Origin of the sequence: Sphingomonas sp. PvP055, assembly GCF_040546365.1 — a bacterium.
GTDB classification, from domain to species: Bacteria; Pseudomonadota; Alphaproteobacteria; order Sphingomonadales; family Sphingomonadaceae; genus Sphingomonas; species Sphingomonas echinoides_A.
This window is the reverse complement of sequence record NZ_JBEPNS010000001.1, coordinates 3,196,042-3,253,286: the sequence shown is the minus strand read 5'-3', so window position 1 is coordinate 3,253,286 and position 57,245 is coordinate 3,196,042. Positions and strand designations below refer to the sequence as shown.

General features: G+C 65.6%; 48 protein-coding genes, 1 tRNA gene and 2 pseudogenes (2 of these 51 only partly in view). 22 read left to right on the top strand and 29 right to left on the bottom strand.

What is annotated here, in order from left to right:
- Positions 1–545, bottom strand: the 5' portion of a protein-coding gene (locus ABIC16_RS15330) for a glycoside hydrolase family 25 protein (RefSeq protein WP_354291746.1). The gene continues 52 nt to the left of window position 1, outside the view; only the first 545 of its 597 coding nucleotides appear in the window; it begins with the start codon at positions 543–545; the stop codon falls past the left edge of the window.
- 107 nt (positions 546–652) lie between these two features.
- Positions 653–1,135 carry a UPF0262 family protein gene (locus ABIC16_RS15325; RefSeq protein WP_354291745.1) on the bottom strand — a complete coding sequence of 161 codons (483 nt, stop codon included), beginning with the start codon at positions 1,133–1,135 and terminating at the stop codon, positions 653–655.
- Between the two features lie 310 nt (positions 1,136–1,445).
- Between ABIC16_RS15325 and ABIC16_RS15320 the strand changes: the two genes are divergently transcribed.
- On the top strand, positions 1,446–2,936 hold the full coding sequence (locus tag ABIC16_RS15320) for a replicative DNA helicase (protein WP_277969211.1): 1,491 nt from the start codon (positions 1,446–1,448) through the stop codon (positions 2,934–2,936).
- A 36-nt stretch (positions 2,937–2,972) separates the two neighbouring features.
- On the opposite strand, the gene ABIC16_RS15315 is transcribed toward ABIC16_RS15320, so the two are convergent.
- The 5 genes from ABIC16_RS15315 to cobA all read right to left on the bottom strand — a co-directional run bounded on the left by ABIC16_RS15315 (position 2,973) and on the right by cobA (position 6,990).
- Positions 2,973–3,728 (bottom strand): phosphoadenylyl-sulfate reductase, encoded by a 756-nt coding sequence (locus tag ABIC16_RS15315; RefSeq protein WP_354291744.1) that lies wholly within the window; start codon positions 3,726–3,728, stop codon positions 2,973–2,975.
- Positions 3,721–4,140, bottom strand: a complete 420-nt coding sequence (locus ABIC16_RS15310; protein ID WP_354291743.1) for a DUF934 domain-containing protein — start codon at positions 4,138–4,140, stop codon at positions 3,721–3,723. Before ABIC16_RS15310 ends, ABIC16_RS15315 begins: the two co-directional genes overlap by 8 nt.
- Positions 4,133–5,764, bottom strand: coding sequence for a nitrite/sulfite reductase (locus ABIC16_RS15305; protein WP_354291742.1), 1,632 nt, complete (start codon positions 5,762–5,764; stop codon positions 4,133–4,135). The genes ABIC16_RS15310 and ABIC16_RS15305 overlap by 8 nt, the downstream gene beginning before the upstream one ends.
- Positions 5,765–5,896: 132 nt before the next feature.
- Positions 5,897–6,193 (bottom strand): DUF2849 domain-containing protein, encoded by a 297-nt coding sequence (locus ABIC16_RS15300; RefSeq protein ID WP_354291741.1) that lies wholly within the window; start codon positions 6,191–6,193, stop codon positions 5,897–5,899.
- Entirely contained in the window at positions 6,190–6,990 is an 801-nt protein-coding gene (gene cobA / locus ABIC16_RS15295; protein ID WP_277969216.1) for a uroporphyrinogen-III C-methyltransferase, read from the bottom strand. Before cobA ends, ABIC16_RS15300 begins: the two co-directional genes overlap by 4 nt.
- Before the next feature lie 265 nt (positions 6,991–7,255).
- Here cobA and ABIC16_RS15290 point away from each other — a divergent pair, with 265 nt between their 5' ends.
- Positions 7,256–7,993: a hypothetical protein gene (locus ABIC16_RS15290; RefSeq protein WP_354291740.1), complete on the top strand. Its 738-nt coding sequence runs from the start codon at positions 7,256–7,258 to the stop codon at positions 7,991–7,993.
- A 106-nt stretch (positions 7,994–8,099) separates the two neighbouring features.
- Here the strand turns inward: ABIC16_RS15290 and ABIC16_RS15285 are convergent, their stop codons facing one another.
- Positions 8,100–9,536: a protoglobin domain-containing protein gene (locus ABIC16_RS15285; protein WP_354291739.1), complete on the bottom strand. Its 1,437-nt coding sequence runs from the start codon at positions 9,534–9,536 to the stop codon at positions 8,100–8,102.
- 190 nt (positions 9,537–9,726) lie between these two features.
- Positions 9,727–12,909, bottom strand: coding sequence for a TonB-dependent receptor domain-containing protein (locus ABIC16_RS15280; RefSeq protein WP_354291738.1), 3,183 nt, complete (start codon positions 12,907–12,909; stop codon positions 9,727–9,729).
- Between the two features lie 305 nt (positions 12,910–13,214).
- On the opposite strand from ABIC16_RS15280, the pseudogene ABIC16_RS15275 reads away from it, so the two are divergent.
- Positions 13,215–14,679: pseudogene (locus ABIC16_RS15275) on the top strand (FAD-binding oxidoreductase).
- A gap of 56 nt (positions 14,680–14,735) precedes the next feature.
- A complete protein-coding gene (locus ABIC16_RS15270) occupies positions 14,736–15,506 on the top strand; it encodes a SapC family protein (protein ID WP_277969221.1) in 771 nt (256 codons plus the stop codon).
- Positions 15,507–15,810: 304 nt separating this feature from the next.
- On the opposite strand, the gene ABIC16_RS15265 is transcribed toward ABIC16_RS15270, so the two are convergent.
- Positions 15,811–16,692, bottom strand: a complete 882-nt coding sequence (locus ABIC16_RS15265; RefSeq protein WP_354291737.1) for an N-formylglutamate amidohydrolase — start codon at positions 16,690–16,692, stop codon at positions 15,811–15,813.
- A gap of 120 nt (positions 16,693–16,812) precedes the next feature.
- Here ABIC16_RS15265 and cpdR point away from each other — a divergent pair, with 120 nt between their 5' ends.
- The 8 genes from cpdR to ABIC16_RS15225 all read left to right on the top strand — a co-directional run bounded on the left by cpdR (position 16,813) and on the right by ABIC16_RS15225 (position 29,161).
- Positions 16,813–17,190, top strand: coding sequence for a cell cycle two-component system response regulator CpdR (gene cpdR, locus ABIC16_RS15260; RefSeq protein ID WP_277969223.1), 378 nt, complete (start codon positions 16,813–16,815; stop codon positions 17,188–17,190).
- Positions 17,191–17,268: 78 nt separating this feature from the next.
- Positions 17,269–17,343, top strand: a tRNA-Val gene (locus tag ABIC16_RS15255).
- A gap of 303 nt (positions 17,344–17,646) precedes the next feature.
- Complete coding sequence (locus ABIC16_RS15250; protein ID WP_354291736.1) at positions 17,647–20,679, top strand: TonB-dependent receptor; 3,033 nt, start codon at positions 17,647–17,649, stop codon at positions 20,677–20,679.
- A gap of 94 nt (positions 20,680–20,773) precedes the next feature.
- Complete coding sequence (locus tag ABIC16_RS15245; RefSeq protein WP_354291735.1) at positions 20,774–21,820, top strand: glycoside hydrolase family 43 protein; 1,047 nt, start codon at positions 20,774–20,776, stop codon at positions 21,818–21,820.
- 28 nt (positions 21,821–21,848) lie between these two features.
- On the top strand, positions 21,849–24,215 hold the full coding sequence (locus ABIC16_RS15240; protein WP_354291734.1) for a GH92 family glycosyl hydrolase: 2,367 nt from the start codon (positions 21,849–21,851) through the stop codon (positions 24,213–24,215).
- Positions 24,216–24,240: 25 nt separating this feature from the next.
- Complete coding sequence (locus tag ABIC16_RS15235; protein WP_354291733.1) at positions 24,241–25,665, top strand: glycoside hydrolase family 125 protein; 1,425 nt, start codon at positions 24,241–24,243, stop codon at positions 25,663–25,665.
- Between the two features lie 55 nt (positions 25,666–25,720).
- Positions 25,721–28,039, top strand: coding sequence for a GH92 family glycosyl hydrolase (locus ABIC16_RS15230; protein WP_354291732.1), 2,319 nt, complete (start codon positions 25,721–25,723; stop codon positions 28,037–28,039).
- A gap of 210 nt (positions 28,040–28,249) precedes the next feature.
- On the top strand, positions 28,250–29,161 hold the full coding sequence (locus ABIC16_RS15225; RefSeq protein WP_277969229.1) for an ROK family protein: 912 nt from the start codon (positions 28,250–28,252) through the stop codon (positions 29,159–29,161).
- A 16-nt stretch (positions 29,162–29,177) separates the two neighbouring features.
- On the opposite strand, the gene ABIC16_RS15220 is transcribed toward ABIC16_RS15225, so the two are convergent.
- The 3 genes from ABIC16_RS15220 to lldD all read right to left on the bottom strand — a co-directional run bounded on the left by ABIC16_RS15220 (position 29,178) and on the right by lldD (position 33,547).
- A complete protein-coding gene (locus ABIC16_RS15220) occupies positions 29,178–29,957 on the bottom strand; it encodes an IclR family transcriptional regulator (protein WP_354291731.1) in 780 nt (259 codons plus the stop codon).
- A gap of 84 nt (positions 29,958–30,041) precedes the next feature.
- Complete coding sequence (locus tag ABIC16_RS15215; RefSeq protein WP_354292348.1) at positions 30,042–32,321, bottom strand: glycoside hydrolase family 31 protein; 2,280 nt, start codon at positions 32,319–32,321, stop codon at positions 30,042–30,044.
- A 71-nt stretch (positions 32,322–32,392) separates the two neighbouring features.
- Positions 32,393–33,547: an FMN-dependent L-lactate dehydrogenase LldD gene (gene lldD, locus ABIC16_RS15210; protein ID WP_354291730.1), complete on the bottom strand. Its 1,155-nt coding sequence runs from the start codon at positions 33,545–33,547 to the stop codon at positions 32,393–32,395.
- 204 nt (positions 33,548–33,751) lie between these two features.
- On the opposite strand from lldD, the gene ABIC16_RS15205 reads away from it, so the two are divergent.
- Positions 33,752–35,374: a DUF5597 domain-containing protein gene (locus tag ABIC16_RS15205; protein WP_354291729.1), complete on the top strand. Its 1,623-nt coding sequence runs from the start codon at positions 33,752–33,754 to the stop codon at positions 35,372–35,374.
- A gap of 12 nt (positions 35,375–35,386) precedes the next feature.
- Here ABIC16_RS15205 and ABIC16_RS15200 read toward each other — a convergent pair whose 3' ends face one another.
- From ABIC16_RS15200 to ABIC16_RS15150, 11 genes and pseudogenes are all read right to left on the bottom strand, one after another.
- Entirely contained in the window at positions 35,387–35,731 is a 345-nt protein-coding gene (locus ABIC16_RS15200) for an L-rhamnose mutarotase (protein ID WP_354291728.1), read from the bottom strand.
- Positions 35,731–36,574: pseudogene (locus ABIC16_RS15195) on the bottom strand (fumarylacetoacetate hydrolase family protein). Before ABIC16_RS15195 ends, ABIC16_RS15200 begins: the two are co-directional and overlap by 1 nt.
- Positions 36,575–36,696: 122 nt before the next feature.
- Positions 36,697–37,425, bottom strand: a complete 729-nt coding sequence (locus tag ABIC16_RS15190; RefSeq protein ID WP_354291727.1) for an SDR family oxidoreductase — start codon at positions 37,423–37,425, stop codon at positions 36,697–36,699.
- Positions 37,422–38,624, bottom strand: a complete 1,203-nt coding sequence (locus tag ABIC16_RS15185) for a UxaA family hydrolase (RefSeq protein ID WP_354291726.1) — start codon at positions 38,622–38,624, stop codon at positions 37,422–37,424. The genes ABIC16_RS15190 and ABIC16_RS15185 overlap by 4 nt, the downstream gene beginning before the upstream one ends.
- A complete protein-coding gene (locus ABIC16_RS15180) occupies positions 38,621–38,920 on the bottom strand; it encodes a UxaA family hydrolase (protein ID WP_354291725.1) in 300 nt (99 codons plus the stop codon). The genes ABIC16_RS15185 and ABIC16_RS15180 overlap by 4 nt, the downstream gene beginning before the upstream one ends.
- Entirely contained in the window at positions 38,917–39,897 is a 981-nt protein-coding gene (locus ABIC16_RS15175; RefSeq protein WP_354291724.1) for an aldo/keto reductase, read from the bottom strand. The genes ABIC16_RS15180 and ABIC16_RS15175 overlap by 4 nt, the downstream gene beginning before the upstream one ends.
- On the bottom strand, positions 39,894–41,126 hold the full coding sequence (gene fucP, locus ABIC16_RS15170; protein WP_354291723.1) for an L-fucose:H+ symporter permease: 1,233 nt from the start codon (positions 41,124–41,126) through the stop codon (positions 39,894–39,896). The genes ABIC16_RS15175 and fucP overlap by 4 nt, the downstream gene beginning before the upstream one ends.
- Positions 41,123–42,670, bottom strand: coding sequence for an alpha-L-fucosidase (locus ABIC16_RS15165; protein WP_354292347.1), 1,548 nt, complete (start codon positions 42,668–42,670; stop codon positions 41,123–41,125). Before ABIC16_RS15165 ends, fucP begins: the two co-directional genes overlap by 4 nt.
- An 83-nt stretch (positions 42,671–42,753) precedes the next feature.
- Entirely contained in the window at positions 42,754–43,515 is a 762-nt protein-coding gene (locus ABIC16_RS15160) for an SGNH/GDSL hydrolase family protein (protein WP_354291722.1), read from the bottom strand.
- A gap of 138 nt (positions 43,516–43,653) precedes the next feature.
- Positions 43,654–44,628, bottom strand: coding sequence for an alpha/beta hydrolase (locus ABIC16_RS15155; protein WP_354291721.1), 975 nt, complete (start codon positions 44,626–44,628; stop codon positions 43,654–43,656).
- A 126-nt stretch (positions 44,629–44,754) separates the two neighbouring features.
- Positions 44,755–45,135: a hypothetical protein gene (locus ABIC16_RS15150; RefSeq protein WP_354291720.1), complete on the bottom strand. Its 381-nt coding sequence runs from the start codon at positions 45,133–45,135 to the stop codon at positions 44,755–44,757.
- 227 nt (positions 45,136–45,362) lie between these two features.
- Here ABIC16_RS15150 and uvrC point away from each other — a divergent pair, with 227 nt between their 5' ends.
- Both uvrC and ABIC16_RS15140 read left to right on the top strand, forming a co-directional pair.
- Positions 45,363–47,285 (top strand): excinuclease ABC subunit UvrC, encoded by a 1,923-nt coding sequence (gene uvrC / locus ABIC16_RS15145; protein WP_277969243.1) that lies wholly within the window; start codon positions 45,363–45,365, stop codon positions 47,283–47,285.
- Positions 47,286–47,452: 167 nt separating this feature from the next.
- Positions 47,453–48,412 (top strand): phytanoyl-CoA dioxygenase family protein, encoded by a 960-nt coding sequence (locus ABIC16_RS15140; RefSeq protein ID WP_354291719.1) that lies wholly within the window; start codon positions 47,453–47,455, stop codon positions 48,410–48,412.
- 34 nt (positions 48,413–48,446) lie between these two features.
- Here the strand turns inward: ABIC16_RS15140 and ABIC16_RS15135 are convergent, their stop codons facing one another.
- Positions 48,447–49,445, bottom strand: coding sequence for a 2-hydroxyacid dehydrogenase (locus tag ABIC16_RS15135; protein WP_277969245.1), 999 nt, complete (start codon positions 49,443–49,445; stop codon positions 48,447–48,449).
- A gap of 99 nt (positions 49,446–49,544) precedes the next feature.
- Between ABIC16_RS15135 and ABIC16_RS15130 the strand changes: the two genes are divergently transcribed.
- The 4 genes from ABIC16_RS15130 to ABIC16_RS15115 all read left to right on the top strand — a co-directional run bounded on the left by ABIC16_RS15130 (position 49,545) and on the right by ABIC16_RS15115 (position 51,279).
- Positions 49,545–50,048, top strand: coding sequence for an SH3 domain-containing protein (locus tag ABIC16_RS15130; RefSeq protein ID WP_354292346.1), 504 nt, complete (start codon positions 49,545–49,547; stop codon positions 50,046–50,048).
- A complete protein-coding gene (locus ABIC16_RS15125; RefSeq protein WP_354291718.1) occupies positions 50,045–50,557 on the top strand; it encodes a GNAT family N-acetyltransferase in 513 nt (170 codons plus the stop codon). The genes ABIC16_RS15130 and ABIC16_RS15125 overlap by 4 nt, the downstream gene beginning before the upstream one ends.
- A 235-nt stretch (positions 50,558–50,792) precedes the next feature.
- The gene (locus ABIC16_RS15120; RefSeq protein ID WP_277969247.1) at positions 50,793–50,984 is read left to right on the top strand and encodes a DUF6771 family protein; all 192 of its coding nucleotides are present in this window, start codon (positions 50,793–50,795) and stop codon (positions 50,982–50,984) included.
- A 1-nt stretch (position 50,985) separates the two neighbouring features.
- A complete protein-coding gene (locus ABIC16_RS15115) occupies positions 50,986–51,279 on the top strand; it encodes a hypothetical protein (protein WP_354291717.1) in 294 nt (97 codons plus the stop codon).
- Positions 51,280–51,566: 287 nt separating this feature from the next.
- On the opposite strand, the gene ABIC16_RS15110 is transcribed toward ABIC16_RS15115, so the two are convergent.
- Together ABIC16_RS15110 and ABIC16_RS15105 are read right to left on the bottom strand one after the other, a co-directional pair.
- The gene (locus ABIC16_RS15110; protein ID WP_354291716.1) at positions 51,567–52,484 is read right to left on the bottom strand and encodes an alpha/beta hydrolase; all 918 of its coding nucleotides are present in this window, start codon (positions 52,482–52,484) and stop codon (positions 51,567–51,569) included.
- Positions 52,485–52,564: 80 nt separating this feature from the next.
- On the bottom strand, positions 52,565–53,764 hold the full coding sequence (locus ABIC16_RS15105; protein ID WP_354291715.1) for an acetyl-CoA C-acyltransferase: 1,200 nt from the start codon (positions 53,762–53,764) through the stop codon (positions 52,565–52,567).
- 188 nt (positions 53,765–53,952) lie between these two features.
- On the opposite strand from ABIC16_RS15105, the gene ABIC16_RS15100 reads away from it, so the two are divergent.
- Genes ABIC16_RS15100 through ABIC16_RS15090 form a run of 3 tightly spaced genes read left to right on the top strand, consistent with a single transcriptional unit; the run spans position 53,953 to position 56,613 of the window.
- A complete protein-coding gene (locus ABIC16_RS15100; protein ID WP_354291714.1) occupies positions 53,953–54,705 on the top strand; it encodes a prepilin peptidase in 753 nt (250 codons plus the stop codon).
- Positions 54,702–55,184, top strand: a complete 483-nt coding sequence (locus ABIC16_RS15095; RefSeq protein ID WP_354291713.1) for a hypothetical protein — start codon at positions 54,702–54,704, stop codon at positions 55,182–55,184. The genes ABIC16_RS15100 and ABIC16_RS15095 overlap by 4 nt, the downstream gene beginning before the upstream one ends.
- Before the next feature lie 13 nt (positions 55,185–55,197).
- Complete coding sequence (locus ABIC16_RS15090; RefSeq protein WP_354291712.1) at positions 55,198–56,613, top strand: coniferyl aldehyde dehydrogenase; 1,416 nt, start codon at positions 55,198–55,200, stop codon at positions 56,611–56,613.
- Between the two features lie 36 nt (positions 56,614–56,649).
- Here the strand turns inward: ABIC16_RS15090 and ABIC16_RS15085 are convergent, their stop codons facing one another.
- Both ABIC16_RS15085 and gntA read right to left on the bottom strand, forming a co-directional pair.
- The gene (locus ABIC16_RS15085) at positions 56,650–57,237 is read right to left on the bottom strand and encodes a DUF1989 domain-containing protein (protein ID WP_354291711.1); all 588 of its coding nucleotides are present in this window, start codon (positions 57,235–57,237) and stop codon (positions 56,650–56,652) included.
- Positions 57,234–57,245, bottom strand: the 3' end of a protein-coding gene (gene gntA, locus ABIC16_RS15080) for a guanitoxin biosynthesis heme-dependent pre-guanitoxin N-hydroxylase GntA (RefSeq protein WP_277971509.1). 696 nt of this gene lie beyond the right edge of the window; only the last 12 of its 708 coding nucleotides appear in the window; its start codon lies off the right edge, out of view; it ends in the stop codon at positions 57,234–57,236. Before gntA ends, ABIC16_RS15085 begins: the two co-directional genes overlap by 4 nt.

Genomic DNA, 57,245 nt, shown 5'->3' with positions numbered 1-57,245 from the left:
CGGGCATCGTTGGCCTGCCACATGCGCCATGTGCGCGAAGGATATTCGGGCGCAAGATAGTTTTGGACCGCCCACACGGACCGCGGAAGATCCGCCGTCACGCCGTAAGCCAGGTCGAATGGTTTCGATATCTTGATAAGCACGGGCTTGCCAGTGTGCGCCTCGACCATCTCAAGATACTGGCGCAAGCTCTCGCGCAGGACCGCGGGGGCTGGCCGCGCGGTACAATCCGCCGAGAAATCGAGGACGACCGCTGCGGGGAGTGCATCCTCCACGCGGGGAACGGTGGTATTGAAGTTGTTGGCTTGATCGGTCGCGTTTTTGCAAAGCGAATAGCGATGCATCGCGCCCCGGGGCATTCCTGTTGCGCCGACCGCAGCCCAATTCTCTTCGAATCGCGTGTCGCGCCGGTCAGCGCCGACGGTCGCACGAAGATAGGCGAACGCCGCGCCGTCGCGTTTGACCGCCCACCAGTCGACTGGTCCATCAGCAGCGGAGACGTCGACGCCTTGGAGGGTGTAGGGGGCACCAGGCCGCCAGGTCATGGAGTAAACCCAAGCGGCGATCGCTGCCAGTCCGAGCGCCACCGCGGCAAACACAAACACAGCGACCAGTCTGCCCAAACGGCGAACGGTCAACGTCTTACCCCTAATTATGCTTTGATGTGGAGGACGCAGATCAGCGTGAAGAGGCGTCGTGCGGTGTCGAAATCGATTTCGATCTTTCCCGCCAGCCGTTCCCGCAGGAGTTCTGCTGCCTCATTGTGGATGCCACGGCGCGCCATGTCCACCGTTTCGATCTGAGCAGGCGTCGCGTTGCGGATGGCCTGATAGTAACTATCACAGATTGCGAAGTAATCTTTGATTGGACGACGAAATCGACCCATTCCGAGGACGTAGGTTTCGAGCAGCGTATCGTCTTCGCGGTGGATCGCGATCGCCAGCCGTCCCTCCTCCACCGCCAGCGCAATCCGGTACGGGCCAGCATAGCCGTCGGGATAGTCGCGTTGCGGCGCGAAATGGTTGCCTTCGATCAGATCGAAGATCGCGATCCGTCGCTCCTGCTCGATATCCGCCGACCGCCACAGAATCGTACGTTCGTCGAGCGTGACGGCAATGATGCGCGGATCGGCCATGTACCCGCCGTAGATTGGAAGGGCAGGGAGAATCAACGCTTTCTAGCGGGTGACGTGAAGGTAGCGTGGTACGGCGTTCGGCCTGCCGGACTTATACAAAGGTTATCCACAGGGTTGCCCACGCGGCTTACCGGACTTGTCCCATGGTTATGCCGCGTTTGTGCCGACGTTGTCCCGCGCTTGTCCACCGCTTATCCCCATAGCTCTGCACCAGCTTTCCCAGACTTATGCCGGACTTATCCACAGGTGCGACGAGCGGCCCGGCGCAACGCCCTTGAGCCGCCGCCCCGAGAGGTCCAAACCGCGCCGCATGGCCACTGCATTTGCTCCTCCCCCCGTTGTTCCAGAGATGGTTTCGCTTCCCCAGAACGTTGAGGCCGAAGCGGCGATGCTGGGCGCGATGATGATCGACAACCGGCTCGCCGACGATCTGGTCGACAAACTCAACGCCGAGCATTTCTTCGAGCCGCTCCACGGTCGCATTTTCAGCGCAATCAAGATGCTGCGCGGCAACGACATGCTGGTGACCCCGGTGACGTTGCGTCCGATGTTCGAGCAGGACGCAGGGATGCGCGAGCTCGGCGGTCCGGCGTATCTCGCACAGCTGACGGGAAGCGGCGCGGGCCTGATCGGCGCACGTCAGTTCGCGCAGCAGATTTATGACCTTGCGATGTTGCGCACGTTGGTGACGGTCGGTCGCGGGTTGGTCGATCGGGCAATGGACACGTCCGAGGAGGTCAATCCGCGCGCGCAGATCGAGGCGGCGGAAGAGGAATTGTTCAAGGTCGCGGCGGATGGCGGCAGCGAAACGGCGATCAAGTCGTTCGCGCAAGCCACCACCCTGGCGGTCAAGAATGCAGAGAAAGCGCTCAACAGCGGCGGAGGGCTGTCCGGCATCACGACGGGGCTCGACAGCGTCAACGCCAAGATCGGCGGCATGCATCACAGCGATCTCATGATCCTCGCCGGCCGCCCCGGCATGGGCAAGACCTCGCTTGCGACGAACATTGCCTTCAACGCCGCGGCGCGCTGGATGCGTGACATGCAGGACGGGATCAAGCCGGCCGACTCGGTCGGGGCCAAGGTTGCGTTCTTCAGTCTGGAAATGTCGGCAGACCAGCTTGCGACGCGTATCCTGTCCGAGCAGGCGCGGATCAGCTCGGAAGCGCTGCGCATGGGTAAAATCAGTCGCAACGAGTTCAATCAACTCGCGGCCGCGGCGGCGGATCTCGAGAACCTTCCGCTCTATATCGACGATACCGCGGGCCTGACGATCGGCGCGCTGCACACGCGGATGCGGCGGTTGCAGCGGCGTCACAATAACGAGATCGGGTTGGTGGTGGTCGATTACCTCCAACTGCTGACCGGGTCGGGCAAGAGTTCGGAGGGCAACCGCGTGCAGGAAATCTCGGAGATTTCGCGCGGTTTGAAGACGCTGGCGAAGGACATGAATGTGCCAGTTATGGCGTTGTCGCAGCTCAGTCGTGCGGTCGAAAGCCGCGAGGACAAGCGACCGATGCTGTCGGATCTGCGCGAATCGGGATCGATCGAGCAGGACGCCGACATCGTGTTCTTCGTGTTCCGCGAGGATTATTACGTCGCCGCACGCGAGCCCAAGCGCCCGGTCGAAGGCGACAATCCCAAGGTGTTCGAGGATCACGCGCAATGGGCATTGGAAATGGAGCGCGTGTTCGGTCTGGCCGAGCTGATCGTCGCCAAGCAGCGCCACGGCGCAACCGGCAAGGTGATCCTGAAGTTCGAGCCGAGCGTGACCCGGTTCAGCGATTACGTAGGGTATTAAGGCGGCGTTCCCGGTTTCAACCGGGACGCCTACGCTTTAGAATACTGGCTCTTCACCCGGCTTCTCCGGTACGTGGATGCCGCATTCCACCTTGTCCCAACCCCGCCAGCGTCCGGCGCGGGGATCTTCCCCGGGCTGGACCTTCGACGTGCAGGGCGCGCATCCGATCGACGGATAGCCTTGTGCTTCCAGCGGGTGGCGTGGGAGTTCGTACTCTGAGAAATACGCTTCCAACTTGGTCTTGTCCCAATCCGCGAGCGGATTGATCTTCAAGCGTCCTTCGTCTTCTTCGAAGCGGGGCATCGCAATCCGCGTGCCAGCCTGGAAACCCTTGCGTCCCGAGATCCACGAATCGAACGGCGCCAGCGCACGCCGCAGCGGCTCTACTTTGCGCAGGTCGCAGCAGCCGTCGGGGTCGTAATTCCAGCGCAAACCGGTGGCGTCCTTGGCCGCGAGCAACCGCGGGTCCGGGCGGAAGACGCGCAAGTCGGTGAGGCCGAGCTTCTCCGACAGCTGATCGCGATACGCCAGCGTTTCCCCAAAGATCTTCTGCGTGTTGAGGAAGATCACCGGAATGTCGCGGTCAACCTGCGCGATCAGGTGCAGCAGTACCGCGCTCTCTGCGCCGAACGACGAAACAGCGGCGACCCGACCGCGCAGCTCTCCCGTCAGCAGCTCGCCGAGCAAGTCACCCGTACCGACGCCGGCGAAGCGCGCTTCCATCGCGGCTGCGTCGGCGGGCGAGAAGGGGGCAACGTCGATGATGTCCAGGCGGTGGGCAACACTAGCCATGCCGCAGTTTCCAAACCGGAACCTGACCATCGGCGGCCTTTTGATAGACGTGGTCGTAGCGGGTCAGCGCCGCTTCCAGCGTTGCCGAATCGATCTCTGCCTCCGGCGCGAAGCTGTCGAACCCACATCGCTTCATCAGCGGCATCTGATCGACCAGCACGTCGCCCTGCGCGCGCAGTTCGCCCTGATACCCGGCCTCCCGCAAGATCCGCGCGGCGGAATAGCCGCGACCGTCGCGGAAGCTCGGGAAGCTGACTTCGACCAGCGCGATCCGGTCGAGGTGCGGGAGCAGCGCGCGCGCATCCTCGCCCGCTTCAAGGCGGACTGCGGTTGCGTTGGCCTGGTCCTCGAGGAAGGCATCGAGCGTGACCGCTGGCTCGTCGGAGCCGATGGCGATGGTCGCGTTATCCATAAAGGGCCTCCTTGAACGGGTCCATGCCGAGCCGGCGGTAGGTATCGAGGAAGCGTTCGCCCGCCTCGCGCTTGTCGAGATAGACGTTGGTCACGGTCTCGACCGCGTCGACGATGCCGTCTTCGCTGAAGCCTGGCCCGGTGATCCGCGCAAGGCTCGCGTCTTCCGCGCCCGAGCCGCCGAGGAGGAGCTGGTAATTCTCGGTGCCCTTCTTGTCGACGCCGAGGATGCCGATGTGGCCCGCGTGGTGGTGGCCGCAGGCGTTGATGCAGCCGCTGATCTTCAGCTTCAGTTCGCCAAGGTCGCGCTGGCGCTCGGGGTCCGCGAAGCGGGTGGCGATCTTCTGCGCGACGGGGATTGAGCGGGCGTTGGCTAGGCTGCAGTAATCGAGGCCGGGGCAGGCGATGATGTCGCTGATCAGATCGATGTTGGCAGGCGCCAGACCGGCCGCATCGAGTGCGGTCCAAACATGGTGAAGGTCGCTTACAGCGACGTGCGGCAGGACGATATTCTGCGCGTGGGTTACGCGTAACTCATTGAAACTGAACCGCTCTGCCAAGTCGGCCATGAGGTCGATCTGGTCGGCCGTGGCGTCGCCGGGGATGCCGCCGGTGGGCTTCAGGCTGATCGTGACGATCGCGTAGCCGGGTTGCTTGTGGGCGACCGTGTTCTGCGCGCGCCAGGCGTCGAACGCCGGGTTGGGCGCGGTATCGGCCTGAGGGCCAAACGTGGCGAACGTTGGGGGGGCGAACATCTTGGTAATGCGGTCGAATTCGGCTTTGGGCGGGTCGAGGCCGAGCGCCTTGACCGCGACGAACTCCTCCTCGACCTGGCGGCGGTATTCGTCCGCGCCGAGTTCGTGGATCAGGATCTTGATCCGCGCCTTGTAGATATTGTCGCGGCGGCCGTAGCGATTGTAGACGCGCAGGCACGCCTCGACATAGCTCAGCAGATCGTCGGCGGTGATGAAGTCCTTGATTTCAGGCGCGATCATCGGGGTGCGGCCCATGCCGCCGCCGACGAAGATGCGCCCGCCGAGCACACCGTCACGCTCGACTAGCTGGATGCCGATGTCGTGGAGCCGCATCGCCGCGCGGTCCTCGTCCGCGGCGATCACCGCGATCTTGAACTTGCGGGGCAAGTAGCTGAATTCGGGATGGAAGGTGCTCCACTGGCGGAGCAGCTCGGCCCACACGCGCGGATCCGCAACTTCGTCCGCGGCAGCGCCGGCGAACTGGTCGGAGGAGATGTTGCGGATGCAATTGCCGCTGGTCTGGATCGCATGCATCTCGACCGTCGCCAGTTCGGCGAGGATGTCGGGCGCTTCGGACAGCTTGATCCAATTGTACTGGATGTTCTGCCGCGTCGTGAAATGGCCGTATCCACGGTCGTATTTGCGCGCAATGTGGCCGAGCATGCGCATTTGACGCCCGTCCAGCGTCCCATATGGCACCGCTACGCGCAGCATATACGCATGAAGTTGCAGATACAGACCGTTCATCAGCCGGAGCGGCTTGAATTGATCCTCTGTGATCTGGCCCGCGAGGCGGCGCTTCACCTGGTCGCGGAACTCCTCGACGCGGGCATGGACGATCGACTGGTCGTACTTGTCATATTTATACATGGGCAATTCCGGGCAGGATCGCAGAAGAATTTTTCACGCAAAGGCGCGAAGCCGCGAAGAAGGAAGGCGATCGATTTGCGCCAAGGCGCAGGGGCATGATTTTGCGCCTTTGCGCCTTTGCGAGATCAGAAATCATATCACCCAGCTTCCAGCGTTCGGGTCGGCGGGCTTGAGCGTCAGGTCGGGCCGCACCGTCGGGCCGAGCGCCCGGACGCGATCCTTGATGTGCGCGGGGCGGGGGCCGTCCGCGGTGACAGTGGCGTCGATCACATAGGGGCCGGTGACATGCCGCGCGGCTTCCTCGACCCGCGCGATGCTCTCGCCCTGGTCGGCGACGTCGCCCGCATCCTCGATATGACGCGACCAGCCATTGCCGGTCCACCAGATCACATCGCCCGTCGGCAAGTCGTTCCCGGTCAGCACTTTCACGCAACAGTCTCCGCTAACGTCCCGGCGATGCGCGCCCAGGACCCCAATTTGTCTTCCGCGTCCGACAGCTCGACCACGTCCCCCACCACGATGATGGCGGGCGAGGCGACGCCCTCACGCTCGACCATCGGGCCGAGATCGGCGAGCAAGGTCCGGATCGCGCGATGCCCTTCCAGTGTCCCGCGTTCGAGCACGGCGACCGGGGTTTCGGGCGCCACGCCATCGCGCATCAACTTGTCGGCAATGTCGGGCGCGGTCACGACGCCCATATAGATGACCAACGTGCGGCCCTTGCCCGCGAGCCCGGACCAATCCTGTTCGGCCAGGCCCTTGCACTGGCCAGCGACGAAGCTGACCGCGCTGGAATGATCGCGGTGCGTGAGCGGGAGCATCGCCTCCGCTGCACAGCCGAGCGCTGCCGATACGCCGGGGATCACCTCGACCGGGAGCCCGGCGGCGCGAACCGCCTCGACTTCCTCGCCACCCCGTCCGAAAATGAACGGATCGCCGCCTTTTAACCGCACAACGACGCTGCCTGCCGTCACATGTGCGACGATCAGCGCATTAATCGCCTCCTGCGGCAGCGTATGCCGCGCGCGCTTCTTGGCGACGGAGATGCGTTGCGCGCCGGCTGGGGCGATATCGAGCACGCGGCGATCGATCAGGCCGTCATGGACGACGACGTCCGCCTGTTTCAGCGCCTCGACCGCGCGGACGGTGAGCAGGCCAGGGTCGCCGGGACCCGCGCCGACGAGAATGACTCGCCCGCGGGCGGTTGGATCTAGGAGGCTTGCCATCGCTGTCAGATGGGCTGAACCAGTCCGCGCGGCAATTCAAGGATGCTTTGGGGGGAGGTAGGCATTCTTTTCCACCACCGCGGCTGTTTGCCTGGCCTGAACGGCGGAAAGCGCCGCGCGCGGGGTTGCGACGGCGGCCATCGAGGCGGCGGCATGGGAAACAGCCCCACCGATACGGCTGCTTGTGACGCGCGGCGTGTGCGCCTAGCAATGACCGGCAATGCGATCGATTTGCAAAGAAACCCCAGTTCCAGGATTTCGTCCGATGCTCACCAAGACTTTCGTGGCGCTCAGCGGAGCGACCCTGTTGCTCGCCGGCTGTGGCAGCAAGACCGCGACCGACGGCAACACCACGACCACTGCCACGACGACTGCGACACCGGCGGCGACGCGCGTGCGCGGCGTGGTCCAGAAGGTCGATGCCAATGCCCTGACGATCCAGGGGTATGACGGTAAGACCTCCGCCGTCCCGATCGACGCCAAGACCGGGTTCGCCTGGGTTGTCGGGTCGAGCCTCGCGACGCTCAAGACGGGCGACTTCATCGGCACCGCGACCACTGGTCCGGATAGCGCGCTGCGCGCGGTCGAAGTGGTGATCTTCCCGGAATCGATGCGCGGTTCGGGTGAGGGGCATTACGGCTGGGACGTTCCCGGTGTCGTCGCCGCATCGGGCGGTTCCAGCGCGGGTAGCAGCGGGATGACCAACGGCACGGTCCAGGAGCAGAGCGGGATGACCAACGGCACCGTTCAGGAACAGAGCGGGATGACCAACGGCACGGTTTCCAGCACAGCCGGGACCGCCGGGGAAACCATGCTGACCGTTTCGTACAAGGGCGGCACCGCGAAGGTGCTGGTCCCCGCCGGAACCCCGATCGTCCGGTTCGAGCCGACGGAGCGTTCGGTCGTGGCGAAGGGGCAGAAGGTGTTCGTCGTCCAGACCGCGGACGCGCCAGGCGCGAAGTTCGTCGCGGTCGGCAAGGACGGCCTCACCCCGCCGATGTAAACGCCCCAAGAACCACCGACGGGGCGCTGACCGAGCCAATCTGGCGCGGGCCAGCGCCCCGATCCGGCGCGTGGATGGTGACGGCGGCGTTAGCGCCGCCGCCGGATCAATGCGTCGTCTGGTAAGACCCTGGGGTCCCGCCGACCCGGAACAGTCCGGTCTGGCGGGTGAGCGATGCCACCTCGTCGGTCAGGTTGCGCGCGGCGGCGGAGGTTTCCTCCACCATTGCGGCGTTTTGCTGCGTGGCCTGTTCCATGCTGCCGACCGCGACGGTGATCTCGGTGATCGCCGAGGACTGGGCGAGATTGTCGGTGACCATGCCCGACAGCCGCGTGTGGACTTCGCCAACATCGGCAGTGATCGCGACAAAGGCGTCATCGACCTTCTCGACCGCATTGACCGCGGTGATGATGTCGGTCTGCGTCAGCGTCAGTTGGTCGCGCGCGCGCTTCGCTTCTTCCTCGGCGCGCATTGCCAGCGCACTGACCAGATCCGCGACGACCGCGAACCCGCGCCCGGCTTCTCCCGCGCGACCCGCTTCGACCGCTGCGTTCATCGCCAGGACGCGAGTCTGGAACGCGATCTTGTCGAGCCCCTCGATCACGTCGTCGATCCCCTTGGCGCTATCCGATACGCGCTGCATCGCCTGTTTGGCTTGCCCGGCGGTGGCGCGTCCGTCCCCGACCGTTGCGATTGCCTGATCGGCGCGTTTGACGGTGTGTCCGGCGGTTTCGGTGCTGGTCTTGATCCGACTGTCGATCTGCATCAGCGCGGCGGACGACTGTTCCAGGCTGGCCGCGTTGCTTTCGGTGCGGCGCGCGAGATCCTGCGATGCGATCGAAATCTCGCCTGAACCCGTGCGGATTGCATCCGCGCTGGCGCCGACCGCGCCGATCGTCGAGCGCATCTTCTCGAGGGTCGCGTTGTAGCTTTTCTCGAGTTCGGCAAAGGACGCTGGCAAACCGCGCAATTCCTGGGTCAGGTCGCCATCGGACATGGTCGTCAGCGCCTTGCCCAGCGCGGCGATCGCCTGGTCGCGTTCGACCTGCGCTTCTTCGAAATAGATCGATACCGACAATTCCATGTCGAGCAGCGCGGCCTTGACCACCGCGATGCTGACCGCGACCGGATCGGGGCCACGGAACAGCGTCAGCAGGCGGCGCCACGGCGACATCGCGCGGTGAAGGTTCCCGATCAGGGATTCGAGGACGAGCGCATAACCGCCGATATACCAGCGGGGCTCAAGGCCGATGCGTGCGTGCACCGACCCGATCCGTCGAACGCTGGTGTAGAAGTCGTCGTTGAAGGAACCGTCGAGGATTCGCCGCCAATGCGCCTCCTGCGCGGCCTTGGCCTTTTTCATGTGCGCGTCGCCGCGGAAGAAGGCGGCGGTCTCCGGCGTGGCGCGCGCACTGTCGTAGAAACGATCGAGTGCCGGGCCGATCAGCCGGGAGACCAGCGGGAGGACACCAGCGAGGGTGGCGCGCTGCTTCTGGTCCATCCCCATGAATGTAAGACGTTCTGCTACAACCTTATTCGACATGCTTGATCTTCCCCGGCGGATGCCCGCCAACACCCGGGCACACTCTCTGTGTTATAGGCGGCGCGAGCAGTGCCGGTCGCCGGGCAGGGGACTTTTGCGGTCAGTGGCGGTGTCGTCCGAGAGGACGCCAAAAAAAAGGGGAGCGATCGTGCGATCGCTCCCCTTCCGAGAGTCGGTTCCGATCAGGCGATCAGAACTTGGCCTTGAACCCCGCATAGAAGCGGCGGCCGATCGGCTCGTAGATGCCCGAGCCACCACCGATGCCGGTCGAACCGAGCGGCGGGATGCGGTTGGTGAGGTTGTCGAGCCCGACGTAGAACTGCGATCCACCCTGGATGTTGAGGGCAAAGCGCGCGTTCATGTAAACGACGTCGGGGTAGTACGGGATGCTGTAGCGATCCGCATTCTGCGGGGCACGACCCTGATAGGCCTTGGTGTCCTCGATGAGGCCGACCGCCATCTTCGAGAGGTAGTTGAACTGATAGTTCATCTCGAACGGACCGAAGCCGGCGTTCAGGTTCCAGAACAGCTTGTCGCGCGGGCTGGGAAGCTCGCCGAGCTGGTTGTCGCCGAAGGTCGGCTGGCTCGGATCGATGAACGCGGCGTTCTCGAACTGGTGCGTGTAGATCAGGACCGAGCTCGCCTTCACGAAGCCGAAGTCATGGTTGTAGCTCAAGTTCACGTCGAGACCGCGCGTGCGCAGGCTGGCGTAGTTGAGCAGCGTCTGCTGAAGGCTGCCTTCGAGGATTTGGAACGGCACTTCGCCGTTCGGCCCGGTCTGACCCGCACCGACACGGGTGAACAGGTTGCAGAACTGGCCGCCGCCGGTCGGGGAATCGTAGCAGCTGTTGGCGATCTGTTGCGCGGTCGGCGCAGTGATCACGTTGGCGACCTTGATGTTGTAGTAATCGACCGACAGCGTGAGCCCGCGCGTGAAGCGCGGCTTCAGGATGATCCCGTAGGTGTAGGAGTCCGACTTCTCCACCTTCAGGTTGGGGTTGCCGCCGCTGTTGATCTCGAGCGACTGTTGGTAAAGGTAGTTATAGTTGGTCGGAATGCCGGCAGCGGCACAGTTCGCCGCGCGGAATTGCGTGCCGGTTGCGATGAAGTTGGCCGAGCACGGATCGTTGAAGTTCGTCGCGAAGTTCTGGCCCTGCGGCGAGTAGAGTTCCGACAGGTTCGGTGCGCGGACGGCGCGGGCGTAGGATGCGCGGAAGCTGATGTCCGGGATCGGCGAATAGTTGCCGCCGAAGTTGTAGGTGTAGGCCGTCCCGGCGCTGCTGTTATAGTCGGAGACACGACCAGCGGCGGTGAAGCTCAGGTCCTCGGCAAAGCGCATGTTCTTCAGGACGGGGATCTGGACTTCGCCATACGCTTCCTTCACCTCGAACGCAGGCGGTGCGAAGGTCGAGAGTGCGTTGTAGAAGGTGTAGCCGCTTTCAACCAGGGGATCCGGCTTGAAGTAGTTGGTCTCGCGACGATACTCGCCACCAACCACGAAGCGGAGCGGGCCGCCCGGCAAGTTGAAGAAGCCGCTCGTGTCGCCGTTGACGAAGCCCGAGATGTCGAGCTGCGTGATCTTGCCGCGCGAGATCGTGTCCTGCAGCACATACTGCTTGGCCGCGTTCGAGATGTTGCCCTTGCCGAACAGGTTGATCGGCTGGCACGCCGCGATGTCGGCGGCGAGGATGGCGGGGTTGCCGCCGATGTCGGTGCCGCCGCGGGCAGCGCTGATTTGCGAACCGCAGACGATCTGGCCGGCGCCGTTACGCTGCGCGTCGAGGCCGAGCAGGAAGCGCTGGACGTTCAGGTTGCCGAGAACCCGCGTGTCTTCGCGGAACTCGCCGTAGTTAGCGGACAGTTCATAGCGCCAGTCGGTGTTGAACTTTCCGCGGATGCCGCCGACGATGCGATAGGTCTGGCGCTTGGACTGCTCCGACCGGACGCCGAGATCGACGAGGTTCTTGCGGACCGTGAAGCGCGTTGCGTCGGTGAGGGTTGCCGGATCGGCGCCACCGGCGACCAGCGCGTTGGTGATCGTCGTGCGGGCCGCTGCGCTCAGATACGGGTTGTCCAGACGCGGACGCTCGAACGTCGAGGTGTCATACCCGGCGAGCGTTGCGCCGGTGATGAACGCCGGCCCCGAACTGCCCTGGCCGTAGGTTTCAGTGCGCGAGTAGGACGCCTCGACGAACGGTACGAGCGCCTCGGAGATTTCGTAATGGCCGACGAGGTTTGCCGAATAGCGATCGAGCGCGGGCTGGATCTGAACCAGCTGGCCTTCACGGTTGGTGTCGCCGTTGCCGCCGACGAACGGCGCGCCGCTCGGCGAGCTGCTGTTGGTGCCAATGCCGACGCGCGTACCGGTCTGCGGGGTCAGCGAGCCATCGGGCTGGAACAGATAGTTGCACGAGAAGCGACGGCCGGTGGCGTCCGCGCCGCAAGCGCCGGTCGGGCTGGCGAAGGTCGCCATGCCGCCCGCTGCGATCGTTCCCGAGCGGATGTCACGGAAGAAGGTGTTGTCCGGGATGCCGTCGAAGTTCGGCAGCGTCTGCCCGGACGCGATCCCTGCGGAGTCGGTGTCGGTGCCGACGAAGGCGTCATTCTGCTGCAGCGCGCGACGGTCCGATGCGTACACGCTGTTCTGGCGCGCATATTCCGCATTGATCGCGATGTTGCCGCGACCCTCGGAGAAGTTCTTGCCGGCGAGCACGCTGCCGAAGAACGAACCGGCGTCGCCATACTGGCTGATGCCGCCCTGAACGCGGGCTTCGAGGCCCTGGTAATTGTCCTTCAACCGGAAGTTGACGATGCCAGAGATGGCGTCCGACCCATAGACGGCGGATTCACCACCGGTCACAAGGTCGATGCTCTCGATCAGGTCCGACGGGATCGTGTTGATGTCGACCGAGACGGCGTTGTTGAGGATGTCCGAACCGACGTGGCGGCGGCCGTTGACCAGCACCAGCGTGCGCTGCGTGCCGAGGCCGCGCAGATCGAGCAGGTTGAGGCCGGCAGTGCCGAGGAAGCGGGTCGAGTTCGCCTGGCTGAACGTGCTCTGCAGCTGGGGCAGAGTGTTGAGCGTGTCACCGATCGAAACGCGCGACGTCGCAAGCAGTGCGGTCGGCGTGATCGTCGTGATCGGGCTGGTCGAGGTCGCGTTGGGGCTGCTGATGCGCGAACCAGTGATGACGATGTCCTGCGGCGCGGCGGCGGTATCGGCCTGCGCGCTGGTGTCGGTGCCGACAGTGGTCGTGGTCTGCGTCTCCGCACGTCCGTCGGCGCTGGTGGCGGTTTGCGCGAAGCCTACGGCCGGGAATGCCGAAAGCGCACTGACGAGCGCCGTCGCCTGCAGAAATCTGTTAAATTTCATGGTAGTTCCCTGTTTACTTGATACTCTTCAGGGCTCGTTAATCGAACGGTTTGGAAAGGTTATGCAACCAGAACTGAACGTATTCGTGGCGATACGGTATCTTTTACAACCATATGTTGCAGAACTGTCACATCACTGACGATGTTGAAATCATTACGAAAGCGTAACGTGCTTTGATGCATTCGAACCGTTCTGGTTCGCCTTTTGGTGATTTTTCGAATGGTTTCTACGAAGCCTGTCCCGATCACGGCCAAACGGTGCGGGTGCGGCTGGCAACCAATGCGGATCGGGTCTAGGAAAACCGCGTGACCGCTGCGCAAACCCGTTTCATCGACGCCGTCCGCGCCCGCTTGGGCGATGCGGCCGTGACCACCGAATCCTTCGACATCGCCCCGTGGCTGACCGACTGGCGCGGTCGCTATCACGGGGCGAGCGCGGCGATCCTGTCGCCGGACAGCACCGCTGGCGTCGCCGCGATCGTCGGGCTGGCGCGTGATCATGGCGTTCCTCTGGTGCCGCAGGGCGGCAACACCTCCATGGTGGGCGGCGCGACGCCGCCGGCGGATGGCTCCGCGCTGATCCTTTCGTTGCGCCGCATGAACCGGATGCGCAGGCTCGATCCCGCGGCTGGGCTTGCTGTCGCTGAGGCGGGAGTGATTCTTCAAGACCTGCATGCCGCGGCGGAAGCGGAGGGGATGCGGTTCCCGTTGACGCTTGGCGCACGCGGAAGCGCCACCGTCGGCGGGCTCGTGTCGACCAATGCGGGCGGCACGCAAGTGCTGCGCTTCGGTCCGATGCGCGCGCTCGTCGCCGGGCTTGAGATCGTCCTGCCCGATGGGCAGGTGCAGGATGGATTGTCCGCGCTCAAGAAAGACAATCGCGGCTACGACCTGACTCAGTTGCTGGTCGGTGCCGAGGGCACGCTGGGGGTGGTAACCGCGGCGACGCTACGGATCGTTCCGGCCGAGGCGGATCGGGCGACCGGCTGGATCGGGGCCGAGAGCCCGCAGGCCGCGTTGACGTTGCTGCGCATGCTGGAGCGGCGTTCGGGCGATGCGATCGAGAGCTTCGAGCTCGTTCCCGGTGAGATCCTCGATCTCGTGCTGAAGCATGTTCCCGGCACGCGGGCTCCGCTTGAAGCCCGCCATCCGTGGCTGGTGCTGATCGATTACGTCACCAAGACCGCGCAGCCAAATGCGCACGATGCGCTGGAGCAACTGCTCACTACGGCGCTGGCGGACGGTCTGGCGCGCGATGCGGTGGTCGCAGCAAGCATGGCGCAGGCGGCGGCATTCTGGCGGTTGCGCGACTCGATTTCGGAAGCCGAACGCGCCGAAGGCCCGACGATTGCGCACGATATTTCGGTCGCGGTCGATGCGATGCCCGACTTTTATGGTGCGCGCGGCGGCGGCGGTAGAGGCGGCGTATCCGGGGGTCCACGCGACCGGGTTCGGGCATCTCGGTGACGGCAACGTCCATTTCCACGTCAACGCGCCCGCGGGATTACAGCATGATCCCGTTGCCGCTGACCGGTGGCAGCGCGAGATCGGCGCCCCCGCCAGCCGGATGGTCTATGATCTGGTCGTGGCGGCGGGCGGGTCGATTTCCGCCGAACATGGCATTGGGCAGATGAAGCGGGACGAGCTGGAACGGCTGTCGTCTCCCGCCCGGATCGCGGCGCTGCGGGCGATCAAGCACGGGCTCGATCCCGACGGGTTGATGAACCCGGGCAAGCTCCTCGCCCTTGCAGAAAACCGAAGCGCACCATAGACGGCGAACCCAAGGCGTGGGGGACCTGCGCGCGACTTTTACCAATGGAGACGATCATGGCCAGCGCGCCGCAAACCCTTCCCCTGTTTTACAATGCGCTCGAGCCGCTTTCCAGCGAGACGCACGCGACCTTCCGGTTCAACGCGGGCGATGCGGCACCGTTTCTGGTCAACCAGCATGCCATTCCCGTCACCGTCGACGAATTCGTCGCGACCCAGCCGTGGTTGCCGATCGTTTTCACCACGGGGGCGGATTCGATCCCGATCGCGCTGATGGGCCTGAACGAGGGCGTCAACGTCTTCGTCGGCGATGACGGCAAGCTGATCGAGGACAAGGTCTACATCCCGGCGTACATCCGCCGCTATCCGTTCATGCTCGCCCGGCTTCGTCCGGATGCGCAGGACCTGTCGCTGTGCTTCGACCCGACCAGCCCGACGATCGGCGCGTTCGACGAAGGCGAGGCGCTGTTCGCCGATGGCAAGCCGACCGAGCTCGTCCAGAACATCCTCGGCTTCAACGAGCAGTTCGAGCAGGCTGGCGCACGCACCGCCAATTTCATGACCGAGCTGCGCGAAATGGACTTGCTGATGGACGGCGAGTTTACGCTCAACATGGCGGGCAACGATCAACCGTTCATCTATCGCGGCTTCCAGATCGTGAACGAAGAGAAACTCAACGATCTGCGCGGCGACCAGCTTCGCAAGATCCAGAAGTCGGGCTTGCTGCCGCTCGTCTATGCGCACCTGTTCTCGCTCACGACTCTGCCGCAGATCTTCGACCGCCAGGTCAAGCTGGGCAAGGCCCCGGCGCCGCAACTGGTAAACTGAGCCGGGCCTGCGGCAAACGCCGCATATGCCCTGCTACCAAGAACCCCGTCGCGCTGCGGCGGGGTTTTTTGTTGTTCTGAAACAATGCCTTATCGGTTTATCGACTGATTTTGCGATGAAAATTGCGGCGGGTGCGCAGATCGCGGCGATTTCGTCTTGAACCCGGAAAACCGCTTACCTATATCGGTCTTACGCGGTTTCGTGTTCCCCCCTTTCGCGGGGCCGCGCGACGCTCCTTCGGGAGTGTCTCCTCCCTGAACCTTGGCCACCGCGTGCACTGCACGCGGTGGTTTTTTTATGTCCTTTATTCCGCCGCGATCGCGTGCGGCGCCGTGATGCGCCCGCTTGCCTCGGCTTCGACCGAATCGATCATCGCGCGAAGCAAGCGCGCGGTTTTGTGCAGGCCGTCACCCGGCAAGTCGCCGGCCGGATCGAGATACAGGGTCCGGTCGAATTCGATCTGGATCGCATGCACGACGCCGCCCTGCGCCTGCGTGTCGAGGATGTGCGCGCCGGCATAGGGCGTGTTGCGGGCGCACGGAATTTCGGCGGCCCGAACGGTGCGTTCGATCGCGTCGACGAAGCGTGCGCCGGCGCTGCGGCCGTGACGATCCCCCAGCACGATCCGCGGGCCGCCAAGGCCGAGGCTGGGCATCGAATGGACGTCGAGCAGCACCGCTATGCCGAAGCGGGCGCGCGCCGCCTGCAGCGCACCGGTCAGCGCCGCATGATAGGGGCGGTAGTCCTGCGTGATTCGCGTTGCGATATCGTCCGCGCCAAACCGCCGCCTCCACAAGTCCCCCGCTCCGGCGACTCGCCGCGGGATCAAGCCGAGCCCGCCGCGCACTTTGGCGGAGGCGATAGGAGTTCCGGTCGCGCGCGCGCCCTCGTCGATTGCCGGATCGCGTTCCTGTTCGTTGCGGTTGAGATCGATCCACGCCCGGGCGCGACGCTGGATCAGCATCGTCTCATCCTTGTGGGCGAGCAGCGCGACCGCATCGACATAGCGGTCCTCGAGCACGGTCACCGCGACGAACGGAACGCGCAACGCGGCCAGCAGCGCGGCTGGATAGTCGCGTCCGGCGTGCGGGACCGATACAATCACCGGACTGGCGGGAATCGTGCCCCCGAAACGGTCGAACGGCGGTCGCAGCGGGGCAGGGGCATGGGGATCGAAAGCGGCCATATTGGCCTATAGTAGCACAGCCCGTGCGGCGATCCGGCTGGAAAATCTTAAGGCCTTCGCGCATACAATACCCCAAATTCGGGCGTTTTGGCCCGACGGAACGTACCAGGACGCAATGGCATGATCAGGATCTTGTTGGCGGAAGACGATCGCGTGATGCGCGAATATCTGACGCGGGCGCTGGAGCGGTCCGGCTATTCGGTCGCGGCGGTCGACCGCGGCACCGCTGCGATTCCACTGTTGCAGGAGGAACGGTTCGACCTGCTGCTGACCGATATCGTGATGCCCGAGATGGACGGGATCGAACTCGCGCAGAAGGCGAGCGAGATGGTGCCCGACCTGCGCGTGATGTTTATCACCGGCTTTGCTGCGGTGACCCTGCGGGCGGGCAAGTCGATGCCGCAGGCGCGCGTCCTGTCCAAGCCGTTCCACCTCCGCGATCTGGTGCTGGAAGTGGACCGGATGTTCGAACTGGAGCGGGTCGGCGGAAATTTCTGATTCGTCGCGAAGGGTGCTTGCGCGACGGGAAAGCCTTCGTTAAAGGCCACCCCTCGCCCGGCAGCGCCGCGGCGACGTGGGCGTGTAGCTCAGTGGTAGAGCACTGTGTTGACATCGCAGGGGTCGCAAGTTCAATCCTTGCCACGCCCACCATTAAAAGCCCGCCAGCTCTTCGAGCTGGCGGGCTTTTTTGTTTCCAGCTCCCGTCTCGAACCGTCTTTACCGGCGCACCTCTGATGCTGATGCCCTGCAGGTTTCGGGCGACGCCGATGTTGCCGTTACCATTCTTGTTAAAGTAACTGCCGTGTAAAATTCCGGTATCCCTCCGGAATTCCCTGAAAATGTTTTAATTGACAAAATGTTTTTATATTTGGATCCTGGGGGCGTCAGGGACGACCCGGACCAACGATAAAGCGACACTTCGATCGCTGGTCCGGCAGGGAGAGGGAAACAGGGATGGCACGGTTTTACGGATCGTCTGCGGAGCAGGCGCGGCTTCTGCGGCATTGGCTGACGTCGGCAAGCGCAATCATCGTCTTCGGGGGAGTAGCTCAGGCGCAGACGGCACCGCCGCCGCCGGTAACGAACGCGCAGCAGCCGACCGCCCCCGCAGACCAGGCGCCCGCACCAGCAGCGGATGGCGCCGCCTCAGGCCAGGAAGTCAGGGTCATCGCCGATGATATCGTCGTCACCGGGTATCGTCGCTCGATCGAAACCAGTCTCGCCCGGAAGCGGGACGCCAACGCCTTCATCGACGTCATCACCGCGGAGGATGTCGGCAAGTTCCCCGACAAGAACGTCGCCGATTCGCTCCAGCGCGTGCCGGGCGTGGTCATCGAGCGCGACGGCGGGGAGGGCAGCCGGGTCAGCATCCGTGGCCTGCAATCCGACCTGACGCTGACCGAGCTCAACGGCAACTTCATCGCGGGTGCGGACACCGGCGACCCGTCGCGGTCGTTCAACTATCTGCTGCTGCCGTCGAACATGATCGGCAGCATCGACGTCTATAAATCGCCCGAAGCGCGGCTCGATGAAGGTGGGGTCGGCGGCACGATCATCCTGCACACCCGCCGTCCGCTCGACCTCAAGCCCTGGTCGGGGTTCGTCTCGGCAGAGGGGACGATCGCCGATGTGACCGAGAAGGTCGAACCGCAAGTGTCGGGCCAGCTTTCCTGGCACAATGCGTCGGGTACGCTGGGGCTTCTGCTCGGCGGGACGTATCAGAAGCGCACCAATCGCGAGATGAACGGCTCGACCGAGAGCTGGCAGTGGTGGACCGACGGCGGGCGCGACGGGATCAAGGCGACCGACGTCAACGGTCGGCCGATCGCCAATGATGCCGCGGTGTCCTATTGGTCGCAGAATCGCGGCGAAACCACGCAGTCTGGCCAGCATTACAACGGCTATTGGGCACCGCAGTCGGTCAACGAATCGATCCTCGTGTCGGAACGCGAGCGAATCGGCGCGCAGGCGACGCTCGAATGGAAGCCGACGGACAATCTGCGGCTGACCGCCAACTATTTCCGCTTCCAGCTCAACAGCGAAACCCGGACGAACGCGCTCAAGATCCCCGAATGGGGGTATGACAACTTCTTTACCGCCGCGAAGTTCGACAAGAGCAACACGGTCCTGCAATCCGCGACCTTCCAGGTGCCGAACGCAGGGACGGGTTGCCTGACGCAGACGCCGATCTGCACGATGGAGACGCCGCAGCTTGCCGGCATCTATTCCAAGGAAAAGGACGTCTCGAACACGTTCGACCTGCATGGCGACTGGTCGCAGGACCGCCTCTCCGTATCGTTCATCGCGGGCAAGACGCGGTCGACCGGTGGACCGTCGCAGCAGTTCCAGGTCGCGGCCAAGCCGCGCCTGACCGGCACGGTGACGCAGAACGGCAATTTCCTGAGCTCCTACAATTATAGTGGTGGCGGCTTGGCGATGGCGTTCTCGCCGGAACTGCAACAGAATTTGATGAACGGCATCGCGCAGATCGATACCGGCTCGACGGGATCGGGCTTCACCAACAGTTCGATCGAGCAGAAATACGGACAGGTCGACGTCACGCGCAAATTCGGCGGCGTGCTCGAGGCGATCCAGGTCGGCGCGAAATGGCGCGACGGCAAGATCACGCGGCGGACGGGCGAACTCAACTGGTATGCCGATCCGGCTACGCTGTTGCGGTTCCAGGACACGGCGCAGGGTGCGGTCGCGCAGCCGTCGTTTTTCTATGATCAGCCGATCAGCAATATCCCGGGTGGGTTCACCGCGACGTCCTTTCCGGGCGTCAACCTCGATAACTACCTTGGGTATCTGAACAAGACCTATGGCAATGCGGTCACCGTGCCGCAGCCGCAGAACCTGTACCAGATCAAGGAACGGATCTGGGCGGGCTATGTCGAGGCGAACTTCAAGGCCGGGCCGGTGCGCGGAAACATCGGCGTGCGCATCGCCAATACCAAGCAGTCGGGCACGTCGACCGACACGATCTATCGCGAGATCGATTATTGCCGCGACGGACCCGGCGGTCCGTTCAGCCCTGCGCCGATCGGCGCGGACGGGAATTGCCAAGTATTGCCGCAGAGCCAGCGCGAAATCCGCGAATTCAGCCCGAACAATGAGTCGAAGAGCTACACCGACGTCCTGCCGAGCTTCAACATCTCGTGGGACGTGACCAGCAACGTGCTGCTGCGCGGTGCCGTATCGAAGGTCGTCGCGCGTCCGGCGTTCAACGATCTGGCGGCGGCGCGCTCGCTCACCTTCAACTCCGATGCCTATACGTATGACCGCAATCAGTTCGGCGAAGTTGCGGGCTGGTCTGGCAATGGCGGCAACTTCGGCCTGAAACCCTTCTCGGCTTGGGCCTATGACCTAGGTGCGGAATGGTATTTCCATCGTGGATCGGTGATCGGCGCTGCTCTTTTCCGCAAGGATGTGAAGAACTTCGTGGTCCCGCTGGTGCTCGACCTGACTCAGACGGTGCAGGGCCAGCAAGTCCTGGTGCGGCAATATTCGACCCAGGCGAACGGCGCCAGCGCGGTATCGGAGGGCGTCGAGCTCTACGCCCAGCATACGCTGGACTTCGGGCTTGGGGCGCAGGTGAACTTCACCTACAACCATACCTCGACCGCGGACGTCTCACTCAACGGTACCAAGATCGGCACGTCGCCGCTGGTCGGCAGCGCCAAGACGCAGTGGAACGCTTCGGTCTTCTATGAAAAGCACGGCGTGTTGCTGCGCGCGTCGTACAACCGCAAGGGCGAGCAGGTCGGCGGAATCGTCTCCGGCCTGAACATCTATTCCGATCCGTACGAACAGGTCGATCTGAACGGTCAGTATAATCTGACCGATCATATCTCGCTGACTGCGTCCGTGATCAACTTGACCAAGTCCGAGCAGCGCGCGCATCTCGGGAACGATACGAGCGCACGGTATTATTCGAGCCAATATACCGGGCGGCGTTTCTACACCGGCGTGCAGTGGACTTTCTGAGACGGCGTACCCCTCCCCGAGTACGCCGCGCGGCACCGTCTCCCCCAGGCGGTGCCGCGCCATTTTCCGATCCGGGAGCAAGGATGATGTGCCCATGAACAGGTTGGGACTGGCCGCGCTGGCCGCAGTGGCGATTGCCGTTCCGGTCGCGGCGCGCAATCCGATCGTTCCGGGCTGGTATGCCGACCCCGAGATCCGGGTGTTCGGTGACCGGTACTGGATCTACCCGACCTACTCCGACGACGCCGGAAAGCCCGACGTATCGCCGCATTTTACCCCCGAACAGGTAAAGTTGCGCCGGCAGCATACCGTGCGGCCGTCCTACCTTCAGCAGACCTTCTTCAACGCCTTTTCCTCGCCCGATCTGGTCCATTGGACCAAGCACAGCCATGTGCTCGATGTCGCCAACGTGGCGTGGGCTGGCTATGCGGTGTGGGCACCCTCGGCGATCGCGCACAAGGGCCGCTATTACCTGTTCTTCGGCGCGAACGACATTCAGAGCGACGCCGAACACGGCGGGATCGGGGTAGCGGTGGCGGACCGGCCGGGCGGGCCGTTCAAGGATGCGATCGGCAAGCCGCTGATCGGGGCATTCCACAACAAGGCGCAGCCGATCGATCCGTTCGTCTATCGCGACGACGACGGGCAGGTGTATCTCTATTACGGCGGCTGGAAGCAGTGCAACGTCGTCCGCCTGAGCGACGACCTGCGCAGCGTGCGGCCCTTCGCGGACGGCACGACCTACAAGGACATTACGCCCCCCGGCTATGTCGAGGGCTCGTTCGTCATCAAGCGCAAGGGTATCTATTATCTGATGTGGTCCGAGGGCGCTTGGACCGGCTCGGACTATCGCGTCGCCTACGCAACGGGAAAGAGCCCGACCGGCCCGTTTACGCCCAAAGGCACGATCCTCGCGGAAGATTCGCGGATCGCGCGCGGGGCAGGGCATCATTCGGTGGTCAAGGTGCCGGGCACCGACGAATGGTACATCGTCTATCACCGCCGTCCGCTTGGCGACGATAAGGGCGAGCATCGCCAGATCGCGATCGATCGCATGACCTTTGCTGCGGACGGGACGATCAAGCCGGTCGTGCTGACCAATAGCGGTGCTCCTCTGCGCCCGATTGTGCGGCGGAAATGATCGATCCGCATTTTCCGGGAGACCTGACGTGAAGATCCGATTTGCCGCATCCGCCGGGCGCAGCCTTGCGTTGCTCGCCGTCACCAGCCTCGGCCTGCCTGCGCCGCTTCTTTTCGCGCCCGCGATGGCGCAACAGCGGGGAGAAGCGGCGGAATCGCTCGCCGATCTGGTCAACCCGTTGATGGGGACCGATTCCACCTACGAACTGTCCTACGGCAACACCTATCCCGCGGTCGCAGTGCCGTGGGGAATGAACTTCTGGACCCCGGTGACCGGCAAGCCCGGCAGCGGCTGGGGCTATATGTACCATGATTTCAAGATCAACGGATTGAAGCAGACGCATCAGCCGAGCCCGTGGATGAACGATTACGCTGCCTTCTCGCTGTTCGCGGAAACCGGCCCGCTCAAGATCAAGGAAGACGAGCGCGCGAGCTGGTACAGCCACAAGGCGGAGACGAGCCACCCGTACAATTACAAGGTCTATCTCGCGGATTATGACGTCACCGCCGAGGTGACGCCGACCAACCGCGCCGCGCAATTCCGCTTCACCTTCCCCAAGAGCGACGACGCGCACATTCTGCTCGACGGGCTGGCGGGCGGGTCGATGGTCAAGATCGACGCGGCCAACCGGCGGATCACCGGCTATGTCCGCAACAACCACGGCGGCGTGCCCGACAATTTCCACAATTACTTCGTCGCGCAGTTCGACCACGACTTCAGCGTCAGCCGGACCTGGGACGATAATTGGCAGATCGGCGCGGACACCACGCGCGAAGGCGGCCATGTCGGCGCGGTCGTCAGCTTCAAGACGCGTGACGGCGAGCAGGTCGGCGTCAAGGTCGCTTCGTCCTTCATCAGCGCGGAACAGGCGCAGCGCAATCTCGACAGCGAAGTCGGCCGCGACAGCTTCGCCGCGACCGAAGCCAAGGCGAAGGCCGCGTGGGAGAAGGAACTCGGAATCATCCGGGTGAGCGACCCCAGTCTCGACAACAAGCGCACCTTCTATTCGGCGATGTACCGGATGCTGCTGTTCCCGCGGCAGTTCCACGAGATCGATGCGCGCGGCACGATGGTCCATTACAGCCCGTATGACGGCAAGGTCCACGACGGGCCGATGTATACCGACAACGGCTTCTGGGACACGTGGCGCGCGGTCTTCCCGTATTTCGCGCTGGTCCGGCCCGAGCTCGACGGCCAGATCATGCAGGGGCTGGCGAACGCGTACAAGGAAGGCGGTTGGCTCCCGGAGTGGATGAGCCCGGGGCAGCGCGACGTGATGATCGGGTCCAACTCGGCGAACATCATCGCCGACGCCTATCTGGAAGGCGTGCGCGGGTTCGACGTCGAGACGCTGTACGAGGCGATGGTCAAGAACGCGACCACCTCGGAAGGGCGACCGAAGGACAAGAAGGGCAATGTCGTCACCGCGGTCGGCCGCGAAGGCGTCGAATGGTATAACAAGCTCGGCTATGTGCCCTATGACGTTGGCATCAACGAGAGCGCCGCGCGCACACTTGAATATGCCACCGCCGACTTCTCCCTGTCGCGCCTTGCCGCTGCGCTAGGCAAGACCGAGGATGCCCAGAAATACGCCGCGCGGGCGCAGAATTACCGCAAGCTCTACGACGCGCAATCCGGCTGGATGCGCGGACGGAACAAGGACGGCAGCTGGATGCAGCCGTTCAACCCGTTCGCTTGGGGCGATGCCTTCACCGAGGGGAATGCGCTGCATTACAGCTTCTCGGCGATGCAGGACGTGCAGGGTCTGATCGATCTGCAAGGCGGCGATCGCGCGTTCACCGACAAGCTCGATTCGATCTTTACGCTGCCGCCGGTGTTCGACGACAGCTATTACGGATCGGTGATCCATGAGACGCGCGAGATGCAGATCGTCAACATGGGCCAATATGCGCACGGCAATCAGCCGATCCAGCACATGACCTATCTGTACGACTGGGCCGGACAGCCGTGGAAGACGCAAGGTCACGTTCGCAACGTGATGGCGAAGCTCTATTCGGCAACGCCGGACGGCTATCCGGGCGACGAGGACAATGGCCAGACGTCGGCCTGGTACGTCTTCTCCGCGATGGGCTTCTATCCGGTGACTCCGACGGTCGGCCAATATGCCATCGGCAGCCCGCTGTTCCGATCGGTCCGCCTGACCATGCCGGGTGGCAAGGTGCTGACGATCGAGGCGCCCAACAACGGGCCGAAGAACGTTTACATCCAGTCGGTGACGCTGAACGGCAAGCCGCACGACAAGCCGTGGCTGTCGCGCGCTGCATTACAGGCAGGCGGGACGCTGCGGTTCGTGATGGGGTCGACCCCCAACACGCGCTGGGGCACCGCCAAGGCGAACGCGCCTTTCTCGATGAGCGCGCCGGTCGCGCGCTGACCTGACAACGGAACGGGAGACTGGCATGAATCGTCGAGACATCATCGCGGGCGCAGGCGCGCTTGCGGTTGCAGCGGCGGTCCCCGCCCGTGCGGCGACGGCTGGTTACGGATCGAAGCGGCCGCCGGTCAGCGCGCGCCGTTTCACCAGCAAGGCGGTCGAGGCCGAGATCCGTGCGGTCAAGGCGCGGATCGCCGACCCCGAACTCGCCTGGATGTTCGAGAATTGCTACCCGAACACGCTCGACACGACGGTCAAGCTTTCGACGATCGACGGCAAACCCGACGCGTTCGTCATCACCGGGGACATCGACGCTTTGTGGCTGCGCGACAGTTCGGCGCAGATGCAGACCTACGTCCACCTTGCCCCGCGCGATGCCGATCTGCGCCGGGTGTTCCACGGGCTGATCCAGCGGCAGGCGCGCTGCATCCTGATCGATTCCTACGCCAATGCCTTCATGGAGGATCCGACCGCGAAATCGACGCTCGGCGCGGTGTCCGACAAGACCGAGATGAAGCCGGGCGTAGCGGAGCGGAAGTGGGAGATCGACTCGCTCTGCTATCCGATGCGGCTGGCGCATTCCTATTGGACCGCGACGCGCGACAAAGCCCCGTTCGACGCGCTGTGGGCGCAGGCGATGGCGCGCGCGGTCGCCACCTTCCGCGAACAGCAGCGCAAGGACGGACCGGGGCCTTACCATTTCCAGCGCGTCGACCCATCGCCGACCGAGACGCTGATGCTCGGCGGCTATGGCGCGCCGACGCGTAAGGTCGGGCTGATCCATTCGATGTTCCGTCCGTCGGACGACGCGACGGTGCTGCCGTTCTTGATCCCCTCCAACCTGTTCGCGGTCTCCGCGCTGCGGATGCTGGCGCAGGTCCACCAGGAAGCGCGTGGTGATGCCGCGGCGGCGCGGGACTGTCTCGCGCTTGCCGCGGAAGTCGAGGCGGCCCTTGTCGCGCATGGCCGGATGTCGGACGGGCAGGGCGGAACGATCTGGGCATATGAGGCGGATGGTTTCGGCAGCACGCTGTTCATGGATGACGCCAACGTCCCGAGCCTGTGCGGCCTTGCGTTGCTTGGCGCCGCGGACCGTGCGGACCCGTTGTTCCGCCGGACAGCGGCGCAGGCGTGGAGCCCGCGCAACCCGTTCTTCTTCGAAGGCAGCGCCGCGCAGGGCATTGGCGGGCCGCACATCGGGCTCGACATGATCTGGCCGATGTCGATCATGGTCCATGCGCGCAACAGCGACGACGATGCGGTGGTCCGGCAATGCCTGCGCTGGCTGAAAACCACGCATGCGGGCACCGGCTTCATGCATGAGAGCTTCCACAAGGACGACCCCACCAAATTCACGCGACCGTGGTTCGCCTGGGCCAACGGACTGTTCGGTGAGCTGATCCTCGACACCCTGCGGCGCAAGCCCGCGCTGTTGGCCGAGCGGCCTTAGAACGGGCGCATCGGATGCGGTTGCAAAACATGAAACTGTTTCGAGGAATCTGGATATGTTGACCGCCAATCGTCGCCAGTTGCTTGGCGGGGCTGGGCTGAGCGCGCTTGCGGCGGCCATCCCCGGCGGGGCGTACGCGCGCCCCGCGGCAGGCAAGCCCGACCTGTTCATCGGGACCGGTGGGCATGGCCATACCTATCCCGGCGCCGTGTTGCCCTTCGGCATGGTGCAGATCGGGCCGGACACCGACAACAGCCGCTGGGATTCCTGCTCGGGGTACCACAAGGGCGACTCCTCGATCATGGGGTTCAGCCACACCCATTTGTCGGGCACCGGGATCGGCGACATGCTCGACGTGCTGGTCGTTCCCGCGCGGGGGCCGTTGAAACTCCAGCCCGGATCGCTCGAGCAGCCCGAGACGGGCTATCGTCAGCATTATGCCGATGAAGTTGCCGAGCCCGGCTATTATCGCGTCCAGCTTGCCAACGGCGTGGCCGCGGAACTAACCGCGACCGAGCGGACCGGACTGCATCGCTACCGCTTTCCGGCGGGCCCGGGCCATATCCTGATCGACTTCGCGCATCGGACGATCGATTCGTGGGACAAGGGCGTGGTGATCGACCAGGCGTCGCTCGCGCTGGAAGAAGACGGGACACTGACCGGAAGCCGGAGTGTCCACCGTTGGGCGAAGGGTCGACGGATCCATTTCGCGCTCAAACTTTCTCGCAAGCCGGACCGAGTCGCGTTCTTTGGGGACGGGGATGCGGCGGCGCCCGCGGGTGCGCGGAGCGTCGCGGGCAACCAGTTGAAGGTCGCGCTGTTCTTCGACGAGGCGGGTGGGGCGCCGATCCTGATCAAGACCGGGATTTCCGCGGTCGACGTGGCCGGGGCCAAGGGGGCGCTCGCGGCCGAAGCGCCGGGCTGGCCGTTCGACACGGCACGGCGCGCCGCACGCGCGCGTTGGGCGAAGCAGCTCGGCTGCGTCCGCGCCGAGGGCGGGACACCGGCGCAGCGCACCATCCTCGCCAGTGCGCTCTACCATTGTTTCCTTTCGCCGACGCTCTTCACCGATCATGACGGCCGGTATGTCGGCATGGATCGTGCGGTGCATCAGGCCCCGGCGGACTCGCCCGCGTTCAGCACCTATTCGACCTGGGATACCTATCGCGCGTTCCATCCGCTGCTGACGCTGATCCAGCCCGAACGCGCCACGATGTTCGCGCGCGACCTGATCCGCCAGACGCAGCAAAGCCCATATGGGCCGCCCGTCTGGCAATTGCAGGGCGTCGAGACCGGCACGATGATCGGCTGGCATTCGGTCGTGATCCTGGCGGAGGCGCACGCCAAGGGGGTCAAGGCGGACTACGCCGCCGCCTGGCCCAACATCCGGCGTCGCGCCTTCGACCGCGCCTTTGCGGATACCGACGCATCGCTGGGGCGGGGCTATTATTACGATCTGGGCTATGTTCCGGCGGACAAGATCTGGGAATCCGTCAGTCGCACGCAAGAATATGCATATGACGACTGGGCGATGGCCGCGCTGGCGGATGCCGCGGGCGCGAGCGACGATGCGGCTGCGCTGCGGCGGCGGAGCGGGAATTATCGCAACGTGCTCGATCCAACGATCGGTTTCGCCCGGCCGCGCTTTGCCGACGGCAGCTGGTGGCAGGACTATGATCCGATCCAGCTCGGCCATGCCCCTGACAAGTACCGCGATTATACCGAGACCAACGGGTGGCAGGCGACCGTCCTCAACCAGCATGACATCTACGGGCTGATCGCGCATTTTGGCGGCGATGCTGCGTTCGAGCGCAAGCTGGATGCGCTGTTCACCGCGCCCTCGACCCTGCCCAGGAACGCGCCGCCCGACATCAGTGGCCTGCTGGGGCAATATGCGCATGGCAACGAGCCCGACCAGCACGCCGCCTATCTGTACGCCTACGCCGGTGCACCTTGGAAAACCCAGGCGATGGTCCGGCGGCTGCTGACCGAAATGTACAAGGATGATCCGGACGGCGTGATCGGCAACGACGATTGCGGGCAGACCAGCGCGTGGTTCGTGCTGAGCGCACTCGGCTTCTATCCGGTCGATCCGGTCAGCGCCGTGTATGTGTTGGGATCGCCGCTGTTCGATCGGGTAGAGGTCGACGTGGCGCCGGGCCGTACATTGCGGGTTGTCGCGCGCGGCAATGCGGCGGACCGGCCGTACGTGCAGTCGGTCCAGTGGAACGGACGGCCATGGAGTCGCAACTGGATCGCGCATGCGGATCTGGTCAAGGGCGGCACACTGACTTTCGAAATGGGTGCCACGCCATCGCGCTTCGGGGCCGCGAAGGAAGACCGTCCGCCGTCCTTTGGACGCATACCGATTTAAGTACTCCATCGAGGACGGTGCCAACTGCTGCGTTTGGTAACCGCTTCGCCCTTCCGGAGGATTGAATTAGGTAAGTTGGTTAATTAAACAGAGGTATCGTTTTGGTATTCAGGCCACTCAAGTGTGAACAGGTTACGGAATTCATATGCAGGTAGCGTTTACGATCCAGGTTTCCGCGCGAGCGATGGAAGCGTGACGGTTCCGGCGGGAATGTCGACGCTCAGGGCTGGCATTGAACTTGGCGGGACCAAGTGTGTCTGCACCTTGGCACAGGCAACCGGCGAGATCGTCGACCAGTCTACCGTTCCGACCCGGCATCCGGACGAAACCCTCCCTGCGATCGTCGCGACGCTAGAGCGCTGGTCGGCCACCTCCGGCTTCGGGGCGTTGGGAATTGCTTCGTTCGGGCCGATCGAACTCAACGCCGCGTCCCCCCGTTTCGGACAGATTGGCGCGACCACCAAGCCGGGCTGGCGCGGGACCGACGTCCGCGCGATCTTGTCCGAACGGTTCGACGTGCCGGTCGGGTTCGATACCGACGTCAATGGGGCGGCGCTGGCCGAAATGGCGTGGGGGTGTGCGCAGGGGTTGGCGGACTTTGCGTATGTCACGGTCGGCACCGGTGTCGGGGTCGGTCTGGTCGTCCATGGATTGCCGACCCGTGGGATCGGGCATAGCGAATTGGGGCATATCCGCGTGCCGCGGCTCGCGGGCGATACCGTCCCGAGCTTTTGCCATTTCCACGATGATTGCGTCGAAGGACTGGCTTCCGGATCCGCGCTGGCGTTGCGATTGGGCGGCCGCGCGACGGGCGATCTGGCCGAGGACGATCCGGTCTGGGTTCCGGTCATCCACACGATCGCGGTCATGTGTCATACGATCGTCTGCACGACCGGACCGCACCGGATCGCGATCGGGGGTGGCGTGGTGACCGGGCAGCCGCATCTGCTCGAACGGATCGAGGCGGCGTTGGTCGCCAGCCTCAATGGGTACATGACCTTGCCCGAGGACGGCCCGTACATCATCGCGCCGGCGCTGGGGGACAAGGCGGGTCCGCTCGGGTCGATCGCAGTCGCCAATCTTGCAGCGACCACCGCGACCCGGTCGCTCGCAATGGCGTAATCGCAGCGGGATTGCCTTACAGTCGCTCGTCGTTCTGGACGAGCTGATCGGCGATCTGGCGTGCCGCGGCGAGCGCCATGTCCGCGACGTCCTTGGCGGGATGCAGCGGCTGGCGGCGTTCCAGATACGGGACGGTGAGCGCGGCGGCGGCGGCGTTGCCGCGCAGGATCGGGACCGAAATGTCGGTCACGCCGGCAATCAGCGGGCTGGGGCGTTGCTCCAGTCCAGCCTCGCGGACGTCCTTGGCCAGAGCACGGAAGGCTGCGAGCGCGTCCGGCGATAGCGACGGTTCGAACAGCGTCTCCCAGCGGTCCCGCACGGCTTCGCTCTGGAAGGCGTACAGCACTGCCCCCGAGGCGGTGGAGGGGAGGGCGCGGCGGTAGCCGACCCGAACCGAGAAGCCGAGGTGGTCGCCCGATTCGACGCGCGCCACGACCACCATCTCGCCGCGGCTGTGCAGCGCGAGATGGCACGATTCACCACTGTCCTGAACCAGTTGCCGCATCACCGGCAGCGCCAGTTCGACCAGATTACGAGTCCGCGGCTGCCGCATCCCCAGCGAGAACAGCCGATCGGTCAGCCGGAACCCCTCGGACCCCGGATCCTGTTCGATATAGCCGCGAAACTGGAGCACCTGCACCATCCGGTGCAATTCCCCGCGCGACCGGTCGAGCCGGTCGGCGATCGCGGAGAACGGCATCGGATCGCGCGCGTCGGCAAGCAACTCGAGGATATCGAGCCCCTTTTCCAGGGCAGGCGCCTTGTACCGGCGTGCCTCGTCTGCTGCGTCGTCCATGATCGTTCCCGGTTTGCCCGTGGCAGGGCGCGACTTTAGCGTAGCGTGGCGAAAGCGCACCAGCCGCGCCTCCACCGGGTGCTGTCAACGCGCCATTACCTTGACCAACCCGGCGACGTCCTGCCCGGTCGGAAGCTTGCCCGATGCGGTCAGCCGCTTGGCGGTGTCGTCCCAGCGGAGCACGGCGCTGCTGCCGGTCTTGCGGTTCGAGACGCCATCGTCGTCGTACAGCGTGAAGCTGGTCGAGCGCCCGGGATAGACCCGGATGCTGTCGAGCGCCTGCCGGGTCGCGGTGCTCGGGACCTGCACGCCGATCGGGATGATCGATCCGGCACGGACGAACAGCGGGATATGGTCGATCGGCGCCGCGGCGGTGATGGTCTGGCCGCCTGCAAGGCGCTCGTTGGTCCAGTAATCGTACCAGTCGGCGCCGGCCGGCAGGTACACCGGGCGGCTGGTCGCGCCCTGGTCGGTGACGGGCGCGACGAGGAAGGCGGGGCCGAACATATATTCGTCGCCCATGTCAGCGACCTTGGGATCGTTCGGAAAGTCCATGAACAAGGCGCGCATGAACGGCGCGCCGGTCTGGTTGGTCTGTTGCGCCATGGCGTAGAGATACGGCATCAACGCGTAGCGCAGCCGCAGATATTGCGCGAGCACGGGCTCGGCCGCCTTGCCATATTCCCAGATCGCGGTTGCCGGGCGCTGGCCGTGGATGCGCAGCGTCGGGGTAAAGGTGTTGTACTGGAACCAGCGGACGAACAGCTCGGGATAGTCCGGGTAGCTCGCCCCCATCGCGGTCGCGCCGGCGGGATCGAGCAGGACCGGGTTCGGCGCCTTTGGACCGGAGGGATATTGCCAGCCGCCCGTGTCACTGCTCCAATAGGCCATGCCGGAGGCGGTGAAGTTGAGGCCGGTCGGCACCTGCCGTTTGAGCACCTCCCACGTCGCCTGGACGTCGGACGACCAGAACAGGCAACCGTTGCGCTGTGTGCCGAGATAGGCGGCGCGGCACAGGATCAGGTTGCGCAAGTCGGGGCGGTCCTTTGCGGACCCGTCCGCGACGCTGGCGGTGTGCACCAGCGGGAAGAGGTTGTGGTAGCGATCCCCCGACCCGATCGCGAACTGATGGCCGTCGGGGACCAGATCCGGCTCGGTTTCATCAAGCCAGAAGAAGTCGAAGCCCTGTGACGCGATGTTGTCGCGGATCCGGTCCCAGAACCAGCTGCGGGCGTCGGGATTGGTGCTGTCGAGCAGTGCGCCCGCCCGGTCCGAACGGATCGGCAAGCCGTCGACGACGCTGCCGTCCGCGTCGTGCAGCAACCAGCCTTTTGCGGAAAGCATGTTGTAGTAGCGCGACTCTTTCTCGAACCGCGGCCACACGCTGATGATGCTGCGCATCCCCAGGCCCTTCAGCTTGGCGTTCATGCCCGCAGGATCCGGGAAAGCGCTTCGATCAATGTCGAGCTGGCCCATCCGGGTCCAATAGAACCAGTCGAGCACCATCGTATCGAGCGGATAGCCGCGGCTGCGATAGCCCTCCGCAATGCCCAGCAGCTCCGCCTGACTCTCGTAGCGCGCCTTGCTCTGGATGAGGCCAAATGCCGATTTCGGGGGGAGCGGCGTCGCCCCCGTCAACGTCGCATAGCCAGCGTACAGTGCGTCGGTCGTGTCGCCCGTGATGACGAAGAACGACACGCGATCACCGACTTCGGATTGCCAGTGCGTGCTGTTGTTCAGTCCCGGCGAGACGGTGGTGGTAGAGGGGTTGTCCCAGACGATACCATACCCCTTGTTGGTGACGAGGAAGGGCACGCAAACCGTCTCGCCAGCCGGCGCATCGTAATTGTGGCGGCAGTCGATCGTCCGTCCGCGCAGGTCGAGCTTGCCTTCCTGGTTCTGGCCGAGCCCGTAGTAATGCTCGTCAAGCGGCGCGGCGAAGCTCGCACCGACCTTGAAGGTCTTCTCGCCCGACACGGTATGCGGCGCCATCTCCCAGCCGTTCATCCGGGTGATGACGTGACCATCGGTGCCCGTGAGGGTGATCGTGACGGGAGGAAGCGATGGCGCGAAATAGCGTTCCATCTGTGATGGCGGCTTGGGCCATGGCTGCGCGGCGACCGTCAGCGACAGCGCCGAGGACGCGAACACGTCGCCCGAGGCGTCGGTCCGGTGCGTCCAACCGGTAGCGTTGGCCTTGGCGTTGGGTCCGGGGCCGGGTGCCGCATCGGCCTGCGCGCGGTCGAGCGCGATGGTGACGCGCACGATGTTGGGAGCATAGGGTTCGATCGCGACGAGGCTGCCGTTGCGATCGACCGTTGCGATCGGCTCGGCCTGCGCCGCTGCGAGGGGGAGAAGCGCCATCGCCGCCGCGCCCGTCCAGCGCGCGAGAGGGCGTTTGGATGTCGCGGCGTCGCTCATTGGAAACCCCCGATTCAGATCTCGTCAGATACAAGCATCGATCGGTCGATGTCGGCAATGCGCGTTCGACCGCACAGTGCCATTGCCACGCGCATTTCGGCTTCGATCAACTGGAGCATGTGCGCAACGCCCGCTTCGCCATCCGCGGCGAGCGCATAAGCCCAGGCGCGTCCCAGCAGGACACCCTTTGCGCCCAAGGCCAGCAGCTTCACGACGTCCAGGCCCGAGCGCACGCCGCCGTCGGCCAGCACGGTGAGCGCGTCGCCGACCGCGTCGACGATCGGCGGCAGTGCATCCGCGGTGGCGGGGACACCATCGAGCTGTCGGCCGCCGTGGTTCGACACGACGATCCCGTCCGCACCGGTCTGCGCCGCAGCGCGCGCATCGGCCGGGTCTAGGATGCCCTTGATGATCAGCGGCCCCTTCCAGTGCGACCGGATGAAATCAAGTTCGCGCCAGGTGACGCTCGAATCGAAGTTGGTCCGCATCCAGCCGAGGAAATCCTCCAGCCCGGTCTTGTCGCCCAGCGCGGGCGCGACGTTGCCGAGATGGTGCGGACGACCGCGTAAGCCGACATCAACCGCCCAGTCGGGGTGCGTCAGCGCCTGACCGAAGCGTCGTGCGGCGCCGCGCAAGCCGGGTGCCCCCGCCAGACCGGATCGGTAATCCCGGTAGCGCGCGCCCGGCACGGGCATGTCGACCGTGAACACCAGCGCCGAACAGCCGAGGTCCTGCGCCTCGTCGAGCAGCGCCCGGACCAGCCCGCGGTCGCGGATCATGTACAGCTGGAACCAGAAAGGCGCCTTGGAAGCGGCGGCGACTTCGGCGAGTGGGCAGACGCTGACGGTCGACAGGCAGAACGGAACGCCCGCCGCATTGGCGGCACGAACCGCCTGCACTTCGCCGCGCCGGGCGTTCATGCCGGCCAGGCCGATCGGTGCGAGCATTACGGGCAGCGCCTGCTCCATCCCGAACACGCGGGTCGTCAGGTCGATCGACGACACGTCGGTCAGCACGCGTTGGCGCAACGCAAGCTGTTCGAGCACCGCGACATTCCGGCGCAACGTGACTTCGGCATACGATCCGCCGTCGAGATATTCGAACAGGAACGGCGGCAGGCGGCGTTGCGCGCGGGCCCGATAGTCCAGCACTGCTGCGGCTTTTGCCATTCTGCTCCCCTAGCGGATCCTGCGCTCGAGCAGTTGACGCCAATCCGCGCGTCTGGTCCCTTCGTTCACCTATGGGCAATCACTTCACTGGCGCAAGCGTCAATGCGATCCCTCCCGATCGTACCACCGCATTGTGTGCGGGACTTTTGTCTGGAGAAAGCGGTAGCGTGCGGAAAGACCGCGCCACGGGGAGGGGAAAGAACCATGACGACCAAACCGTTTAAGGCGGCAGCGTGCGTTGCGCTTGCAGGCATGGTGCTTGCCGCGATGCCCGTCTCGGCGCAGTCGAGCGACGTGCCGCAAATCGTCTCGCGGAACGGACGTCATGCGCTGATCGTCGACGGGGCACCGTTCCTGATGCTCGGCGCGCAGGTCAACAATTCAAGCAATTACGCGTCGGCGCTCCCCAAGGTGTGGCCGATTCTCGACCGGATCCACGCCAATACGGTCGAGGTGCCGGTCGCGTGGCAGCAGATTGAACCCGTTGAAGGGCGGTTCGATTATGGCTTCGTCCAGACGCTGCTGGAGCAGGCGCGTGCGCACGACAAGCGGCTCGTGCTGCTCTGGTTCGGCGCGTACAAGAACACCGGCCCCGGCTATGTGCCCGATTGGGTCAAGCAGGATAACCGGCGCTTTCCGCGCATGAAAAAGCCGGACGGAACAGACCATTACGTGCTTTCGCCGCATGCGAAGACGACTTTGGAAGCGGACAAGCGCGCGTTCCTGGGGCTTATCACTTACCTGCGCGACCATGACCGGCCGAACACCACGATCCTGGTGCAGGTGGAGAATGAGACCGGCAGCTATGCGGTGCCGCGTGATTTTGGCCCAGCGGCGCAGGCGTTGTTCGCAGGGCCGGTGCCCGCAAAGCTCGGGCGCAAGGGGACGTGGGCGCAGGCCTATGGCGCGCAGGCGGATCGGGCGTTCAATACCTGGTATACCGCAGCTTATTGCAACGCGCTGGCCGTGGCAGGAAAGGCGATCAAGCCATTGCCGATGTACGTTAATGCGGCGCTGTCAGATCCCTTCAAAGTGCCCGCGCCGACGGCGGTAGCGAGTGGTGGGCCGCAGCAGGATGTGATCGAGATCTGGAAGGCGGCGGCACCCGCGATCGATTTCGCGGCGCCGGACATTTACGAGCGCAAGAGTGCGAAGGTGTTCGCCTATCTCGACGCCTATCGCCGGCCCGATAACCCGTTGGTAGTGCCCGAGATTGGCAATGCCGCGGAATATGCGCGCTATGCCTGGGCGGCGTTCGGGCGCGGGGCGATCGGCTTTGCGCCGTTCGGGATGGATGACACCGGCTATACCAATTATCCGCTGGGCGCGAAGACGCTCGACGACGCCACGCTCGATGCATTTGCCGTGCCATATCAGGTGTTTGCGGGGATGCAGCGGGCATGGGCGAAGATCGCTTTCGAGCATCCGACGTGGGGCAGCGCCAAGCCCGATGACGGTACGCCGCAATCGACCACGATGGGCGGGTGGACGATCACGGCGAGTTATGGCGAGTGGCAGTTCGGGCATCGCACCGACACGTGGATCAAATCCGAACCGCCGGCCTGGGCATCGCAACCGATCGGTGGCGCGGTCGTCGCACAAATCGCGCCGAATCAGTATCTTGTGGCGGGCGATCATGTCCGGATCGACTTCACGCCGGGGGCAGGCGCCCCCAAGAACGCGCTGATATTGCGCGTCGAGGAGGGGCGGCTCAGCCCAAGTGGGTTCGTGGCCGACCGGGTGTGGAACGGGGACCAGACCGATTACGGGCTGACGTTCGTCGATCGGCCGGTGCTGTTGCGGGTGACGACGGGGCGGTACGAATAGCGCCGGAGCGCGTCAGCCCTGGTCGGAAAGCGCGTAAATCTGCGTCGTTTCCGTCCATTTCGTGCCAGGTTTCGCGCAGGGCAGCGCCTGTTGAAAGCGATTCATCAGCGTTTCCCACGCGATTACGTCCGGATTCGCGCCGTCGCTCGCGGCCTTGGCGGCGGGGTCGTAGTGCGGCCCCGTTTCCATCAGCATCACCAGCCGATTCCCCGCGCGGAAGATCCGCATGTCGCGGATTCCGGCAGCGCGGATGCTCGCGGTCACCGCGGCGGGCACATTGCCCGCCGCGTGCCAGCGTTCGTACTCGGCGATCCCGGCGGGATCGTCCTTGAGGTCGAGCAGCAGGACCTGTTGCATCAGTCTGCCGAGACTTCCTGGCGCTGTTCGCCGAGCTTCTCGATCCCGAGCGTCATCACGTCGCCCGCCTTGAGATAGACCGGCGGCTTCTGGCCCATGCCGACGCCGGGAGGAGTGCCCGTCGTGATGACGTCGCCCGGGTGGAGCGTCATGAACTGGCTGAGGTAGCTGACGAGGAACGCGGGCTTGTAGACCATCGTCGCGGTCGTGCCGTCCTGATAGCGATGGCCGTTGACCTCGAGCCACATGTGCAGCGCGTCCGGATCGCCGACCTCGTCGGGGGTGACCAGCCACGGGCCGATCGGGCCGAACGTGTCGCAGCCCTTGCCCTTGTCCCAGGTGCCGTGGCGTTCGAGCTGGTATTCGCGCTCCGACACATCGTTGATCAGGCAATATCCTGCGATGTGCGCGGGGGCGTCCGCCTCCGAAACATATTTGGCGGCGGTGCCGATGACGATGCCGAGCTCGACTTCCCAGTCGGTCTTGGTCGATCCGCGCGGGATGCGGACGGTGTCGTTGGGGCCGACGATCGCGCTGGTCGCCTTGGTGAACAGCACTGGCTCGGGCCGGGACGGTCATGCCGCTTTCGGCGGCGTGGTCGGAATAGTTCAAGCCGATGCACAGGAACTTGCCGACCTGGCCGACGCACGCGCCGAAGCGCGGGTTGCCTTCGACCGGCGGGAGCGTCTCGGGGTCGAGCTTCGCCAGATCGGCGAGGATCGTGGGCGAAAGCGTGGCGCCGATCACGTCGGGGATCTCCCCCGACAGGTCGCGGAGCGTGCCGTTGGCGTCGATCAGGCCGGGGCGTTCTTCGCCTGGGGTGCCGTAGCGAACTAACTTCATGGGGAAACTCCTGGGAGGTGGTCTCTAGGCTCCGTCATCCCCGCCTTCGTGGGGAGGACGAAGGTAAGGGGAATGCGGGGTGTAGGAAAGGAAGGACGGAAGGGGGCGTCGTACCGAAACCGTCAGTTGATCCAGCCGCCGTCGATGATGTGCGCCTGGCCCGTGGTGAAGGCGGACTCGTCGCTGGCGAGGTACAGCGCCAGCGCGGCGACTTCCTCGGGGCGGCCGAGCCGTCCCATTGGCTGTCGCGCGGTGAAATCCTTGCGGGCCTGATCATAATCCCCGGTATCGCGCAGCCGTTGCTGGAGCGAGGGGGAATCGACCGTGCCGGGGCAGATCGCGTTGCAGCGCACGCCGCGCGCGACGAAATCCGCCGCGACCGCTTTGGTCAGCCCGATCACCGCCGCCTTGGTCGTACCGTAGGCGAAGCGGTTGGGGATGCCCTTCACCGAACTTGCGATCGACGCGACGTTGACGATGCTGCCCGCGCCGCGATCCAGCATCAGCGGCAGATAGGCGCGGATCGTGCGATACATGGCGGTGACGTTGAGGTCGTTGGCGAACGCCCAGCTGTCCTCGTCACAATCGAGGATCGTGCCGTTGTGGACGACGCCCGCGCTGTTCATCAGCACGTCGACCGGGCCGGTCCGCGCCGGGAGCGCGGCCACCGCGGCGGCATCGCGCACGTCGAGCGCGAAGGTCTCGCACGCGAGGCCGTCCAGCTTCGCCGCGTCGATGTCGGTCGCGATGACGGTCGCGCCTTCCGAAAGAAACAGTTCGGCACTCGCGCGGCCGATGCCTTGTCCGGCGGCGGTGATGAAGACGGTCTTGCCGTTCAGCCGTCCGCTCATGCCGCCTGCCTCCGCGGCAGGCAGGCGGGGCCGACGGGTTCGAAACTCTTGTAGGTCAAGATAAACTCCTGGTGGCCAAGCTCTTCGGACACGCTGCGTTCGCCCGCGGCGACGGCAAGCGTCCGTTCGTAGATTTCGGTGCCGACCTCCTCGATCGTCGCCGCACCTTCGAGGATGCGGCCGGCATTGATGTCCATGTCGTCCGCCAGCCGCCGCGCGGTCTCCGGGTTGGCGCAGATCTTGATGATCGGCGAAATCGCCGAGCCGACGACCGATCCCCGCCCGGTGGTGAACAGGTTGATGTGCGCGCCGCACGCGATCAGTTCGACGATCTCGGCGTTGTCCGAGATGTTGGGGAAGCCGAAGCGCGGCTCTCCATCGGGCACGACGTCGAGCATGTAGAGCCCGGGGGAAGGGGGTACGTCGCCGGGCTTGACGATGCCCGAGATCGGCGAGCTGCCCGATTTGGAATAGGCGCCCATCGACTTTTCTTCCTGCGTCGTCAGGCCACCCTCGGCATTGCCGGGGGCGAAGCTGCCGAAGCCGAGGATCGTGTAATAGCGTTCGGCCTTCTCGACGCTCGCGATCAGTTCCGCGCCGAGCTCGGGGGTGATCGCTCGGTCGGACATGATCGCCTCGCACCCGACGAGTTCGCCGGTTTCCTCGAAGATGCAGGTCGAGCCCTCCGCGACGAAGCGATCGAACGCGCGGCCGACCGCGGGGTTGGCGGTGATCCCGCTGGTCCCGTCCGAGCCGCCGCAAATCGTACCGATGACGAGTTCGCTGGGGGCCATCGGGATGCGCGGGCCGGCGTCGGCGATCGCCTTGACGCGCGCGACCGCGGCGAGCCCCGCGGCGATGGTCGACGCGGTGCCGCCGTTCTGCTGGATCACCAGCGTCTCGACTGGGCGACCGCTGGCGGCGACCGCGGCGGCGAGGCCCTCGCGGTTGAAGCTCTCGCAGCCAAGCGAGATGATGACGAGCCCGCCGACATTGGGATGCGTCGCGATCGCCTTCATCACCTTGTCGGCATAGCTGTTGGGGTAACAGCCGGGGAAGCCGATCAACTGGATGTCGGGATCGTCGCTCTTGTCGACGATCCGCCGCGCGACGTGATGCGCGCATTCGACCAGATAGGCGACGGCGACGACGTTGCGGATGCCCTTGCGGCCGTCGCTGCGGGACCAGGCTGAAATCATGACTCGCTACTCCGTTCGAGCGTGTCGCGCATGTGCGACGCGATATAGTCGCTCTTCATATTGTGCAGATGGACGTGGTCGCCGGCGGCGGCGGGGGCGGTCATCGATCCGATCGGGGCGCCGTATTTGATGACGGTCTCGCCGAGGCTCAAGGCCCGGCGCGCGATCTTGTGGCCGACCTGCACCGGCATCGGGACGATGACCGCGACGCCATCGATCGGAACGGCGTCACCGGGCGCGATCGCGGCGGTGACGACGAGGATATTGTCGTTGGGATGAAGCAGGATGGCGGTCATGAAGCGAAGACGTCCGATACGGGGGAAAGGGTGGCGGTCAGGCGGTCCCACAAAGCGTCGGGGATCGGCCATTCGGCAAAGCGCACCGTCGCCTCGACCTGGTCGCGCCCGACCAGGCCGGGGATCGTGCTGGCGACGACGGGGTTGCGGCGCGGGAACTGGAGCGCGGCGGCGGGGAGCGGCACGTCGAATGCCGCGCACGCGTCTTCCAGCGCGGCCACGCGCGTTACGACGTGGGGCGGTGGGGGCGCGTAGTTGAAATGGCGCGCGCTGCGGCTGCCCTCGACCAGAATGCCGCTGTTGTACGGGCCGCCGACGACCAGTCGTGTTCCGCTTGCCGCGCATCGCTCGATCAGGGACAGGGCGTCGTCCTGTTCGAGCAACGTGTAGCGGCCCGCGAGCAGGATGATGTCGAGCTCGGCAGAGTCGAGCAGTGCGTGGCAGACGGCGACTTCGTTGACGCCGATCCCGATCGCGCCGATCGCGCCGGTGTCGCGCAAGTCCCGGAGCGCGCGATACCCGCCATCGAGGAAATCGGCCATGTGCCGCGCGGCGGCGTCGCCGTGGGTTTCCACGCCGAGATCATGCGCGAACAGGAGGTCGATCCGGTCGCGTTTTAGCCGCCCGAGGCTCTCCGCGTGGCTGCGCAGCACCGCATCATGCATGTAATCGAACACGGGTTCGAGCGCGGGGGCATCGACGAAACCGTGGCGTTCGGTCGCGTCGCTGTCGGTCGGTTCGAGCAAGCGACCGACCTTGGTCGAGATGAGCGCATGACCTTCGGGGTCATGCTCCGCGAGCGCGACACCGAGCCGCGTTTCGGCAAGCCCGAAGCCGTAATGCGGGGCGACGTCGAAATAGCGGATTCCGGCGTCGAGCGCGGCGGCCACCGTCTCGGTCGCGACATGGTCGTCGACGCGCCGATACAGGTTGCCGATGCCCGCACAGCCCATGCCGATCGGGGGAAGAGTGATCATGCAGGCCTCCGCAGGTGAAACAGGCCGAACGCGAGCACGACCAGGAAGCAGGCGGCGGGGACGAGCATCGCGCCCACGATCGATCCGCCGGCGTCGGACACCAGCCCCATCACCGCCGGGAACACCGCGCCGCCGACGATCGCCATCACCAGCAACGCCGATCCGGCCTTGGTGCGCGGGCCCAGCCCGTCGACGGCTTCGGCGAAGATCGTCGGGTAGAGGATCGACATGAAGAAGCTGCTGCCGACGAGCGCCAGGACGCCGGTCATGCCGCCGACGACTCCGGCGATCGCGCACAGGATCGCCGCCGCCATCGCGAAGATTGCCAGGAGCAGGAGCGGGCGAACCCGTCCCATCAACGCAACGCCGACGAACCGGCCCACCAGGAACGCGATCAGCGACGCGGTGAGATAGCCCGCCGCGGTGGTCGCGGGGGTGCCGGGGAGAACGGTCTCGACATAGCGGATCAGGAAGCTCCAGACGCCAACTTGCGCGCCGACGTAGAAGAACTGCGCGAGCACCCCCATCAGGAAGCGCGGCGAGCGCAACAGCCAGGCGAAATCGGACGCGGCGCCGACGCCTTCCTCGACATCGGGTTGCGTCGCGATCGGCGGGAATTTCGCGAGGCGAATCAGCACGGCCCAGACCAGCACGCCGATCCCGATGAAAAGATAGGGCATCTGCACCGCCGCCGCTGCCTGGGTGCGGTCGAGCTGTTCGACGGTGCTGTCCGACAGGATGAAGGCACGCCCGACCAGCACGCCGGTGATCGACCCGAGCGGGTTGAACGCCTGTGCGAAGTTGAGCCGGCGCGACGCCGTCTCAGGGCTGCCAAGGCGCGCGATCAGCGGGTTGGCCGACGTTTCGAGGAAGGCGAGGCCGCTCGCGATGATGAACAGCGCGGCGAGGAAGGCGGGATAGCTGAGCGCGCTCGCGGCGGGCCAGAACAGCAATGCGCCGGCGCCGTAGAGGATCAGCCCGAGCAGCACCGCCGCGCGATAGCCATAGGAGCGCATGAACAGCGCCGCCGGAATGGCGAGGCAGAAATAGCCGAGATAGAACGCCGACTGCACCAGCCCCGCGCCGAAATCGCCGAGGCTGAACAGCCCTTTGAAGTGCGAGATCAGCACGTCGTTGAGATTGTTCGCGACGCCCCACAGGAAGAACAGGGCGACGATCAGGACGATCGGCACCGCCAGTGACGCGCGCGTTGTTTCCGTCCGGTTCATGCGAAATCTCCATCGAGCCGGATTACGGGGACGAACCCGCCAGCGGGTTTGGGCGGTAGATCGATATGCAGGCCTGCAGCGTCGCGGCGATAGCGGACGGGGCCGCCGCCCAACAGCGTCGCGCGTTCGATGCGCCCGGGCGCGCGGCCAAGCGCGAGCGATTGCACCGTGGCGGTGCCGCTCGGCCAACCGAGGAAGAGCACGTACAGCGCGCCCTTGTTGGTGGTGAAGCGCACGTCGCGCGCGGTGAAATCCCCCGCGCCCGCTTCATTCTGCATGCCGGGTTGAAGCTTGGTCGGGCCTTCGCCGTAGCGACGCCACGGGCGCGATCCGAAGATCGCCTCGCCGTTGACCGCGGTCCAGTCGCCCATTGCGTCGAGGATCTTCTCCTCCTCGCCATCGATCGCGCCGTGGCCGGGCTGCGGCACGGACAGCAGCAGATTGCCGTTCTTGGAGACGACGTCCGCGAGCCGCTGGACCACTTGCTCGGCGGTCTTGTAGCTTTTGTCGTTGAGCCGCGCGACGTTGTAGAACCAGTCGCCGATGCAGGTGTCGGTCTGCCACGGCTCGTCCCAGATATGGTCGGTAAACCCGCGCTCGACATCCTGCACCACGCCGAAGCGTTCGTGCGGCTTCAACTGCTTGGCGAACAGCGCGACGTCGATCTTGCCAGACCAGCCGATCGAACGGTTGTAATAATCCGCCGCGGCCTGCAGCCCGATCGGGCCGAACGGGAGGCCGTAGTCGTCGAAATAGACGAGGTCGGGCTTGTACTTGTCGACCAGATCGGTCTGGCGGAGCAGCCAGCGTGTTACGTAGCGCGGGTCGTCGGTCGGGCCGGTTTCGATCCACTGGCCGTCGTTCTTTTCGTGCCAGTCCTTCATCGCCGGGATCGTGTCGATCCCGTCGGGCATCACCGCATGGCCGCCGGTGTAGAGTTCCTGCGGGTCGAGCCCGTCCCACCATAGGCCCTTGCCGTCGACCTTGCGCAGCCGGAACGCATCGTAGCGTTCGCCCTTGCGCGGGCCGGTCGGATCATAGCCATACGCGGTCTGATACCAGTGCCAGCTGTGCGCGGAATGGTTGGACACGCCGAACTTGAGCCCGGCTTTGCGCGCCGCTTTCTCCCACGTGCCGACGATGTCGCGCTTGGGGCCGACGCGCATCGAATTCCACGCGTGATACCGGCTGTCGAAGCAGTCGAGATTGTCGTGGTGGTTCGCCAGCGCCATGAAATAGCGCGCGCCGACCTTCTTGTAGCGCGCGATCAGCGCGTCCGGGTCCCAGCGGTCGGCGGTCCACAGGTGCTGGATGTCCTTCATCCCCGCAACCGACGGATGGCCGTAGGTCTTGAGGTGATGCTCGTACATCGGGTGGCCCTGCATATACAGGAAGCGCCCGTACCAATCGCCTTGCTCGGGAACCGATTGCGGGCCCCAATGCGACCAGATCCCGAGCTTCGCGTCGCGAAACCAGTCGGGGTAGCGATAATTGGAAACGAGCGACGGCCAGGTCGGCTGAACGGGGCCGCGGGTCAATCCCATCGGGCTTTTCGCCAGCGCGGCGTGCGCCAGCGGGGACGCGGCGAGGCCGGCGAGGATCGACCGGCGGGTAAGCGCAGCTGGCGTCACGTGCCGAGCGCTTTTGCGACCGCGGCCAGCGTGAGCGGGCGCATCGCCGCATAGCCCTGCGGGGTCGGGTGGACGCCGTCGCTGGCGTAGCCGGGCTTCATCGCGCCGTCGGGGGTGGCGAGCGCGGCGTGATAGTCGACATAGGTAAAGCCGTTCGCCTTGGCATAGCCTTGCAACCAGCGATTGAGCGCGGCGATCTGGGGCACGGGCTGTTTGTCGGGGCGCCACGGGAAGGCGGCGGCGGGCGGGACCGAGGCGAGGATCACCTTGATCCCATGCGCGCGTGCGAGTTCGGCCATGCTCTGGATATTGCCTTCTACCGTCTCGATCGTCGCCGCGCCGGTGTTGCCCGCGATGTCGTTGGTGCCCGCCATGATGTGGACCGCCTGCGGCTTGAGCGCGATCACGTCGGAACGGAAGCGGACGAGCATTTGCGGGGTGGTCTGCCCGCTGATCCCGCGATCGACCAGGCCCTTGGTGAACAGGTCCGGGTCGGCGCGGATCCAGTTGTCGGTGATCGAGTCGCCCATGAAGACGACCCGCACCTTCTGTCCGGCAAGCGACCGGTTCTGTACGGCGTAGCGGCAATATTGGGCAAAATCGCGCGCGAGCCGGTGGAGGTTGGCCATCTGAGCTCCTGTCGCGCCGTCAGGGGCGGGGTGCGAGACGCAAGGCTCCGCGACGATGCCGACCGGATCGCTCGCATAGGGATCGCCCGGTATGGCGGTCTGGGCGTAGGCGCCGGTCAGTGCCAGCATCGCCAGCCCTCCTGACATCCATGCGGAACAGCGCATCTCCACCTCCTCCAGCGTCGAGCCGCGACCCGACCCTGTGAGGAGCAAGCATAAAGACTACATTTATATATGAACAGCAACTTTCGCGGACGGAATGGATATTCAGACCGGGAAGACCGCCTTGCTCGTTCCGAAGGCCATGAACAGCTCTGGCCATTTGGACGCGGGTTTGCTCGGGGGAAGCCGTGTGCCGAAGCCATGCCCGCCGCTTTCGAACACGTGCAGCTCGGCGGGGCGCGCGGCGGCGTGCAGCGCGGTGAACAGCGCGATGCTGTTGGCGACCGGCACCAGATCGTCATCAGCGGCATGCGCGAGGAAGATCGGCGGGGTCGTCGCCGTCACGCGCGTTTCCACCGAGGCGGCATGGCGGAGCGCGACGGGCGCGTCCTTGCCGAGCAACGAATCGCGTGATCCGCCGTGCGTGAACGGCGCCTCCAGGCTGACCACCGGGTAGATCAGCCCGGCATAATCGGGCCGCGCCGACACCCGGTCGATCGCATCTGACGGCGGGTACGTCGCCTCGTCGTGGCGGGTGGCGAGCGATCCCGCGAGATGCCCGCCCGCCGAGAAGCCGAGCGTCGCCACGCGCGCGGGGTCGATCCCGAACCGGGTCGCCCCGGCACGGATCGTCCGCATCGCCCGCTGCGCATCCTGCAAGGGCACCAACGCGCGATCGTTCCAGCCTTCCGCCGGCAAGCGATATTGCAGGATGAATGCCGTGACGCCTCGCGCATTGAGCCACGCGGCCTGTTCCAGCCCTTCGTTGTCGTAGGACAGGAAGCCATAGCCGCCGCCGGGTATCACGAGCACCGCCGAACCGTTCGGGCGAGCGGGGCGCTTTACGGTCAGAACCGGGCTCAGCACCCCGCGCAGCCACCGATCCGGGTGGCTCGGGTCCTTGCTGCGCTCTTCCACGCTCGGCGTAATCTTGCTGCGGCGATCGCCGGGGATTGCCGTGGGCCAGAGCGGGACGATCTCGTCGCGCGACGGCTGCGCTGGGAGCGGGGCAGCGGCGAGGGTGCAGAGCGCGGCGCTCCCGATCAACAGCGTTCGGCGGGTCGGATCGGTCGTCGGCATGGCTGTCCCTTTCGCGTGATTGCTTGATGTACCGTCAGGCCGCGCAGATTGTCGAACGGATGTGTCCGAACACGAAAAACCCGCCGTCTCGGTGGAGACGGCGGGTGGTGTTTCGATCCGTGCCGATCAGACCTTCTTGCGCGCGCGCTTGGGGGCGGCGGCGGCGGCGGTGTCCTCTTCCTCGTCAGGCGAGTCTTCGCCCGCTTCGGTGAGCGCCTCGCCCAATGCCTTCAACTTCTCCTGCGACGAATCCGCCTTCTCGGCGATCTTCGTCGTGGCCATGCCGAGGCGGTGGAGCAGCGCATGGACTCGGTCGGCGTCGGGTTCGTCGCGCTCGAGCTGCTTGCGGAGCGAGCCGAGGTCGCGGAGAATGCCCTTGGCGCCCGACGTGTCCACGTCGGCCAGTGCGGCTTCCCAATCCTCGATCATGTCGGCGCCCTTGGTCGCCTTGGTCGTATCAAGACCGCGATTGATCGCATTCATCGTTCCGGCGAATTTAAGAGCCATGTTTCCATCTCCGACGTGCCGTAATGGCGAGCGATGAAACGACAGGGTGCGCGTAAAATGTCCGCGCTAAGCCTCGGTATTCGCATTGATAAGGATCAGTCACCCGCGCCGGGCCGCAGCGTTGGGAAGCGTGTATCCACCGGCCCTGGACGTCGTGGCATCCATTATTGGCCGACGGGCAAACGAACCCGTGGCGTCGGCCCGCACGAATCCCTAGATCGTACGCAATGTCCGATCCCAATGCCCCGACCCGCTTCAACGAAGACAAGGCCACCTTCACCGTCCGCGGCAGCGACGCGCCCGATATCGAGGCGGGCGTTGCCGCGATCCGCAACGTATTGGCGACGCTGCCGATCCGGCCGGGTGTGTACCGGATGCTCGATGCGCGCGGCGACGTGCTGTACGTCGGCAAGGCACGCGCTCTCAAGAACCGCGTGACCAATTATACGCAGGTCGATCGGCTGTCGAAGCGGCTGCAACGGATGGTCGCGCAGACGCGGTCGATGATGATCGTGACGACCAACAACGAGGCGGAGGCGCTGCTGCTCGAAGCGCAGCTGATCAAACGCTATCGCCCGGCGTACAACGTGCTGTTGCGCGACGACAAAAGCTTCCCGTTCATCCTGCTGCGCGCCGATCACGCGTATCCGCGGATCCAGAAGCATCGCGGCGCGCGGCGCGCCAAGGGCAATTACTACGGGCCGTTCGCCAGCGCGGGGTCGGTCAACAATACGCTGAATGCGTTGCAGAAGCTGTTCCTGTTGCGGAGCTGCACCGACGGCTTTTTCAAGAACCGCGACCGGCCTTGCCTGTTGTACCAGATCAAGCGCTGCTCCGCGCCGTGCGTCGGGCGGATCGACGAGGCGGGCTATGCCGAGCTTGTCGCGGACGCCAAGGCGTTTCTCGGGGGCAAGTCGACCGAGGTGCAGGCCAAGCTCGGTGCGCAGATGCAGATCGCGGCGGAGAACATGGATTTCGAACTCGCCGCGATCATCCGCGATCGGCTGCGCGCGTTGACGTTCATCCAGGGCAGCCAGGCGATCAACGCGGAAGGGCTGGGCGACGCCGACATCTTCGCGATGGCGTGCAAGAACGGCGTGATCGGGATCCAGGCGTTCTTCATCCGGGGCGGACAGAATTGGGGGCACCGCAGCTTCTTCCCGGCGCATACCGCCGACGTGCCGGAGGACGAGATCTTCTCGGGTTTCCTCGCGCAATTTTACGAGGAGGTTCCGCCGCCGCGGACAATCCTGCTCGACCGGGAGCTCGACGAAGCCGCGCTGCTCGGCGAGGCATTGGGCGCGCAGGCGGGGTTCAAGGTCGCGCTGTCGATGCCGCAGCGCGGGTCGCGGCGGCAGTTGCTCGAACAGGCCAAGCGCAACGCCGAGGAAGCGCTCGACCGGCGCCTTGCGGAGAGCACGACGCAGGCCAAGTTGCTGCGCGAAGTGGCGGAGCTGTTCGACCTGCCCGAACCACCCGACCGGATCGAAGTGTACGACAACAGTCATATTCAGGGGACCAACGCGCTGGGGGCGATGGTCGTCGCGGGGCCGGAGGGGTTCCGCAAGGGCCAGTATCGCAAGTTCAACATCAAGAACCCCGATACGATCCCGGGCGACGACTTCGGGATGATGCGCGAAGTGTTCGGGCGTCGCTTCGCGCGGGCGCAGGCGGACGATCCCGATCGCGATTCGGGCGACTGGCCCGATCTTGTGCTGATCGACGGCGGGCGCGGGCAGCTCAATGCGGTGAAGGGCGTGCTCGAGGAACTGGGGATCGAGGACGTGGTTCTCGTCGGGATCGCCAAGGGGCCGCACCACGGGCGCGACGGGCGCGAAGTGTTCCACATGCTCGACGGGCGCGAGTTCCAGTTGCCGGTTAACGCGCCGGTGCTGTTCTACCTGCAACGCCTGCGCGACGAGGTTCACCGCTTCGCGATCGGTGCGCACCGGGCGAAGCGTGCGAAGGCGATCGGCGCGTCGCCGCTGGATGACGTGCCGGGCATCGGTCCGGCGCGGAAGAAGGCGTTGCTGATGCACTTCGGCACTGCGCGCGCGGTGCGCAACGCCAGCCTCGCGGACCTGCAGCGCGCGCCGGGCGTCAGCGCGGCGGTGGCGCAGCAACTGTACGATTTCTTCCATACGCGCTGAGGGCGTCGCCATTCCTGCCGTGCAACCTGCCGGCGTTCGTCCGAGGTTGGGGCACCTGCTATCTTCGAACGATAGGCAGATCGGGCGATTGCGCGCATAGGGGACCCGACGGCCATCGTATCGGCCGCGGAACGGTTTCGTTATGGAGCTGTGTAAGGCGTAGCCGCATGAACGTTCTGCAGGGACTGAAACGACGGGCAGGGACCGTCCCGTGGCGGATCGCCGCCACCCTCGCGCGGACGCGAGTCATCCACGCCGCACGCCAGCGCCGCTACGACGCCGACCGCGCACGGCACCGGGCCCGCTTGCCCGGGCTGACTCCGATGGTGGCGGAGATCGTTCACGGTCTGGAGGCGGATGGCGTGTTCCAGACCGATCTGGCGACGCTCGGCCTCGATGGTTCGGAAGCGATGGTCGCCGAGGCGTCCGCGCTGGTCCGGCGCTGGGCGGACCGGTTGCGCGCGGAAGCCCGCGCTGGGCAGGAGTTCCTCAAAGTGCCGCCTGCGGAAATCGCCGCGCACCCCGCGATCTACCAGTTCGGGCTCCATCCCGTGCTGCTCGATCTCGCCGAAGCCTATCTCGGCCTGCCGGTCGCGTATGACGGGGTGAACCTGCAATATACGGTCGCCGACGGGCGCGCGGTGTCGACGCGCAAATGGCATCGCGACCGCGAGGATCGCCGGATGATCAAGCTCGCGGTGTATCTGAGCGATGTCGATGCGGACAGCGGGCCGTTCCAGTTGCTGCCGGCGGACGGCCCGGTGGCGGATGCCGATGGTCGGCACGATCGCTTCTATCTCGACGACCGCGAGGACAGGGAGATCGACGGGCGGATCCTGGGTGTCCACCCGATCACGTGCGAGGGGGTGGCGGGTACGGTGGTGGTCGCCGACACCGCGCGGTTCTTCCACCGCGGCAAGCCCGCGACGGGGGGCGATCGTGCCGCCTTGTTCTACAGCTATTTCGCGCGCGTGCCGCAGCGGCCGTATTTCTGCTACCGATCGGGGCTGTCGCGGCACGATATCGCGGCGCTGACCACCGACTTGTCGCAACGCCAGCGCGACGCGGCGGCGTGGCGGCAGCGCCTGCCGTTGCCGTGGCGGCTGATCCCGCCGTCGCGCGTGTAACCGGCGGCGTGTTGCCGCGGACCGCGCGCGTCGTTCAGGCCCAGCCTTCCAGCACCTGATCGGGCGGGCGATGGCCGTCCGCCCACATGCGGATGTTGGTGATGACCTTCTCGCCCGTCGCCAGCCGCCCTTCGAACGTCGCGGAACCCATGTGCGGAGTCATCACCACGTTGGGGAGCGCGAGCAGACGCGGGTCGATCTGCGGTTCGTGCTGCCACACGTCGAGCCCGGCGCCCGCCAGCCGACCGTTTTCGAGCGCACCGACCAGCGCATCCTCGTCGACGATCCCGCCGCGCGAGGTGTTGATGACATAGACATGCGGCCGGAGCAGCGCGATCCGATCCGCATCGATCAGCCCCTCGCTGTCCGGGTTGCGCGGGGTGTGGATCGTCAGCAAGTCGATCGTGCCGAGCATCTCGTCGAGGTTCGGGTGCCATTGCGCCTGCAGTTCGGCCTCGACCACCTTGGGCAGGCGGTGGCGATTGTGGTAATGGATCGACAGCCCGAACGCACGCGCGCGCCGCGCGACCGCCTGGCCGATCCGCCCCATGCCGAGGATGCCGAGCGCCTTGCCGCCGATCCGGTGGCCGAGCATCCCGCCGGGCGTCCAGCCCTGCCATGCGCCCGAGCGGACCAGTTTCTCCCCCTCCGCGAGCCGGCGCGGGACCGACAGCAGCAGCGCCATCGTCAGGTCGGCGGTATCCTCGGTCAGCACGCCCGGCGTATTCGTGACGAGGATGCCGCGCGCGCGCGCCGCCTTGAGCGCGATGTGGTTCACGCCCGCGCCGAAGTTCGCGATCAGCTTCAGCCGCGGACCGGCTTGCTCGATCAGCGCGGCGTCGATCTCGTCGGTCACGGTGGGGACGAGCACGTCGCACTCGGCCATCGCGGCGGCGAGCTCTGCGCGCGAGAGCGCGACCGCGCCGCGGTGAATGCTCGCGTCGAACAATTGCTCCATCCGCTGCATCACCGCATCGGGCAATTCGCGGGTCACGACCACGCGCGGGTTGGGGACACGTCTCGTCTCAGCCATGCGGCATGGCTTGGCGGAGGCTCCGCGCGGCGTCAACGGGTGTTGAAGCGCCGCATGGAAACGCGATAAGCGCAACGCATGATGCATGACCACAAGACGATGCGGATCGGGGCGCGCGCTGCGCTGGTGATCGGGGCGATGGGCATGGGCGTGGCGGCGTTCAGCCCGGCCGGCGCGGCGATGGCCGACCGCAAGCTGCCGTTCTACGCCTCGGTCGGCGCGAAGAAGGCACGGATGCGGACGGGGCCGGCGCGCACCTATCCGGTCAGCTGGCTTTACCAACGCGCCGACCTCCCGGTGAAAGTGATCGGCGTGTTCCAGCGGGGCCAGTGGTATAAGGTCGAGGACCCGAGCGGCACGCAGGGCTGGATGATGGGCGGGCTGGTGAGCGAGACGCGCACCGCGCTGGTCACGGGCGCGGTCGCCGAACTGCGCGATCGTCCGGACGGCGAGGGCCGGATCGTCTGGCGCGCGGCGCCCGGGGTGGTCGGGCGGCTGAGCAAATGCGCCGGCGGCTGGTGCTATTTCGATGTCCATGGGCGGGGCGGGTTCGTCGAGCAGATGCGGGTGTGGGGCAGCGAAGCGGGTGAATCGCTGCCGTGAGCGCGCGGGTCGGGCGCGACTGGACGATCCGGCGGGACGACCTGACGCACCCGGACGTGCTGGCGTTGCTCGACCTGCATCTGCGCGCCGCGCATGAGAACAGCCCGCCGGGAAGCGTGTTCGCGCTCGACGCAAGCGGGCTTCGCGATCCGGCGGTGACGGTGTGGACCGCGTGGGAGGGCGACGTCCTGTTGGGGATGGGCGCGCTCAAGCAGCTGGATCCGACCTGGGGCGAGGTGAAGTCGATGCGCACCGCGCCCGCGCATGTGCGCCGCGGGGTGGCGGCGGTGCTGCTCGACCGGCTGATCGCCGAGGCGCGGGCGCGGGGGTATCGCCGGTTGAGTTTGGAGACCGGCTCCAACGCGCCGTTCGCCGCCGCGCATGCGCTGTACCGGCGCGCGGGGTTCGTGGCGTGCCCGCCGTTTGGCGATTATGACGATCTCGTGTTTGCGCAATACTTTACGATGGATCTGGCGGAGGCCGCCGGGGGGCGGGGCGCGGAAGGTTAGGGGAAAGTTAGGCGGAATCGCTGTGCCTGCGGCGCTGTTGTGGGAGGCAAGACTGCGGGGCCGATGCTGTCAAAGAGCGCGTCCTTCCCGCTACGCCGTGCCGCGGTTGTAGGACAGCCGGTCGGTCGGGCGCGCACCGATGCGCTTTGCGAATTGTCCCTGCTTACAAATCACTGCCGATCGCTTCAGATAAAACGGGCTGGACGAATCGGAACATATAGGGAACAAGTGGCGCATGACCCAGCCAGATTGCGCCCTGATCGCCCACGCCCTCCTGACCAGCAGCGGCTTCGCCCGAGTCGGATTGACCGCCCCGAGCGAACGCATCCGCGAAGCTGCCGCCGCCGAACTGGCGCGCACGATCGTGTGCGCGCTCGAGGGGTTCCCGGGCGATGGCGACCCGCGCCAGATGGCGCTGCCGCTTTGAGGTGGGCACGGTAAAATTCCGGACGCTGTTCGATTTCACCCGGCACCAGATGAACGTCGGCTGCGTCTGCGGTTCCTGCGCGCACGAGGGCGTGGTGCATTGCGACCGGCTCGCGCGGTGGTGCTTCCTCAAGCGGTTGCGCGGGACGGTCGATGCGCTGCCGGGGTTTTTGCGCTGCTCGCACTGCGGGGGGCGACCGATGCGGATCCGCCCTACGCCGCTACCGCCGACCTTTCCGGACTGGGGGGCGGATGAGGCGGCTTGGAAGCGGATGCAGCGGCGGTTGCGGGGGTGAGGGGGATTGGGAGGATGTCTCGAATTGGTGGAGAGCCGCCGTTCGTATGCTATGGGATTCGCATGGATAGCTACCTACCGCTTCTGCTCATTCCGGCCCTTCTGCTCGTCATTTGGTTTGGCAGCGTTCCCCAAATCAAGCGGTATATGAACGACATAAAAACTGGACCATCCGAGGATCGAGCTAAGGCCGATCGCGAGAAGGCTGATACGCACGAGCAGGCAGCCGACTAAAAGGCAATGGCTGCAAGTGGGCGAAAGGGGCCATGCGCTTATTCTGCCCCGGCCCTAGACCTGAGACCCACCCCACCGCCCGGCAACAAACCCAGCAACTTCCGCCCGCAGTTCCGCATCCTCCTGCGTCCCGCCGCCGAACCCACCATGCGGCATCGCCTCGAACACATGTAGCTCCGCCGCCACGCCCGCGCGCCGCAGCGCTCGGTGCAGCCGGACGGTGGTCGACAGGAACAGGTCGCGCGTTCCCGATTGCAGGAGGGTCGGGGGGAAGCCTGAGAGATCGCCGAACAGCGGCGACACCAAGGGATCGCGCAGGTCCGCGCCGTTCGCATACAGCAGGTTGGTCGCGGCGAGGGACCCCGGCAGCACGACGTCGACCAGCGCGTTGACCGCGAAACTGTCGCCGGATTCGGTCAGGTCGGCTTGCGGCGACAGCAGCACCAGCCCGGCGGGCATCGGCAAGCCTTCGGCGCGCGCGCGGAGCAGCATCGCCAGCGCGAGATTGCCGCCCGCCGAGCGTCCGCCGATCACGACGTCGGCTGGGGCGTGGTGCGCGAGGACGTGGGCGTAGGTCGCGACGCAATCGTCGAGCGCGGCGGGGAAGGGGTGTTCGGGCGGGGTGCGATAGTCGACGCCGTAGCAGCGTACCCCGTGCTGGTCGGCGTGCATCCGCGCGCCGGTGCGGCACGCGCCGCCGCCGCCGAAGACGAGCGCGCCGCCGTGCAGGTCGATATAGGCGCGCGTGGGGTCGAACGCGCCTTCGGGGGTTGCGACATGGACTCGCGCCGCGCCGATCGTGATCGTCTCGACGGTCGCGCGCAGGCTTCCGGCGATCCCCTCCATCGCGATCGCATAGCCTGCGTCGGCGGCGGTCTTGAGGTCCGCCCAGGCGGCATGGTCCGCCGGATCGGGCAGGACGTGGAGCGTGTTGAGCGGCACCCCGTCGGCGCGCACCGCACGATCGAGCATCGCGCGCGCTTGCGCCGAGATCGAGCGCGGGGCTGGAACCGTCCGCGCGGGGAGCGCGACGCCGTGCGGGGTGTCCGCGGTTACGCCATCAACTCCACCGCGACCGCGGTCGCCTCGCCGCCGCCGATGCACAGCGACGCGAGGCCGCGCTTGCCCCCACGCGCTTCCAGCGCGGACAGCAACGTCGCGAGGATGCGTGCGCCGCTCGCGCCGATCGGGTGGCCGAGCGCGCACGCGCCGCCGTTTACGTTGATCCGGTCGTGCGCGATGTCGAGGTCGCGCATCGCGATCATCGCGACGACCGCGAAGGCTTCGTTGACTTCGAACAGGTCGACGTCGCTGGCCGACCAGCCCGCGCGCTCGAGCGTCTTGCGCATCGCGAACACCGGCGCGGTGGTGAACAGCGACGGCGCGTGCGCGTGCGCGCCATGCGCGACGATCCGCGCGAGCGGGGTGAGGCCAAGCTTTTCCGCAACCGACGCGCGCGTCATCACCAGCGCGGCGGCACCGTCCGAAATCGACGAGGCGTTGGCGGCGGTGATCGTGCCTTCCTTCGAGAAAGCGGGCTTGAGCGTCGGGATCTTGGCGACGTCGCCCTTGGCGGGCTGTTCGTCGAGGCTGACCGTGGTCGGCCCCTTGCGCCCGGCGATCTCCACGGGGACGATCTCGCGGTCGAACGCGCCCGAGGTCTGTGCGCGTTGTGCGCGATGGAGCGATTCGATCGCGTAATCGTCCATCTGCTGGCGTGTGAGCTGGTACGACGCGGCGCTGTCCTCGGCGAAATTGCCCATCAGCTTGCCGGGCTCATACGCATCCTCGAGCCCGTCGAGGAACATATGGTCCTTGAGCACGTCATGCCCGATCCGCGCGCCGCCGCGGTGGCGCATCGAGAGGTAGGGCGCGTTGGTCATGCTCTCCATCCCGCCCGCGATCAGCAGATCGGCCGAGCCCGCCGCGAGCGCATCCGCCGCGAGGATCGCCGCCTGCATTCCGGAGCCGCACATCTTGTTGATCGTGGTCGCCTCGATATGGTCGGGGAGCCCGGCCTTGAGCGCGGCCTGGCGCGCGGGGGCCTGGCCGAGCCCGGCGGGGAGGACGCACCCCATGTAGATCCGCTCGATCGCCGCGCCCGCAAGCCCCGCGCGCTCGACCGCGCCGCCGACCGCGGTTGCGCCGAGCTCGGTCGCGGTCGCGCCTGCCAGTGCGCCCTGGAACGACCCCATCGGGGTGCGCGCGTAGGAGACGATGACTACTGGGTCGGCGGCGGGGCGGGTGGCCATGTGGGGAAACCTCTGATGGAAGCGATCTGGGATACGGTGCGGCACGCCCGACCCAGACCCGTTCGCTCAGCCCGAACGGGGAAGGGTCAGTTTCAATTGAAACTGATCTAGGGCCGACTTTGCCGATTTACAAACTATAGCACGGTCCGGAATGACCAGCGGAACAAACGAAAACCGAGGCGATACGCATGGATGACTGGATCTGGCCGATCCTGCTGGGCGGGCTTGGCGCGATCTTCGGGAGCTTCATCGCGACGATCGTGGTGCGCTGGCCCGAGGGGCGATCGGTGCTGCACGGGCGATCTGCCTGCGACGCGTGCGGGGTGGTGCTCGCCCCGCGCGATCTGGTGCCGTTGGTCAGCGCGCTGGTGGCGCGGGGGACGTGCCGCCGCTGTGGCGCGGCGATCGATCCGCGGCACTGGCAGATCGAGGCGATGGCACTGCTGATCGGTGTCGCGGCAGGGCTGGCGGTGCCGGGACCGGTCGGGGTCGCGGGGGCGGTGTTCGGCTGGCTGTTGCTGACGCTGGGTGCGCTCGACGTAGTGGCGTTGTGGTTGCCCGACGTGCTGACGGTGACGCTGGCGATGGGCGGCGTGGTGACGGGGGCGCTGGGGGTGCCACCGTTGCTGGACGATCGGCTGATCGGCGGCGGCGTCGGGTTCGTCGCCTTGTGGGCGGTCGGTGCGGGGTATCAGCGGGTGCGCGGGCGGGTCGGGCTTGGCGGGGGCGATCCCAAGCTGCTGGGGGCGATCGGATTGTGGCTGGGGTGGCGGATGCTGCCGACGGTGGTGCTGTTCGCGGCGCTGGCGGGGCTTGCGGTCGCGGTGGTCGGGGCGTTGCGCGGGCGGGCGACGACGCTGACCGACCGGATGCCGTTCGGCGCGCTGCTCGCGATCGCGGCTTACCCAGCGTGGCTGATGCTGGTAGGTATGGCGTCATGAACGCGTTTCCGATCCTTGCGGCGCTCTCGCTCGCGGCGGCACAGCAGGCCGCGCCGAAAGAGGCCCCACCGCCCGCGCCGGTCCTGCCCTCGGTCGACGGCCTGCCGATCGGGTCGATCCCGCGGCAGGAACTGCCCCGCAAGGGCTGCGCGGCGTATCTGTGGACCGCGAGCGGAACGCGGGCGCTGGTCGCGATGGCGACGGGCGGCGGGGGGACCGATCCTGCGCGGCTGCGGCTGTCGATCGGGGGGAAGGTTACTGATCTCGACCGTACCGGCCAGCTTGGGGCGATCTCGCTCGGCTTTCCCGAAACCACGACCTATGCCGGTGCCGGTACGACGATCAAACTGACGATGCGGGCCGAGACCCGCACGTCGATCACCGACGGCGGGGCGGTGCCGGACGGCATCCTCGAACTCGACCGGACGGGGCAGGATAGCGTGATCATCCCCGTGGCGGGGTTGATCGGCTGCACGTAAAGGGGAGACGGGCATGACACTCGACGAGACGCTTCAGGCGCAGCGCGCGGCGTTCAACGCCGAATTGCCCGTTTCGCTGACCGTCCGCAAAGACCGGTTGAAGCGTGCCGCGGAGATGATCGCGGACAATGCCGCTGCCTTTTGCGACGCGCTGAGCGAGGATTTCGGGCATCGCAGCCGCGAGCAATCGATGCTGACCGATGTCGCCGCATCGATCGCGCCGATCAAGCATGCGCTACGCTCGCTCGATGTCTGGGCGAAGCGCGACAAGCGCGCGGTGCAGTTTCCGCTCGGGTTGCTCGGTGCGCGGGCGTGGGTGGAGTATCAGCCCAAGGGCGTGGTCGGTGTGATCGCGCCGTGGAATTTCCCAGTCAATCTGGTGATGGGGCCGATCGCGGGGATCTTCGCCGCGGGAAACCGCGCGATGGTCAAGACGAGCGAATTCACCCCGCGCACCGCCGCCTTGTTCGAGACGGTTAGCGCGCAATACTTCGCGCCGGACGAACTCGCGTTCTTTAGTGGCGGACCGGAGGTGGGGAAGGCGTTTTCGGAACTACCGTTCGACCATCTGATCTTTACCGGCGCTACGGGGATCGGGCGGCACATCCTGCATGCGGCGGCGGACAATCTGACGCCGGTGACGCTCGAACTCGGTGGCAAGTCGCCAGTGCTGATCGGCCAGAACGCCGACATCGCGCGCGCGACCGAGCGGGTGGCGATCGGCAAGATGCTCAACGCCGGGCAGATCTGCCTCGCGCCCGATTACATGCTGGTGCCTGAGGCGCAGGAACAGGCGGTGGTCGACGGGCTGAAGGCGGCGGTGTCGGCGATGTATCCGACGTTGCTGGCGAACCCGGATTACACTGCGATCATCAACGATCGGCATCACCAGCGGCTCACCGACTGGGTCGACGATGCGCGCGCCAAGGGCGCGACGGTCGAAGTGGTCAATCCGGGGGGCGAGGACTTCGCCGGATCGAACGCGCGGAAGATGCCGCTGCATATCGTGCGGAATGCGACCGACTACATGATCGTGATGCAGGAGGAGATCTTCGGCCCGATCCTGCCGGTGCGCAGCTATGCGGGCGGGATCGACAGCGCGATCGACGAAGTGAACCGGCGCGATCGGCCGCTCGGGCTTTATTATTTCGGGCCGGACGAAGGGGAGCGGCGGCGCGTGCTCGACCGGACGATCTCGGGCGGCGTGACGATCGACGACGTGGTGTTCCATGTGTCGATGGAGGATCTGCCGTTCGGCGGGGTCGGGCCGTCGGGGATGGGGTCGTACCACGGGTTCGACGGGTTCAAGACGTTCAGCCATGCCAAGGCGGTGTTCAAGCAGGCGAAGCTGGATGTCGCGAAGCTGGCGGGGTTGAAGCCGCCTTATGGCAAGGCGACGATGACGAGCGTACGGCGACAGATGAAGTAGCGGGCTTTCCGGCTGCTTTGCAGCGGGGCGCTGGCTTCAATCCACCCGGTAATGGATCGGCTTGAAACTCCCGCCATTGCTCGCGGGTGCCGAGCAGGCGGTAAGGCCGATGATCAGGTCCATCTCCGCGCGCAGGACGATCTGGTCGCCCGCCTTGCTGATCGGCGGAAGGACGTCGAGCTTGCCCGTCGCGGCATCGACGGTGACGTTCATGAAGCAGTTGAACGCGGTCGGGATCATGTCCGGCTTCACCCCATACGGCTCGAGCGCTGCCGCTAGATTGCCGAAACAGCCCCGGTGCGGCGGCAGGTCGGGGTAGAAATGGTGGAAGGTGTCGTACGAGCACGGCGTCAGCAGGAAATCGTGCCGCCCGACCGTGTCCTCGACGATCGTCAGCATCGGTCGCGACCGGTTCGAATACAGCAGGTTGCCCGTGGTCAGATAGATCGTCTCGGCATAGTCGAGCGACCGTCCCGACGAGATGACCTCGTCCAGATCCTGGGCATTATAGGCCAGCAAATCCGCGACCTGCACCCCGCGCGGGTCGATCACGGTCAGCGTCTGTCCCGCCGCCAGCCGGAACGCGTTGCCGCTCCGCTCGGGGATCTCGACGACATCGCTCATTCGGCGGC

Bases quoted from the DNA above. Each gene is read 5' to 3' on its own strand.
- ABIC16_RS15325 (WP_354291745.1), bottom strand. From the start codon at position 1,135: ATGGCCGATCCGCGCATCATTGCCGTCACGCTCGACGAACGTACGATT.
- ABIC16_RS15320 (WP_277969211.1), top strand. From the start codon at position 1,446: ATGGCCACTGCATTTGCTCCTCCCCCCGTTGTTCCAGAGATGGTTTCG.
- ABIC16_RS15315 (WP_354291744.1), bottom strand. From the start codon at position 3,728: ATGGCTAGTGTTGCCCACCGCCTGGACATCATCGACGTTGCCCCCTTC.
- ABIC16_RS15310 (WP_354291743.1), bottom strand. From the start codon at position 4,140: ATGGATAACGCGACCATCGCCATCGGCTCCGACGAGCCAGCGGTCACG.
- ABIC16_RS15305 (WP_354291742.1), bottom strand. From the start codon at position 5,764: ATGTATAAATATGACAAGTACGACCAGTCGATCGTCCATGCCCGCGTC.
- cobA (WP_277969216.1), bottom strand. From the start codon at position 6,990: ATGGCAAGCCTCCTAGATCCAACCGCCCGCGGGCGAGTCATTCTCGTC.
- ABIC16_RS15290 (WP_354291740.1), top strand. From the start codon at position 7,256: ATGCTCACCAAGACTTTCGTGGCGCTCAGCGGAGCGACCCTGTTGCTC.
- ABIC16_RS15285 (WP_354291739.1), bottom strand. From the start codon at position 9,536: ATGTCGAATAAGGTTGTAGCAGAACGTCTTACATTCATGGGGATGGAC.
- ABIC16_RS15280 (WP_354291738.1), bottom strand. From the start codon at position 12,909: ATGAAATTTAACAGATTTCTGCAGGCGACGGCGCTCGTCAGTGCGCTT.
- ABIC16_RS15270 (WP_277969221.1), top strand. From the start codon at position 14,736: ATGGCCAGCGCGCCGCAAACCCTTCCCCTGTTTTACAATGCGCTCGAG.
- ABIC16_RS15265 (WP_354291737.1), bottom strand. From the start codon at position 16,692: ATGGCCGCTTTCGATCCCCATGCCCCTGCCCCGCTGCGACCGCCGTTC.
- cpdR (WP_277969223.1), top strand. From the start codon at position 16,813: ATGATCAGGATCTTGTTGGCGGAAGACGATCGCGTGATGCGCGAATAT.
- ABIC16_RS15250 (WP_354291736.1), top strand. From the start codon at position 17,647: ATGGCACGGTTTTACGGATCGTCTGCGGAGCAGGCGCGGCTTCTGCGG.
- ABIC16_RS15245 (WP_354291735.1), top strand. From the start codon at position 20,774: ATGAACAGGTTGGGACTGGCCGCGCTGGCCGCAGTGGCGATTGCCGTT.
- ABIC16_RS15235 (WP_354291733.1), top strand. From the start codon at position 24,241: ATGAATCGTCGAGACATCATCGCGGGCGCAGGCGCGCTTGCGGTTGCA.
- ABIC16_RS15230 (WP_354291732.1), top strand. From the start codon at position 25,721: ATGTTGACCGCCAATCGTCGCCAGTTGCTTGGCGGGGCTGGGCTGAGC.
- ABIC16_RS15225 (WP_277969229.1), top strand. From the start codon at position 28,250: ATGTCGACGCTCAGGGCTGGCATTGAACTTGGCGGGACCAAGTGTGTC.
- ABIC16_RS15220 (WP_354291731.1), bottom strand. From the start codon at position 29,957: ATGGACGACGCAGCAGACGAGGCACGCCGGTACAAGGCGCCTGCCCTG.
- ABIC16_RS15215 (WP_354292348.1), bottom strand. From the start codon at position 32,321: ATGGCGCTTCTCCCCCTCGCAGCGGCGCAGGCCGAGCCGATCGCAACG.
- lldD (WP_354291730.1), bottom strand. From the start codon at position 33,547: ATGGCAAAAGCCGCAGCAGTGCTGGACTATCGGGCCCGCGCGCAACGC.
- ABIC16_RS15205 (WP_354291729.1), top strand. From the start codon at position 33,752: ATGACGACCAAACCGTTTAAGGCGGCAGCGTGCGTTGCGCTTGCAGGC.
- ABIC16_RS15200 (WP_354291728.1), bottom strand. From the start codon at position 35,731: ATGCAACAGGTCCTGCTGCTCGACCTCAAGGACGATCCCGCCGGGATC.
- ABIC16_RS15190 (WP_354291727.1), bottom strand. From the start codon at position 37,425: ATGAGCGGACGGCTGAACGGCAAGACCGTCTTCATCACCGCCGCCGGA.
- ABIC16_RS15185 (WP_354291726.1), bottom strand. From the start codon at position 38,624: ATGATTTCAGCCTGGTCCCGCAGCGACGGCCGCAAGGGCATCCGCAAC.
- ABIC16_RS15180 (WP_354291725.1), bottom strand. From the start codon at position 38,920: ATGACCGCCATCCTGCTTCATCCCAACGACAATATCCTCGTCGTCACC.
- ABIC16_RS15175 (WP_354291724.1), bottom strand. From the start codon at position 39,897: ATGATCACTCTTCCCCCGATCGGCATGGGCTGTGCGGGCATCGGCAAC.
- fucP (WP_354291723.1), bottom strand. From the start codon at position 41,126: ATGAACCGGACGGAAACAACGCGCGCGTCACTGGCGGTGCCGATCGTC.
- ABIC16_RS15165 (WP_354292347.1), bottom strand. From the start codon at position 42,670: ATGGGATTGACCCGCGGCCCCGTTCAGCCGACCTGGCCGTCGCTCGTT.
- ABIC16_RS15160 (WP_354291722.1), bottom strand. From the start codon at position 43,515: ATGCTGGCACTGACCGGCGCCTACGCCCAGACCGCCATACCGGGCGAT.
- ABIC16_RS15155 (WP_354291721.1), bottom strand. From the start codon at position 44,628: ATGCCGACGACCGATCCGACCCGCCGAACGCTGTTGATCGGGAGCGCC.
- ABIC16_RS15150 (WP_354291720.1), bottom strand. From the start codon at position 45,135: ATGGCTCTTAAATTCGCCGGAACGATGAATGCGATCAATCGCGGTCTT.
- uvrC (WP_277969243.1), top strand. From the start codon at position 45,363: ATGTCCGATCCCAATGCCCCGACCCGCTTCAACGAAGACAAGGCCACC.
- ABIC16_RS15140 (WP_354291719.1), top strand. From the start codon at position 47,453: ATGAACGTTCTGCAGGGACTGAAACGACGGGCAGGGACCGTCCCGTGG.
- ABIC16_RS15135 (WP_277969245.1), bottom strand. From the start codon at position 49,445: ATGGCTGAGACGAGACGTGTCCCCAACCCGCGCGTGGTCGTGACCCGC.
- ABIC16_RS15130 (WP_354292346.1), top strand. From the start codon at position 49,545: ATGCGGATCGGGGCGCGCGCTGCGCTGGTGATCGGGGCGATGGGCATG.
- ABIC16_RS15120 (WP_277969247.1), top strand. From the start codon at position 50,793: ATGACCCAGCCAGATTGCGCCCTGATCGCCCACGCCCTCCTGACCAGC.
- ABIC16_RS15110 (WP_354291716.1), bottom strand. From the start codon at position 52,484: ATGCTCGATCGTGCGGTGCGCGCCGACGGGGTGCCGCTCAACACGCTC.
- ABIC16_RS15105 (WP_354291715.1), bottom strand. From the start codon at position 53,764: ATGGCCACCCGCCCCGCCGCCGACCCAGTAGTCATCGTCTCCTACGCG.
- ABIC16_RS15100 (WP_354291714.1), top strand. From the start codon at position 53,953: ATGGATGACTGGATCTGGCCGATCCTGCTGGGCGGGCTTGGCGCGATC.
- ABIC16_RS15095 (WP_354291713.1), top strand. From the start codon at position 54,702: ATGAACGCGTTTCCGATCCTTGCGGCGCTCTCGCTCGCGGCGGCACAG.
- ABIC16_RS15090 (WP_354291712.1), top strand. From the start codon at position 55,198: ATGACACTCGACGAGACGCTTCAGGCGCAGCGCGCGGCGTTCAACGCC.
- ABIC16_RS15085 (WP_354291711.1), bottom strand. From the start codon at position 57,237: ATGAGCGATGTCGTCGAGATCCCCGAGCGGAGCGGCAACGCGTTCCGG.